Here is a 57671-nt window from a genome sequence, read left to right as displayed (position 1 = left end):
CGTATGGTTTAAATTTTATTCCCGGGAAATGGATTGCTTCTATACAATTAACAAAAGGTGGAAGTACCGTCGTAAACGGATATGAAAGCATCACAGGACAAATAAATACGGAACTTTTAAAATACAAAGATAAACCAGAAACGGCGATTAATCTTTTTTTAGATTCTAATTTGCGAACAGAAATCAATTTAACTTCAACACAATTGCTTTCCGAACATTGGTCGCAAAGTGTACTGCTTCACGGAAACGGCACTTTTTCTGAGCGAGATTCTAATAATGATGGTTTTCTAGACCAACCAAAAGGCAACCAAATAAATGTGGCTTATTTACTCGATTTCAATAATTTAGAAAAGAGCGGTTTGATGTCACATTTTGGAATTAATTATGTGAAAGATGAAAGAAATGCCGGACAAAAAGGTTACGATTTTAGCAAACCACAAAATGTGCAAAGTTTATATGGAGTAGGAATCAATACCTCGCGTTTCCAATTTTGGAATAAAACAGGATATATTTTTAAAGACAAACCGGGCAAAAGTATCGGCTGGATGAACCAACTAACCGTTCATCAGCAAAACAGTTTTTTCGGGTTGAGAAATTATGACGGCAAAGAAACTTCATATTATTCCAATTTTATTTTTGAAGGAATCTTGGGAAACACAAACAATAAATTTAAAACTGGCGCAAGTTTTCTGTATGATTCTTACAATGAAAATTACTTGACGCAAAATTATACAAGAACAGAAACGGTGCCAGGATTATTTTTTGAATATACATTAACTGGTGTGAAATATACTTTGGTAGCAGGTGTTCGCGCAGATTTTCACAATTTGGCGGGAACACAATTTACACCGAGAATAAATTTTAAATATGATATTGCGCCAAAAACAACTTTGCGACTTTCTGCTGGCAGAGGTTTTAGAACGGCAAATATTTTTGCGGAAAATCAGCAATATTTTGCATCAAACAGAACACTAGAAATAAGAAATAATGGCGGTGATATTTATGGTTTAAAACCGGAAATCGCTTGGAATTTTGGCGCGAGTTTAGTACAAGAATTTAAGTTTCTGCGCAGAAAAAGTAGCTTTATTTTAGATTTTTTCAGAACCGATTTCCAGCATCAGGTTTTGGTAGATCTTTACCAATCGCCGCAGAAAATTTTGTTTTATAATTTAGAAGGTTTTTCTTTTGCAAATAGTTTCCAAGCGCAATGGGATTTTTCTTTGGTAAAAAATTTAGATTTTCGCTTGGCTTATAAATACTATGATGTGCAAGCAAATTACATTTCAGGTAAAAGAGAAGTGCCATTTATCCCTAAAAACAGAGGTTTTGCGAATATGTCTTACGCCACAAACAAAACGGAAAAAGGTGGTTTTTGGTCGGTTGATTTGACATACAATTTGGTCGGTTCGCAAAATTTACCAACAACAGCAAGTAATCCGCAAGAATTTCAGTTGGGTGCAAAATCTTCTGCGTTTTCTACTTTGAATGGACAAATCGCGAAAAATTTTAATGAAAAATTCCGGGTTTATCTTGGTGCGGAAAATATCACTTCTTACAAACAAAACCGCCCTATTTTGGATGCGCAAAATCCATTTAGAAATTATTTTGATGCGGGAATGGTTTATGCGCCGATTATGCCGGTAAATATTTATTTAGGTGTTGATTTTAAATTTTAGTGAAATATTTAATTTTAAATAATTTAAAGAAAATTAAAATTAAAAAAGGCTCGAAATATAGAAATTCGAGCCTTTATTCTGTGAAATTTTTTAATTTTTTTGGATAGTTCTTTTGGATAAAATCCTATTGAAAATTATTTGTTATAATTTTCTTCAACTTGATCCCAATTGATTAAATCAAAGAAATTGGTTACATAATCTGGTCTTTTGTTTTGGTAATTTAAGTAGTAAGCATGTTCCCAAACATCGATTCCTAAAATTGGTGTTCCGCTGCAATCTGCAACTGGCATTAATGGATTATCTTGGTTTGGTGTAGAGCAAATTGCTACAGAACCATCTTCTTTTTTGCACAACCAAGCCCAGCCAGAACCGAATCTCGTTTTTGCGGCCGTTGCGAAATCTTCTTTAAATTTTTCATAACCACCCATTTTTTCGATGGCTGCTTTTACGTTTCCTACTGGTTCTTTGCTTCCGCCTGGTTTTAAAATTTTCCAAAAAAGACTGTGGTTGTAATGTCCACCGCCGTTGTTTCTTACCGCTGCTTTATCTGAACCTGTTTTGCAAACTTCTTCGATAGATTTTCCATCTAAATCCGTTCCTTCAATGGCTTTGTTTAAATTATCCACATAACCTTGGTGGTGTTTTGTGTAGTGAATTTCCATTGTTTTTGCATCTATGTGTGGTTCTAATGCGTCGTACGCAAATCCTAAGTCTGGTAATTGAAATGACATAATATTATATTTTTTTAAATGTTCTTCTCAAAAATAAGCAATAATTATGCAAAAGCCTAAGTGATTGATAGAATTTATTAAATCTTTAACATTGATAAATTCACTTAAACTTAAAATATTAAGTTTCGCTTGATTAAAAATCACTCAACGTTTCTTTTACAATTTCACGGTAATTTTTCTTAATAGCCGTAATAACTTTTAATTTTTCTCCATCAAAACCTTTATCAGAAATTGAAAACATTTTAGGATTATAGTTTCTAACATTTTTGTCGCTCCAAAGTATGATTTCTGTAATAAGTGGCGCTAAATCAATCCCTTTTTCTGTTAGTAAATAAATATTCTCTTTTTTATTTGAAGGCAATTTTCTTTTACTAATTAAATCAAAACGCTCTAATAATTTCAACCTTGACGATAAAATATTGGTCGCAATTTTTTCTTCAGATAATGAAATTTCTTTAAAAGTTTTCTTCCCGCCTAAAAGCAAATCTCTGATAATCAGCAACGACCATTTATCGCCAATAATATCCAAAGTTGATGCAATGGGACAGGAAGAACGAAATTTATTTTCCATTTTTTATATTATTTTTACTTGCAATTTAAAAGTTATTTATATCTTTGCTTGCAATTTGAAAGCAAAAATAACAAATTTTTAATGAAATCGCCATTATCAAGTTTGCAAATAAACATTTATGAAATTAGGCGATTGAATATGATTTTAAAATAATAAAATATACTTATGAAACTATCCAAACAAATTGTGCTAATAACTGGCGGCGGTTCGGGAATTGGGCTTGCTCTTGCCAAAAAATTTCTTGAAAATAATAATACCGTTATTATCACCGGAAGAAATCTTGCAAAATTGCAAAAAGTACAAGCCGAATTTCCCAAAATCAATATTTTTCAAAGTGATGTGACCGACGATGCGGAAGTGAGAATGCTTGCAGATGATATTTCACAAAAGTTTGAAGGCATAGATATTTTGGTAAATAATGCCGGAATAATGAATTTAGTAGATGCTGGAAACGAAAAAAATGACCTTCAAAAACAAATGGAAGAGATTGAAATTAATTTTAATTCGCCTTTGAGAATGTTTCATTATTTTTTGCCACAACTAAAAAAAAGTAAGAATGCTGCTTTAATTAATGTTTCTTCAGGATTGGCTTACGTTCCTTTCGCACAAGCACCGGTTTATTCGGGCACAAAATCGGCATTGCATTTTTGGACAAAATCTATTCGCCCACAACTAAAACCGCACAATATAAAAGTTATTGAGGTATTGCCGCCTGTTGTGAAAACAGATATATTTGATGGTATCGAAGCAAGCGAGGATGATTTTAAACCTATTCTTCCCCAAAAATTAGCCGATCTTTTTTGGAAAGATTTCATCAAAGGAAAGGAAGAAATCACACCAGGAATGTCTTCTCAACTAAAATTAATGAACAGATTGGCGCCAAAATTTATTTTTAAACAACTAAACAAGCAAGCAATTCCAAATCTGTAAATTATGAAAAAAATAATTTCAATCATTACCATTCTCGCCATTGGTGCATTTATTGGGAACATGCTCAATATTGGTTTGAGTCATGCCAAATATTGGCAATCGCTTGCTCCGATAGATTTTATGAAATTTTTTGCCATAGATTTTCCTTTGCTTTTAGTTCCAACTGCTGTAACGCTTTTGCCTGCTTGGTTGGGAAGTCTTTGGTTATTTTTGAAATCGGAAAAAAAATCGGAAACTAAAAAATATTGGTTATTTGCATTTATCGGTTTAACGCTTACAATTTTGCAAACTTCCATCTATCATTTGCCGATGAATTTAGATTTTATAGCATTGAAATATGATGCTGCAACTGCTTCAAGCAAACTTCAAGATTGGGTTATTTCTCACTGGATACGAATTATTATCGCAATTATTTCTGGCGTTTACGCGCTTTTAGGATTTCAAAATCAAACAAATTAAAATTAAAAATATGGACAATTTTACAATTATTAACTTGCAAGCATTAACAGGTTCGATCTCTCTTTTTCTTGTATTCAAATGGTGGGTTCAGCCACGAGTTGCTCATTTATCTGTTCAGGATGCATTGTTGCCTTTTGTATTTTTAAATGCATTTCGATATTTAGGTTTATCGTTTATGGCCAAAGAGCAAATTTATGATGGGTTTCCTGTAGATTTTCTGAAAATAGTTGGTTTATGGGATTTTGCTGTTTCCGTTTTGGCAATTATAACAGCAATTGCTTTAAAAAAGAAATGGCGTTTTGCTATACCAATGGTTTGGATTTTTAATATATTCGGTTTTGCAGATTTAATAAATGCTTTTCCCCAGTTCTTTGGATTAAAACTTTACGACCACAATTTGGGTTTTATTTGGTTAATGTTTGTTACATATGGTTTGGCAGCATTTTTAAGCCATATTTATATTTTTTATAGATTACTTAAAAATTTAAAAAAGAATTAGCAAAAAAATTTAATTTAAAAATAAAAAAAGTCAATTAAAAAAAGTGTATTTAGCCTAAATGTGCTAATTTAGTATTAAGAATTTAGATTAATTTTAAATGTGCCGAAAAACACATTGAATTCCGATTTTATAAGACAAAAGCAAGTTTATCGGAAGTGATACTCATTTCACAAATTCTTAGTATTAAGTAAATAATGAAAAAAAAAATATTCCTTTTAACCGTCTTGTTTTATTGCATTTATGTTTCTGCTCAAAAACACATATATTTAGATGAACCAAAATTAACAGATACTGAAATCCAAAATATGACACCGACGATGAAAGCAGATGCGCCCGCAGAAGTCCTTTATCAGTCGTATAGTTACAGAATAGAGCGAAATGGATATATGTATAGTGACGTTATAAGCAGAATAAAAATTTATGATAAAGACAAAGCAAGCAATTATTTAGACGTTGCAATTCCACTTTATGTTTCTCCAAAAGGCGATTTCGAAAAATTAGTTAAATTAAAAGCCTATACATATAATTTTGAAAATGGAAAAATAAAGGAGGCCAAAGTAGAAAAAGATTCAAAATTCAAATCCAAAGAAGACAAAAACTATAATATTGTCAAATTTGCATTTCCAGAGGTGAAAAATGGATCAGTTGTCGAATACCATTACACCATCGAAACGCCATTTATTTCATCTGTACCAAGAGTAATAATTGAACAGGCTATCCCCGTAAAATACATAGAATACTGTTTTGAAACACCGAAAATTTTGGGATATACGATTAATTACAAAGGTCCAATATCTCCAACTTTTAAAGAGAGAGAAAACAGAGATATTTATAACGGAGACAGTTATACCTACCGTTTTGCCTATGTCAATGTACCAGCCTACAAAGAAGAAAAATTTGTACATAATAATGATAATTATAAAACATCTATAAGAGCAGAAATAAATTCTAGCACAACGGGTGGAAAATTAAATAAATATACGGTTACTTGGAATGATGTTCGAAAAAAACTTTATGATGAAAAAGATTTTGGAGATCAACTAAAAATAATGTCTTATGTAAAAAACATTTTACCAGAAAATGTAAAATCTATTTCCGATGATGTGGAAAGAGCAAGTGCCATTTTGAAATTTGTACAAGACAATTATAAATGGAATAATGAAAGCGATGTACTAACGGACAAAGGCGTGAAAAATCTTATCTCCACAAAAATTGGCAATAGCGCCGAAATAAATTTATTAATGATAATGTTGATGAAAGACACTGGGATAAAAGCAAACCCTGTTGTTTTATCTACAGTAAAACGCGGCTTATTGTTACCTAATTCGCCTTCATTATCTAAACTTAATTATGTAATCGCTGGTGTGGAAAATGATCACAAAATCTACCTATTCGACGGAACTAGCAGATATTCAAGCAAGAACATAATTCCTCCACGCGCATTAAATTATACTGGCTTTTTAATGACAGATAAAGACGCAAAGCAACTAAACATCGTTTTTCCAGACCACAGCGAAACAGATTTGGAAATTGATGCAAAATTGAATGAAAACGGAACTTTTACTGGTCGATTTTCAACTATTGATAAAAAATTATTTGCGATGATTTCTCGAGAGTCTTACGAAAACAACAAAGATGATTACCAAAAACAATATAAGGAAAAATATGCATTTCCATTTAAAAATATTAAATCTGGACCAACAGAAAATGGTTCTTTTGCTACTTCTTTTGAATTTGATGCTGACACTTTTGTGGATGCAATTGGCAATAAATTTGTATTTAACCCTTTGCTATTTCTATATTCTAAAAATCACGAATTCAATCAAGAAGAGGCTCGAAAAGCACCCATTGAATTTCTATCTGCTTATGATAAAATAAAAAAAGTTACTATCACTCTGCCAGAAGGTTATACTTTTGAAAACGTGCCAAAATCCAAAAAATTTAAGACCCAAGACAATTCTATTTCTTATTCATACAATGTTATGCAAGAAGGAAATAAATTAACTGTGGAAGCCATAACCACAGTAGATGATTCTGTTTTTCCAAAAGAATATTACCCAGTATTCAAACAAATTTTTGATAATATAACCAAACTTGAAGCACAAGTGGTTACGGCGATAAAAAAATAAAAAAAGCCAATCGAAATAAATGGATTGGCTTTTTTTATATTAATTTTTAAAAACTATCTATTCATAGACATTAAAAATTCTTCATTGTTTAATGTAGATTTCATTTGCTTATTCACAAAATCCATCGCTTCTAAAGGATTCATATCAGACAAATATTTTCTTAAAATCCACATTCTCTGCAACGTCACTTCATCTAAAAGAATATCATCTCTTCGGGTACTTGAAGACACCAAATCTACCGCAGGATAAATTCTTTTGTTAGAAATCTTACGATCTAATTGAAGTTCCATATTCCCAGTTCCTTTAAATTCTTCAAAAATCACTTCATCCATTTTAGATCCTGTGTCTATTAATGCTGTTGCGATAATGGTTAAAGATCCACCATTTTCAATTTTTCTCGCTGCGCCAAAAAAACGTTTCGGTTTGTGTAACGCATTTGCATCTACACCACCAGAAAGTATTTTTCCTGAAGCTGGCGTTACGGTGTTATAAGCTCTTGCGAGACGTGTGATAGAATCTAATAAAATCACCACATCGTGGCCACATTCTACCATTCTCTGTGCTTTCGCCAAAACTAAATTAGCCACTTTTACGTGTTTGTCTGCAGATTCATCAAACGTAGAAGCAATCACTTCTGCATTTACGCTTCTTTCCATATCTGTCACTTCTTCTGGTCTTTCATCTATCAAAAGAACCATCATATACGCTTCTGGATGGTTTGAGGAAATGGCATTTGCAATATCTTTTAGCAACATTGTTTTACCCGTTTTGGGTTGTGCAACAATCATTGCGCGTTGCCCTTTCCCAATTGGTGCGAATAAATCTACAATTCTGGTAGAAAGTGTAGAACCTTTCCCTGCCAAATTAAATTTTTCTTGTGGGAAAAGCGGCGTAAGATATTCAAAAGCAACGCGATCTTTTATAAAATCTAAATCTCGACCGTTTACTTCAACTGGCTTTAAAAGCGAAAAATATTTTTCACCTTCCTTTGGTAATCTTACAATTCCACGAACCGTGTCTCCAGTTTTTAAACCATAATTTCTTATTTGATTGGTAGAAACATACACATCATCTGGCGAAGAAATATAACTGAAATCCGAAGAGCGTAAAAACCCATAATTGTCTGGCAAAATTTCTAAAACGCCTTCAATAGTAACAATGCCGTCAAAATTAAATTCTTTTTTCTTTTCTTGCTCTTCGCTGTGGTCAGAATTTTTAGAATTTTGGTTTTGTTGATTTTTATTTTGATTGGGATTTTGCTTCCTATTGCTCGGATGGTTTGGGTTATTGTTGTTCGCTTTGCTATTATTCTGTTGATTTTTATTTTGCTGAACGGGTTGCTGCGGTTTTTGTTCTGCTTTTTGCTCCGTATTTTCTAGCGCTTCGGTTTTATTCTCAGGCGCTACTTCGGTTTTTTCGGCTTCCACAACTTTTTCAACTTGTTTCTTTTGTACTCTTTTGCGCGTTTTCGGTGCGCTCGCAGGAATCACTTCAGTTTTGTCGTTATCTTTTTCTTCTGAAGATGGCTTTTCGGGGGTGTTTTCAAAGGCTATTTCAGCAGTTTCTACCGCCGTAGTTTTTACTGGCTTCTTTCTTGGCGCTGCTTTTCTTGCTGGTTTTTTTACTTCCGAAACTGGTTCCGAAACCTTCTCTTCGGGTGTTTCTGTAGCATTATAATACTCTTTGGCCACTTTTGTGTTTGAGGCTTGAAAATCTAAAATAGCAAAAACTTTGTCGTCTTCCGTGCTGTTTTTTGAAGTTTTGATGCCCAAAGCATCAGAGATTTTGGTTAAATCATCAGAAGATTTAGACCTTAATTTTTCGAGGTTAAACATAAAATATGTTAAATATGTAAATTATAAGTGTGTGCAAATAAGAAGTTTAAGTCGGGCGACTTGTGTCTTTATTGTAATTTGTAATGCAAATCTACACTATTTTTTGAATTGTGCAAAAATTAATTTACTTTTGCTCAACCAATTCTTACTTAAAAGAAAGCCTAAATGATACAAAGAATTCAAAGTATTTGGTTGCTAATTGCCATTTTCGGCGCTGTATTTTTATACAGCACTTCAACCGATTTTGATGCAGAAATGAACGCGCCAATCCTGTTGATTTCCTGCGCCGTATTAGTCGTTTTAGGTGGTTTAAGTTTATTTGGTTTTAAAAATAGAAAAAGACAAATTTTGCTGAATAAAATCAGCATCGTTATAAACGTTTTGTTGCTAGGTTTGTTGTCTTATTGGTTACTAAAATTATCTGGAGGAATTAATTTTCCTGAGAAAGGTATTGAGCCTATTTTTCCGGTGATATCTATTATTTGTCTGCAAATTGCAAACATTTATATCCGGAGAGATGAAAGGATCGTGAAATCTGTAGACCGTTTACGATAAACTCACAACGATTTTTTTTGAGTTGAGCAGTTTCTTTTATGGAAACTGCTTTTTTTATACTAAAACCCTATCTAAATGAAACTACTTTTTAATTTAAAAAATTATGCTATAAAATTGAATATTTAGCGAGATTAAAAAGAAATTTTCAAGCCGTTTTGCAATTTTAAAACGAGTAATCTTCTATAATTTAAAATCAGTATTTTTGCCTCTTAAATATAAATTTAAATGAAACCCTTTCAAAGAATATTATTTTTCGCAAAACCACATAAAAAGTATCTTATTTTAAGTATCTTTTTCAATATTCTTTATTCTGCATTAAGCATTTTTTCAATCATCACGATGCTTCCTATACTGCGGATTGTCTTTAAATTAGACAAAGGTATTGATACCTCGAAAGTTCCCGTCTACGCAGGAGAAATTGGCGGTTATTTCGAATATTTAAAAAATCTCGCTTACTATAAAATACAATTAAGCATCAATGAATACGGCGGTATCAAAGTTTTAGCAACACTTTGTATTATTACAGCATTTTCATTTTTATTGAGAAATTTATTTCGCTATTTGGGCGCTTATTTTTTAGTGAATTATAGAGTCGGGATTACAAAAGATTTACGAACTTCCATGTACGATAAATTTTTGCAATTGCCCGTTTCCTTTTTCACAGAGCAGAGAAAAGGTGATATGATGAGCCGAATTTCAAACGATATTGGCGCCGTAGAAGGCGGCATAATGGGGGCTTTGGTAGATTTAATCAATGCGCCATTTATGATAATCGGGACTTTGTTCACGCTTTTTGCGCTCGATGCCAATCTGACTTTATTTTCGCTAATTATTTTCCCCGTGATGGGATTATTGATTTCTTGGGTAGGGAAAAGTTTAAAAAAACAAGCCACATCAGCACAAGAAGAATTGGGAAATATGTTCTCATTAGTAGATGAAACCTTAAAATCATCAAAAGTCATCAAAATTTTCAATGCCGATGTTATTTTAAAAAACCGCTTCAATAATACCACCAATCTTTGGCAAAAATTCGCCATCGGAATGAGCCGTAGAAGAGAATTGGCCTCACCGATGAGTGAATTTCTCGGTTCCATCACCATACTTTTAATCACTTGGTTTGCCGGCGTAAATATCATTAACGGAACCAATAATGATCCTGTTACTTTTTTAGCATTCATTGCTTTGTTTTTTCAAATTTTAGATCCTGCAAAAAAATTATCGAATTCTATTTCCTCCATACAAGGCGGAATGGCGAGTTTAGATCGGGTTTCAGAAGTTTTAGATTATGATTTAAAAATCGAAGAAGTAGAAAGCCCAATTTCAATTTTAGATCTAAAAAATGAAATTGAATTTAAAAATATTGGTTTTTATTACGATGTCGATAATGTGATATTGAAACATTTTTCCCTCACACTTCCAAAAGGAAAAACCGTTGCTTTGGTCGGACAATCTGGAAGTGGGAAAACCACAATCGCCAATTTACTAGCCAGATTTTATGATGTTTCGGAAGGTGAAATTTTAATTGACGGCATAAATGTTAAAGAATTAAACATCAAAGAATACCGCCATTTACTCGGAATGGTAACACAGGAATCTGTTTTATTTAATGATTCTGTTTACAATAATATTTTGATGGGGAAACCTTCAGCAACCCAGGAAGAAGTAATTGAAGCAGCGAAAATTGCAAATGCAGATACTTTCATCACCGAACTTCCAGAAGCGTATAACACCAATATCGGCGATGATGGAAACAAACTTTCTGGCGGGCAAAAACAAAGATTGTCTATCGCAAGAGCGGTTTTAAAAAACCCACCGATTATGATTTTGGATGAAGCCACTTCTGCTTTAGACACAGAATCTGAAAAATTTGTGCAAGATGCTTTAGATAAAATGATGGAAAACCGCACCTCATTAATCATCGCGCACCGACTTTCTACCATACAAAAAGCCGATTGGATTGTGGTGATGGAACGCGGCGAAATTGTAGAACAGGGAACGCATCAAGAATTAATGGACAAAAAATCAACTTATTATAAATTGGTAGAGTTGCAGAATTTTAAGTAAAAAAGTGTGAATTTTAAAAAACTTTTTTGTAATTAAGTAGAAATCCAAACAAATAATTCAATGTTCTTTGTTGAAAATCCGTGTATTAATTATTCTATTTTTTAATTTAAAAGAATTCCAAACCATCACAAGTGGAAAACCAAGAAAACATTGCAAAAAAATGGCAAATTTGTCCAGAATGCAACGGACAAGGCAGAGTACGCCAAAAAATTAAGAGAAAGAAAAAACTTTACTACGAAAAGGCTTTAGAAATTTATGAAAATACTGACCAAAAAGGAGAAAAACCAATTCCCCCAAAAAGCCATTTGAAAATCTGTGAAAATTGCAACGCTTCAGGTATAATTCCAAGTGAAAATTATCCAATTCCCGATACAGAACATTTTCCAAAAATCGCCATTATTGGCGGCGGAATTGGCGGCGTTGCTTTAGCAGTCGCTTGTTTACACCGTGGTATTCCGTTTACATTATACGAAAAAGATGAAAGTTTCAACGCCAGAATGCAAGGTTACGGTCTCACTTTGCAACAAGCCAATGTCGCTATCAAAGCTTTCGGAATTAAAAAATTAAAAGACGGCATAGTTTCTACAAGACACGTGGTGCACAACATTGAAGGCAAAATTCTTGGCGAATGGGGAAAACGAAAATGGTTGGCCAATAATGAAAAAACCGCAACTAGACGCTCCAATATGCATATTGCACGGCAATCTTTGCGCTTGGAACTTCTTCAGCAACTCGATGAAAAAAATGCCGTAAAATGGAACCACCAATTATTAGATTTAAAAAATTTAACAGACAAAACTGTAGAATTAAAATTTAAAATTAATGATGAAATAAAAACCACAAAAGCAGATTTGGTTGTTGGTGCAGACGGAATTCGTAGCACAGTTCGGAATTTTATTATTGATGAAAAACTGTCGCCATTGCGTTATTTAGATTGCATTGTGATTTTAGGAATTTGTCCTTTAAAAAAAAATAAAACTTTAAAAAGCGAATTATTAGATTCCGAAACAGTATTTCAAACGGCAAATGGCGTAGAAAGAATGTATATGATGCCCTATTCATCAACCGAAATTATGTGGCAATTCAGCTATCCAATTTCGGAAGAATTAGCCCTAAATTTAAGTCGTGAAGGTTCAAAAGCCCTAAAAAACGATGTCTTTGAGCGAACGAAAAGTTGGCACTCGCCCATCTCAGACATTATTTCGGGAACGCCACAAGAAAATATTTCGGGATATCCCGTTTATGATCGCGTGGTTTTAAATTCTGATTTATTTAAAAAAATCGGTTCGGTAACATTACTTGGCGATGCGGCGCATCCGATGAGTCCGTTTAAAGGTCAAGGCGCGAATCAGGCTTTGCTTGATGCTTTATCATTAGCAAAAATAATTTACAAAAATTGCAAATATAAAAACTGGCGAGAAGACGGTATTAGAACTTCCGTTTTAAATCAATTTGAAAAAGAGATGCTGGAAAGAACTGCTATTAAAGTTAAAGATTCGCGCGAGGCAGCAACAATATTGCATTCTGAAACGGTTTTAATTGAAACCAATCAGCCAAGAGGAAATATTTTGAAATAGAATCTTGCATAATTTTATTACTGAAAATTTCTAACGCAAACCTGCCTGCCGAAAGACAGATTTGCGCTTAAAAATTAACCTAAAATATTTTACAATTTACTTTTATTTAAAATCCCTATTTTTGTGTTTTAAATAACAGAAATGCAAGATTTTTTAGATAATGACGATGATGTTTTCACAGGCAAAGAACATACGCCTTTGCGCGAAGATGCTTTTGAAAAATTACCATCAGAAAAAATCGAAATCATTCAGCATCATTTTGGGAAAATAATGGAAACTTTGGGTTTGGATATGACCGACGATTCCTTGAAAGATTCGCCAAAAAGAGTTGCCAAAATGTATGTGAATGAGATTTTTGGGGGCTTGTTGCCAGAAAACAAACCCACCATTTCCAGTTTTTCTAACAAATACAAATACCGCCAAATGTTGGTGGAAAAAGACATCACGGTTTATTCTTTCTGCGAACATCATTTTTTACCAATCATCGGAAGAGCGCACGTTGCCTATATTTCAAACGGCGAAGTGATCGGTCTTTCTAAAATTAACAGAATTGTAGATTATTATGCAAAACGTCCGCAAGTTCAGGAACGTTTGACGATGCAAATTGTTGATGCTTTGAAAGAAGCCTTGAACACAACTGATGTTGCCTGTATTATTGATGCAAAACACCTTTGCGTGAATTGTCGCGGCATAAAAGACACGGCAAGTTCTACCATAACAGCAGAATTAAGCGGCATTTTCCGAAGCAACCCAATTACACGACAAGAATTTTTGCATTATGTGGGAAGCCACACAAAATTGGATTAAATTTTTCGCTAGCAACGTCAAGAGATTCTTATAATTTAAAGATAAATCCAGTTTACAGTAAACCATCAACTACCAACCAACAATAATTAGCAACATGCAACTCAAAATATACAACTCACTCTCCGGAGAAAAAGAAATCTTCAAACCCATCCACGAAAACAAAGTTGGAATGTACGTTTGTGGACCCACAGTTTATAGCAACGTGCATCTTGGAAATGTGCGCACTTTTTTAAATTTCGATTTTATTTACCGCAGTTTAATGTATTTCGGATACGATGTTCGCTATGTGCGAAATATAACTGATGCAGGACATTTAACCGATGATGGCGATGTGAATAACGACCGTTTTGTGAAACAATCCCGTTTGGAAAAATTAGAACCAATGGAGATTGTGCAAAAATATACCATAGATTTTCATAAGGTTTTAGATGAATTTAATTTGCTGCCACCGACAATTGAACCTACAGCAACCGGACATATTTTAGAACAAATAGAACTCACGCAAAAATTACTAGACACGGGGTTTGCATACGAAAGCAACGGTTCTGTCTATTTTGATGTTTTGGCGTACAACGCAAAAGGTTTGCATTACGGCGAGCTTTCCAAAAGAAATATTGAAGAATTAATTTCTAATACACGAGATTTAGACGGCCAATCTGAAAAGAAAAATCCGCCAGATTTTGCCCTTTGGAAAGCCGCTTCTCCCGCACACATTATGCGCTGGAATTCTCCGTGGGGCGCAGGTTTCCCAGGGTGGCATTTGGAATGTACCGCAATGAGCACCAAATATTTAGGAGAAAATTTTGATATTCACGGCGGCGGAATGGATCTAAAATTTCCGCACCACGAATGCGAAATTGCCCAAGGAAAAGCGGTGAACGGAACTTCGCCCGTCAATTACTGGATGCACGCCAATATGCTCACCATGAACGGACAAAGAATGAGTAAATCTACAGGCAATTACATTTTACCCGCAGAACTCATTTCTGGTGAAAATGATTTTTTTGAAAAAGCATTTCATCCTTCTGTCGTTCGGTTTAATTTTTTGCAAGCGCATTACAGAAGTATTTTGGATATTTCTAATGAAGCGATGCTTGCGAGCGAAAAAGGCTTGCAAAGGCTTTTAGAGGCTTTGAAATTATTAGAAAACTTTACTGAAACCTCATCTGAATCTAGTTTTAATTTTAATGACTGGAAAACAAAATCTGATGACGCTTTAGCGGACGATTTTAATTCTCCAATATTAATTGCCCATCTTTTTGAAGCCGTGAATTTTATTTTTAAATTAAATGATGGCAAAGAAAAAATTAGTTCTAAAGATTTGTCAAATCTAAAATCTGCTTTAAACGCTTATGTTTTTGACGTTTTGGGCTTGCAAAAATTAGAGGCCAACAACAATGCAAAACTAGACCAAACTTTGCAGGTTTTAATCGATTTGCGCAACCAAGCGCGAAAATCAAAAAACTTCGAACTTTCAGACCAAATCCGCGACAGATTACTTTCTGAGGGAATTGAACTAAAAGATGGGAGAGATGGAACGAGTTATTCGATTAGTTGAAATAAATTAAAATAAATGATGAAAAAATCCGCCCAAATTAAAGAAATACAATTAAGACTTCCAGATGACATTAAAATCGTCGATGAAACTGATTTTGAATTTAATGAAGATGAATTTTTGAGTATTTTATGTTGGTTAAAATATTTCAATTGTCACTATGAGCAAAATAAAAAAAACGAGTTACCAGATATAAAATTTCCAATAATATCTAAAAGATTGAGATTGGATTTTGGATTATATACAGTTAAGAGTAATAGTGAACCATTTAAAGGATTCTACAATATTTACCTTTCCAATAATATAAAAAATTTAGTTGGAAGAAAAACTTTAAACAATTTCATTTTACAATGGAATTTGTAATTAAACCGAAAATAATCGTATTTTAGAATTAAATAAAATTAAAATGGATATTCAAACAAGAAAAATTGCGTTTGTTCAAGAGTTTTTGAAAGTTCAAAGCGAGGAATTAAATTCTCTTTTAGAATGTCTTTTGAAAAGCAAGGACGAAGATATTAAACCATTTACAATTGAGGAATTTAACGAGAGAATTGATAAATCTTTAGAAGATTCCAAGAATGATAGAGTTACAAAATCAAGCCAATTACTTTCTGAAATAAATCAATGGTAACCGAAGTTTTTTGGACAGACTTTGCAAAGAGCGAACTAAAGAATATCTTCAATTATTACAAATTACGAGTAAGTTCAAAAGTTGCTCATAACCTAATAGAAGGAATTGTAAACAAAGCCAATTCATTAGATTTTCAATTTAAAATAGGACAAAAGGAAGATTCACTTTTAGAACGAAAAGAAGAATTTAGATATCTGATTTACAAAAGTTATAAGATTATCAATTGGTTCAATCAAGATAAAAGTAGGGTTGAAATTACAGATGTTTTTGATGTAAGACAAAATCCCTTAAAACTTAAACGACAGAAATAAAAAAAATCGTTTTTAGTGCCTTTTCAAGGATTTTATTTAAAAAACTCTGAAAATTTATTTCAGAGTTTTTTTATGTCTCAAAATGATACTTGTAACCATCTGATTTACAATTATTAAACTAGAAAATATTTTCTTTAAATATTGATAATTTTAGTTAAAAAATTCTTAATTTAGCAAGTACAAACAACATTAATGAAACATCTATAAAAAATTAATTTTCTTCTATTGATCGAAAATCAAAATAGATGTACGTCTGACCACAAAAACTATAGAAAAAGACAGATGAAACTATACTTAAACATCAATTTCGCTACAAAATATGGCGAAAAACTTGCGCTAAAAGTAACAGATGAGAAAGGTGATGATCGCGAATATGCACTTAATTATGACGTTAATAATAATTGGACTTTAGAATTAGACTGGTATTCTAAATCTATTACTTACAGTTATATCCTTAAAAATGAGAACGATACTGTTTTAGACAAAGAATATGTAGCGCATAACCTAAATTTTCCGAATAATTTTAAAGATTTTAAAATTTTTGATGTTTGGAATTTAAAAAACTTTCCAGAAAATTATCTTACCACGAAAATTCTAGAAAATAATTTGCATCCATTTAAACCTCAAAAGGTAAATATTCTAAAAAAACATTCGCATCTTTTTCGTTTAGAAGCGCCACTTTTCAAGAAAAATTGGTCGATTATTTTAATGGGAAATGATGCGGGATTGGGAAATTGGAAAGCCGAAAATGCATTAAAAATGTCGCAAACAGATTTTGGAGTTTGGGAAATCGCAGCGAAAATTTCTTCCAAATATCCAATTCAATACAAATACGCCATTATAGATGATAATTCTGGAGAAATTATTTGGATGGAAAGTGGAAACAATCGCTATTGCGATGGCAATCTAGAAAGCGATTTACTGCAAATTCAAGCCGACCATTATTTTAGATTTGGCATCAATGAATTGTACCACGCAGCGGGCGTTGCCGTTCCCGTTTTTGCGTTGAGAAGTGAAAACGGATTCGGCGTTGGTGAATTTTTAGATTTAAAAATTCTAGGTGACTGGGCGAAAGCGGCAAAATTGTCGACGGTGCAAATTTTACCGATTAATGATACAACTGCAAATTTCACCTGGACAGATTCTTATCCATACGCCGCCATTTCGGTTTATGCCTTGCATCCACAATATTTATCGATCGAACATCTTGATTTTAAATTAGATAAGAAATCTGCAGAAAAATATCAATTAGAAAAAATTGAGTTAAATAATTGTGAATTAATAGATTATGAACGTGTTATTTCTTCAAAATGGACATACTTAAAAGGCATATTTAAAGAACATAAAACAGAAATTTTAAAGGATAAAAACTTTAAACTTTTCTTGAAAGAGAATGAATCTTGGCTTTTCCCATACGCGGCATTTTGCCTATTGAGAGACCGCTACAAAACGCCCAATTTCAACAATTGGAAAACGCATAAAAAGTACATTGCAGGAAAAATCAACGCATTATTTGCAGAAAAACACAAAGATTTTTCAACTGTTATGCTTCATTGTTGGGTTCAATACCAACTACATTTGCAACTTACCGAAGCGCGCGATTATTTGCATCAATCTAAAATCTCTATAAAAGGCGATTTGCCAATTGGTATTTATAGATATTCTGTGGAAGCGTGGGCAGAACCAGAATTGTTTGGAATGGATTTTCAAGCTGGCGCGCCACCAGATAATTTTTCAGATTTAGGCCAAAACTGGGAATTCCCAACCTATAATTGGGAAGTAATGAAGCAAGATGGCTTTGCTTGGTGGAAAAAAAGATTTAAAGCTTTGGAACAATATTTTGATGCGATGCGCATAGATCATATTCTTGGTTTTTTTAGAATTTGGCGTATGCCGATGAGTGCTACACAAGGTATTTTGGGCTATTTTTATCCTGCCGTTCCGGTGAGAATTGAAGAATTTCAGGCTCGAAACATTCCTTTTAATTTTGATAGATATTGCAAGCCATTTATCAACGAAGAAATTTTGTGGAATTATTTCGGTGAAAAGAAGCAAGAAGTGGCGGAACATTTTATGAACAATCATTTTAACGGGAATTATACCTTTAAAGAAGAATTCGACACGCAGCGAAAACTCAAAAATTATTTTGTAGAACATCCGCAAGATTGGAAAGAGGAAAAATTATTGCGTCTTTGCGCAAATGTGCTGTTTTTGCAGGAAGATAAAGGCGGCGGCGATTACGTTTACCATCCAAGATTCAATATTAACAAAACGGATTCTTACAAATTTTTGGGCGACTTCGAGAAAAAACAGATTTATGATTTGTATGTAGATTATTTTTTCAAACGCCAAGACGGACTTTGGTACGCCAGTGCGATGGAAAAATTGCCACCAATCTTAAACGCAACCAATATGTTGATTTGTGGAGAAGATCTTGGTTTGGTGCCAGATTCTGTGCCACAAGTGATGGACAGATTAGGGCTTACTGCGCTAAAAGTACAAAGAATGCCGAGCGATAATATTCCGTTTTATAACCCAGAATATGCGGGTTACTTAAATGTAGTCACCGCCTCATCACACGACAGTTCAACGCTTCGCCAATGGTGGCATGAAGACCGAGAACTCACACAAAAATATTTTAATAAACAACTCCATCAATACGGAACAGCACCTTGGGATTTAACACCAGATTTAGCCGAAATGATTATGAAACAGCATTTGTATAATAATGCGATGTTGGCTATTTTCCCAATTCAAGAATTTTTTGCAACAGATGCGAGACTCACAAATCCGAATATGGAAAATGAGAGAATCAACCAGCCAGACGTTTTTCCGCACTATTGGCGATACAGAATGCATCTTAATTTGGAGTCTTTAGTGATTGAAAAAGATTTTAATGAAAAGATTGCAAGTTGGATTGTGGATTCTGGTAGAGAATAGAAATTAGTATTTATTTAACCGAATTTTTTTAACCCTAAAAATATTGTATTTCTAAAGGTAGAAATTATTGTTTAATAAGATTAAAAATGAAGTTTGAAGAATTTTCAACTTTAAAAAACCTCTTCTAGAAGCCTACAGAAAGTCTTTTTAAAAAAAGTTAAGCAAATCGTTTAACTTTTTTTTGTTTTTTATATCTTAAATGTAGAGCGAACCAACGTTCTTAAAATTATAAAAAATGAAATCACAACTTCACACACTTAAAAAAATACTAATTTCTAGTCTTTTACTGTTTGCAAGTTTATCTTTTGCGCAGTATGATTCGGCAAATAATAATTATGGTAATTCTAATGATTATTATAATAACTTTTATTATGGAGATGATTACGATTATCCAGATGATTATTACTACGATTATCCTACAGATTATTATCCACAAAGTTATTATGAAAGTTATTATAATGATTACCGCAATAGCATCGTTTCTATTAATTGGTCCCAATTTTTTAGAAAATACAGATTAAGCAGATATCAGATTGAGCAAATTATTTATTTAAACCAACTATATCCAACTTTTAGTGCCTGGGATTCTTACTACGGTTCTAATCCGGACAGATGGTATTATGAAAGATTTTATGCTTTGCAAAATATTTTAGGACCTAGAATTTTTGTAGTATTTCAAAATAATTACTATCGTGGCTATAATCCTGTAGTTTATTTTCAAAATTATAGAAGAACTTATTATGTGCCAAGATTTCACGTGCAAAGACAATACAGAAATGTAAATATTATAAAGTATAGAGTAGATAGAGATACTTATAAAAACCGTAGAGCGAATAATGGTTTATATGATCCGAATTATAGAAGTAATGGCTTAAGAAATAATTCATTAGAAAAATCTAAAGCTTCCGTGAGAGAAAATAATGGTTTCAGAGCAGGCAGCGGAAATGAAAACCAAAGCACTAGAAATATAGAGCCTAGACAAAATATTGAAAATAATGGATTTAGATCGGGTGTAAGTTCACAGAATAATAGATCGCCGCAAAATAATTCTGAACCAAAATCTGAAAACCGAAATAACGACGGTTTTAGAAATGGCACTTCTGGAAACAGAATGCCACCACAAAGGTCTCAGCCGAGAGTAGAAAGCCGCGAAAATAGCGGTTTTAGAAGTGGAAATTCTGGAAGCAGAACTGCACAAAAGTCAGCGACTAGAGAAGTAAGTGCGAGAAGTAATACATCTACCCGTGGAGGTGGTTTTAGATAGTTTCATAGTTAATAGTTTTTTTAATGTTAGAACAGGTCGATATTTCGGCCTGTTTTTTTTGTGAAAACTTTAACTATAAAAATTTTAAAAAAGGTTTAACTAAAGTCTTAAAATAATATCAAAAAGACGTACAACAAACAATTATTAATTTAAAATAAAAGAAATGAAAAAATTATTTTTAAGCATGGCAATCGTAGGTTTGGGAACTTTTGCTATGGCACAGCAAGCAGATTCGCCCACTAATATGAGAAATGGGAAAAACCCCCAAAGTATGCAGATGAGAGGCCAAAAACAAATGGATAGGATGAAACAAGGACTTAATCTGAATGACAATCAGGTAATGAAAATAAAAGCTTTCCATGAAAAAAACAAGGCAAACAACAAAGCAAATAAACAAGAAAGTCGGAAAAATATGGATAATGAAATGAAAAACATTTTAACTCCAGACCAATACACAAAATGGAAAGATAATATGAAAGCCAGAAAACAAAACATGAAGGGGAAAAAAATGAAAATGAGAAAAGATGGGGCAGCAATGATGCAATCGCAAACAAACTAAAAACATTTTGTTTTTCATAAATAAACTAAAGCAGAGAAAAATCTCTGCTTTTTTTAGTTCCACTATCAAAAATTTTTTTATATTTGATTTAACAAAAATTTAACATTTAGATGCTTCGGAAAATATTTCTTCTATTTTTACCCTTTTCTTTTTCTTTAGTTTTAGGCCAAGATTTCACCACTGCTTCCATACCCGATAATTTGCGCGCCAATGCCTATGCCGTTATCAGGAGCCACACCGAGAACTATACCATCAATTCTATAAAAGATATGGAAATTGAAACGGAAACGGTTATTAGTATTTTGAGTTCTAGCGGCGAAGGATTTTCTATAATTGGCATTCCATACGATCCCGATACAAGAGTGAGCAGCATTAAAGTGCTCGTTTATGATAAAAACGGAAAAGAAATTGAAAAATTTTATAAAAAAGATTTTACAGATATTTCTAATAATCCATCGAACGCCCTTTATGTTGACGATCGCGTGCTTTACTTTAAGCCAGTTGTGACGCAATATCCATACACATTGAAGTATTCTTATTCTACAAAAACCAGCAACACTGCTTTTTTAGATTTTAACCCTATAAGAGCGTATAACTTAGCAGTAGAAAAGTCACAAATGACGATTACGAATAAGTCGGGCATCAATTTAAACACAAAAATAGTTGATACTTTTTTAGCGAAAGTTTCAAAATCTGAAGTCGCTGGGATGTCGCAATATACTTACGAAAATATACCTGCATTGCAGCAAGAACCTTTAGCACCAAGTATTGACGTGCTTGTTCCGCATGTAGATTTTGCGATGCAAAAATTTTCGCTTGCAGGCAGAGAAGGCGATAACACATCTTGGAGTAGTTTGGGTAAGTGGATGTATAATGATTTAATTGCGCCCGTTTCTACTGTAACACCAGAAATTCAGAAAGAAGTAAATGATCTGAATTTAACGGGAACAAAAGCAGAAAAAATAAAAAAAATATACCAATATATGCAGAGCAAAACCCATTACATACTAGTTGCAATGGGCATTGGCGGTTGGAAACCAATGTTTGCCGATGACGTGCGGAAAAAAGGATACGGCGATTGCAAAGCGCTCACCAATTATATGAGAACTCTTCTAGAAGCGGCGGGTATTAAAGCCTATTATTGCGTTATAAATGATAATGAATCGGCAAAATCCTTCGACCCAGATTTTACCGAAATTTCCGGAAACCATGCTATTTTGATGATACCCGCAGAAAAAGATACCATTTGGCTCGAAAACACTTCACAAAATATAGCATTCAATCATTTAAGTTACACTTGCAATTACAGAAATGTTTTGGCCGTAAAGGAAAATGGTATCGAACTCGTAAAAACGCCCGTTTACAAACCAGAAGACAGCAAAGAAATAATTAGATCAAACGTAAAAATAAATGCTGATAACAGCATCAGTACAGATTCTAAATTTTCTTTTACTGGTGGGCAATATGATCTAAATATGCCCCTTTTCTATTACGACAATTCTGAAGTAAAAGAAGCACTCAAAAGCAGACATGCAAACCTTCGGATTGAAGATTTGGATGTTTTAAACCTCACTAATAATCGAGATGATGCGGAAATTAACTATGAATTAAAATTTAAAGCAGCAGATTTTTCTAAAAAATTGGGCAATGATATTTTTTTTCGTGTGATGCCATTTTATAGCGCCACTACAATGTCGTCCGACTCCGACAGAAAATTACCATTCGAAACCTCTTTTCCTTTTCAAGATGATTATACCGTAGATTTTGAAATGCCAGTAGGCTATAAGTTTTCTGAAATGCCACAAAATAGAGAGTTAAAATCAGAATTTGGGCATTACTCTATCTCCTTTAAAAATGAAAACGGAAAATTACAAGTTCATAGAATTCTAACCATTAATAGAGGAACTTATCCAAAAGAAAAATACCAAGACTATGTTGCATTTCGTAAAAAAACCGCAAATCTTGATAATACAAAAGTTTTAATTACCAAATCTTAAAATACATTAAAAATGAAAATAAAACTATTTATTTTTTCAGCCCTACTCTGTAGCCTTTCATTTGTTGCACAAAAACACAAGTACTTGGATTTTCCAAAAATTACTGATGCCGAAGTTCAGAATATGACGCCTTATCTCAAAGCAGATGCAGCAGCAGAAATACTATACAAATCTTACCATTACCGAGTAGATTATAATGGTAATATGTATGCTGATATTATTAGTAGAATAAAAATTTATGATAAAGATAAGGCTGGAGATTATCTTGATACCGAAATCCCACTCTATGATTCCGGCAATGGCTCGCGTGAAAAATTAGTAAATCTAAAAGCCTACACTTATAACTATGAAGACGGAAAAATAAAAGCCACAAAAGTTGAAAAAGATTCTAAGTTTAAATCCGCAGAAGACAAAAATTATAACATCACAAAATTTGCCTTTCCAGATGTGAAAAATGGCTCGGTGGTAGAATACCAATATACCATAGAAACGCCTTTCTATTGGGTAGTTCCACGTGTGATGATAGAAAGAAATATCCCCACAAAATATATAGAATATATATTCGAAACCCCAAAACAGTTGGGCTATACAATAAATTACAAAGGAGATCTAAAACCCACATTTAGAGATGTGGAAGAAAAAAACATCTATGGCGGTGAGCATTATAGCTATCGTTTTGCCTATGAAAACGTTCCCGCCTACAAAGAAGAAAACTTTGTGAGAAACAATGATAATTACAAAACTTCTATAAAAGCAGAAATCAATAGTTCTACGATAAATAATGTTTTCAGAAGCTTTACCACAACTTGGAATGATGTACGAAAAAGATTATACGAAAGTGACGATTTTGGCTTACAACTCAAAAAAACAGGTGCCGTTAAAAATCTTTTACCAGAAGACATAAAAGCAATTAGCAATACGGAAGAAAAAGCAAATGCCATCTTAAAATTTGTACAAACAAACTACAAATGGAATAACGAAATAGATGTCCAAACAGACAAAGGCATTAGAAACCTTATTTCAACAAAAATCGGAAATAGTGCAGAAATTAATTTACTGCTAATCATGCTAATGCGCGACGCAGGAATTACAGCAGATCCTGTTGTTTTATCGACCGTTAATCGCGGGCTGTTGCTCTCTTATTCGCCTTCTTTAGCCCAATTGAATTACGTAATTGCAGCAGTAGAAAGTGGTAACAAAATATATTTATATGATGCCACAAGCAAATATTCGAGTAAAAATACCATTCCACCTCGAGCATTAAATTACTACGGCTTTCTAATGACAGATAAAGACGCAAAACAACTAAACGTTGTATTTCCGGATAGAAGCGAAACAGATTTAGTTGTAGACGCAAAACTAAATGACGACGGCACATTTTCTGGGCATTTTACAGATACAGACACCAAATTATTTGCGATGATGGTGCGAGAATCTTACGAAGATAACAAAGAAGATTATCAGAAAGAATACAAAAACCGCTATAAATTTCCTTTTAAAAATATTAAATCTGGCCCTACCGAAAATGGCGATTTTTCTACCTCTTTTGATTTTGATGCCGATACATTTGTAGATGCCATTGGTAATAAATTAGTCTTTAACCCCCTTCTTTTTTTATATTCAAAAAACCACGACTTCAACCAAGAAGAAGAACGAAAAGCACCTTTAGAATTTTATTGTGCGTATGACCGCGACAAAAAAGTAACAATCACTTTACCAGAAGGTTATGCTTTTGAAAACGTCCCAACTTCCAAAAAATTTCGCACACAAGACGATTCCATTTCATATTTGTACAAAGTAACACAAGAAGGCAATAAACTCACTGTAGAAACCACCACTATCATAGATGACTCCTCTTTCCCGAAAGAATATTATCCCGCTTTCAAGCAAATTTTTGATAATATTACAAAACTAGAAGGGCAAGTTGTTACCGCAGTGAAAAAGTAAATTATTTACTCAAACCTTCAAGGTTTTAAAAACCTTGAAGGTTTATCTTTATTAAACATACACAATCTCCGTTTTCAAAACCTTTTTACCCAATTTTTCTAAGACCGATTTGTAAGTCGCAACTTGTTTTTCGTATTTTTTCTTTTTTTCATCAGTCTCTTCGCCCGTTTTAAAATCCACAATCAGCCAGCCATTTTCTTTTTCAATTAATCGATCTGGCCGGTAAAATTCTGATATTCCGTTTTCTGTTATTAAAATATCTTTTTCATTAATGATTTTTAAATCGGGATTGAAGTAATCTGCATTCGCCGGATTTCTAATGATTTCAAATATATTGCTTGAAATATTTTCTTTTTCTTCTCGGCTAATAATGCCATCTAAAACATATTGTTCTAGCACAAAATTCACTTCATTTTCCTGATTAATTTTAGATAAAATCTCGTGTGTGAAAATCCCCAACCTCACTTTCTCATTCCGAACCTGATAATTTTTTGACGGTGTTGCAATTTTTAAATTATTTTTTGCCGAAGTTTTCTCCGTTAAAGATTTAATGTTTTTAGTATTAAATTTCTGCTCCTTTTCTTTAGTTTGTTTCTTAAAAGAAGCATTTTCTTGCGGATAAAGTTCTAATTCTTGTAGATTTTCTGGGTTTTTAGTTTCAATAAAATCCAGCATTTCAATGCTGTTTCCACCTGTTTTACTTTTATTTTGAAGATAAAAAAACAATTGCTCTACGGCTCGGGTGGTCGCCACATATTGCAAACAATAGCGATCAATTTTATTTCTGTACGTGTTTTCTGTGTTGAAATTTTTTATTTCCGTATCATAATTTTCCAGCGCAGAAATAAATCCGTTGATGTTCACAGATTTCAGTTCACCATAATCATCCAGCGGCAACCAATCATTAATTTCGCCATCTTTATTTTTGTTTTTCATAGGTAAAAAAACCACCGGAAACTCCAAACCTTTTGCTGCATGAATCGTCATTAGCCGAATCGCATCCACATTTTCACTTGCCTGAATAGATATTTTATGCGCTTCTTCTTCCCAATATTGCAGAAAATCTTGTAAGGTTTTCCCACTATTTTGGCTGTAATTATAAAGCATTTCTAAGAAATTTAACAGAAAATCTGTTTCATAATTTTTTACTGAAAACTCGTGGACAAAAAATTCTATTTCATTATAAAGATTAAGTTGCGGCAAATCTTTCGGATTCAAATTGAGCTGAAAAGTTTCTAATATATATTTTTCTAAGGTTTCCTGCTCCGTAATTTCTAAAACTTTCAGCATTTCTGCAGTAAAATTTTCGATGTAGATTCGCCCAGATTCTTTTAAATAATAAAACATTTTAACCAAAAATTGCTTGTTTTTCGGCTGCACTTTCCAATTTAGAAATTCCAAAAGTGCTTTTACGGTTAAAGACAAATCTAGCGTTAAACCTTTTTCAGAAATGGTTTTTATGTATTGTTCTTCGTTATTATAGACGATTTTTTCGCGCCCCAAAAGTTGCGAAAATTCTTTTATTTCAAAGCCACCTCTGCAAAGAATCGTAATGTCTGAAAACCGAAAACCATTGTCCAAACAATTTTGAATATCGTTTTTCATTTGCAAAGTCGCAGTTTCAAAAAAGTCAGAATTACTTTGGCTATAATCTTGTAAATTCACTTTTACCCGCCCGCTGAATTTTTGCATTGCATTTTGGTGCGCATGTTCATTAAATAATCGCGCATGTTCTAGCGCCAAATCTTTAGATAAAAAAGCGTACAATTGGTTATTAAAATCAACGATATTTTTTGCACTTCTATAATTAAATTCAAGATTTTCTAAACTCACTTCTACGTTTGTCTGCTCATTTTTATTCAAAATATCGAGCATAATTTCGCTGTCGCCACCTCGAAATCTGTAAATACTTTGTTTCGGATCGCCGACCAAAGTGAAAGTGTTTTCTTCAGAATTTATGGTGTGGTCGCGCAGAGGTAAAATGTTGTCCCACTGCATTTTAGATGTATCCTGAAATTCATCTAAAAAATAGTGGTTGTATTTCGTGCCCACTTTTTCATAGATAAAAGAAGACGGCTCATTCTTTAAATTTTCATTAATAAGAACATTAAATTTTGAGAGCAAAACCAAATCGTTTTCCTCTTCAATAATGGCCAATTGATCTTGGATTTCTTTATTAATTTTTAAAGGCAATAATTCTTGCAAAATTTTCTCTTTTTTCACCACCGAAATGTAATTTGCAATAATATTTTTTCGTGCTTCTAAAAGGTAATTTAAGATTTCAAAAATATCAGATTCTTTATGTTTCCCTTTTGTAGAAGCGCCTTTCTCAAAAGTTGCAATTGCTTTTTCTTCATCGCCAGGAAATGGAAAAGTTGCTCTTTCACCAGAACTAAATTTTAAAAATTCAACAAAAAACTTTCCTAAACCATTGCTATTTCCACCCGAAAAATCGGCGACTTCCAAATTTTTTTCCTTAAAAAGCAAAATAATTTCTTTTGCTTTTTCTTGGTTAAATGTTTCATGCGCTGCAATTTCCTTCCGAAGTTTGGTTTTTAATTTATCATAAACTTCCCAATCAAAATCTTTATTATTTTTTAGTTCATCATAATGAACATCGCTTACAAATTGCTTCGCTTTTTTGTACAAACTTTGGTTCATGTAAACGCGCTGCTCATTATCAAGATTATAATTAATAAAATCCATGAACGCATCAGAAATTTTTTCGTCTGCGCCAATTTTATCGAGCATTTTATCTACGGCTTCAATTAAAAAAGGTTCGGCCTGAATTTCCAAATTAAAGTTTTGCGCCAAACCCAATTCGTTAGAAAAACTGCGCACCAATCGCGCATTGAACTTGTCGATTGTCCCAATATTTAGAGTAGAATAATGGTGCAAAATATAATCTAAAACCTTTTTCGAACGGCGATGAAGTTCATTTAATGAAATCTCTTTGCCGCTTTCTGTAAATTTTTTCTGAATATTTAAAAGTTCATCACATTGCTCAAAATCTTCCTTTGTGAAATTTTCTAGCCATTGCAAAATCCTGTGTTTCATTTCATTCGCCGCTTTATTGGTAAAAGTTAAAGCCAAAATTTGGCTAATTCCATCGGCTTTATCGGGAAATTCTAGGCAAATCATGAGAAGTTTTTGCACCAAAGAATAGGTTTTCCCAGAACCTGCAGAAGCGTTTATGGCGAAATAGGTTTTCATTAAAGTTTATTTGAATTAATGCAATTTAGGAAAAATCTCTCGCAGATTTGGCAGATTTGGCAGATTTTTTTTTAACTCTTGTTGGTGCAAATGCTATATTCTCGGCGATTTTGTAGATGACGCAGAATTTAAATTGCATTCTAATAGAATTATTTTACCTGTTGTGCATATAGAAAAATATTAAACGCAAAGGCACAAATAATTTATTTATACACATTTACGTTTATACGGCGCAAAGTTTTAACTTCGTTAAAAGATGAAAATCTTTGATTTTCTTGCGCCTTTGAACTATTTTCATAATAACTAAGTTCTTGCGCCTTTGCGTTTAACTTGATTTAGGGTTAATTATGCAGCTTGTCTAAATGCACAACAGGTTAATTTTAAATATTTGGATGGAATTCAATCTGCTTAATCTGCGAGAGACTTTAAAAATCAGAAGAAATCTTTGAGATATTTTAAGAAAATTTTAAAAAAAAATTACCAATAATTCTTAAATCGCGTTAAGTCTGGTTAAAGTTTAGAATGTAAGTATTTTTCAGATTAAATTTACATAAAACAAAAAGCCTTTGAAAAGATCTTTATTCTTTCTAATTTTTCTTTTTTCGTTAAAATTTTTCTATTCTCAAACTTATGTTTCGGGGCAAGTTTTTAATGATTCAAAAATTGCACTTTCTGGTGTTTTGGTTGTAAACATTAATACGAATGAGAAAACCGTAAGCGATGCAGATGGCAGATTTAGCATTCGCGCAAAAGAAAATGATGAACTTCGCTTTGTGCGAGTAAATTATGAGCGCGCATCAAAAATCATTAAACCTGAAAATTTTTATATTCCCCTTCAAGTTTTTATGGAATACGTTCCAGAATTAATAGAAACTGTAGATCTAAGTTTTGTGCCTTCTGGTGATTTATCCAAAGATTCTAAAAAATTAAATAAAGTTGATAAAATTGCCAAGTTGGAAGAAAATATCGGCCTGCCCAAAAACCCAGAAAAACCACGAGAAAAACCAGCCGATTTAAAAAAGAGCGTTCTTTTACCGATTTTGTTTGGAAATTTAAACGTGCAAGGCATTTACGATTTGGCTAGCGGAAAAGCGCGTCGGCAAAAAAGACTTTATAAATATCAAGATTTTCAAGAAAAAATAGAATGGATAAAAGCGAATTTAAAAGAGGATTTTTTTAAAGAAAACCAAATTCCAGAGAAGCAAATTTCAGATTTTTTAGGTTTTGCGATTAATACAAATTCTGATGTTGCAAACGGATTTAAACAAAAAAATATTGATAAAGTAAGTTTTGCATTAATACAAATGGCGCCAGAATATTTAACTAAAAAATCTGCGAAATGAAACTTAAATTAATTTTTTTAATGTTACTTATTTCCCTGAAGGTGTTTTCGCAAGATTATATTTTTGGTAAAATTTCTGACGAAGGCAAAACGCCAATTTCAAGCGCTGAAATTATTAATATGAGAACCGATCAAGTTGTTTTTTCAGATTCAAATGGTAATTTTATGATTGCAGCAATCGAAAATGACGAATTGCGTGTGGTGAAAAATAAATACGACCGCGTTCAATTTCGCTTAAAAAGCGATGATTTTAAATCTCAATTAAAAGTAACAATTTTCGCTTCGCCAGAATTAATACAAGAAGTTTCGCTTGCTTTTAAACCTACAGGAAATTTAAAAAAAGATTTAGATAAGTTGCCAAAATATAAAAAAACCCGGCGCTTACAAGATGAAATTACGCAATCACTGAAATACAAACCAACCGAAGTTATGCCGCGTTTGTCCACGCCTTCTGCGTTTGCGCCGCCAAATTATTCTGCGGGACAAGTTGATGTAAAAAAATTAGCAGAAGGCGTTGCGGGATTAATTGGGAAATGGACAAAACCAAAAATTACAGAACCCGATTACAATGAAACCCAAGACTTTTTAAAAAAATTAAAAGAAAGTATCAATAAAAATTATTATTACAAATATGGACTTTCCGAGGAACAATTGGAAAATTTTTTAGTAGAAGCCAATCAACAGTTAAAATTGGCGCGACTATATCGCAAAGATTTTGATATCGCTGAAATAGAGTTTTTACTGCATAAAAAGTTTAAGACTTATACGCCGAAAAAGTAAGTTTATTAAAATTTTTGTAACTTTAAATCTAATTTTTAATGTTATGAATAAATCAATAATTGCAATCACGATCGCTGCTCTAGGTTTCGTTATCGGTTTGGCTTTTTTAGGAAATGCGATCAAAAATAGAAACAGAGCAGATAATACGATTTCCGTTACTGGATTGGGTTCTAAAGAATTTACTTCAGATTTAATCACCTGGTCTGGAAGTTTTACAAAAAATAACTATGATTTAAAATCGGCTTATGATGATTTGGCGGTTGATAGAAAAGTGATTTCAGATTATTTAATTTCAAAAGGTATTAAACCGAACGAAATGGTTTTTTCTGCAGTTGATATTCAAAAAACATATAATTATACGAGTGATGAAAATGGCAGAAGTCATCAAATTTTTGCGGGCTATAATTTAACGCAAACGGTTTCTATAGAAAGTAAAGAAGTGCAAAAAATTGAAAATCTGAGCCGTAATATTACAGAAATCATCAACCGCGGCATTGAATTCACGTCTTCTCCACCGCAATATTTTTACACAAAATTGTCGCAAGTAAAACATGAAATGATTGCAAACGCTACAAAAGACGCAAGAGAACGGGCTGAAAAAATCGCGGAAAATGCAGGTGCAAGTTTGGGAAACCTGAAAAAAGCAACGATGGGCGTGATCCAAATTACGGCACCAAATTCTAATGAAGATTATTCTTACGGCGGAACATTTAACACTTCTTCGAAAGAAAAAGAAGCGAGTATTACGATAAAACTAGAATATCAGGTGAAATAAATATTTAGAATATTTTTCAGTTATTTTTTATTTAATGAAAAAGGGGAAACTTTAAAAAATCTAATTCAAAGATCAAAAACATTCGGCCGACGAAGAATAAACATATCTTTTATCCAAAGCATAAAAGCCAAGCCAAGGTAAATTAAAAAGAAAATTCCTACTGTTGCAAAGGTGGAATAAATAAAAAATACCCGCAGTTTTGACACCGGAATGCCAAGTTTTGTACCCATTCTTGTTAGCACACCAAACCATTCTCTTTCTACTCGATGCCGAAAATTATTGATGATTTTTGGTTCTTTCATGTGGTATTATTACTTTTTTACAAATTTACGCGTTAAATTTTAAGCAGTTGTAAACCGATACTGCAATTTAAACATTTTTTCTCTTTACAAAAATTTTTATAATGGTAAAGAAATGCTTGACTATCTAAAGCACTATTAATAGGCAATTTCAAATTTTTCCAAGATTCTGTAATCGTGTTTTTTTCTGCAGGAATTTCGGTATAAAATTTCAAAATTTCGTCTGCAATTTCTTCTTCAGTGTTTTTATGATAGTGATATTTTAAAGGTAAAATTGCATTAATAATAGTTAAATTAATGAAATTTTCGCTTACTAATTTAGGAGAATCAATGGGCGAAATTTTTCCAAAATTAAAACGATTGTCCCAATATTTGGACGCTTTCACGTTTTTAAAAATTAAAAATAAATCGGCTTTAGATTTTGCTGCAATAATTTTTGAAAATAAATTCGGTTGAGCAACATACAAATTTGCCAATTGAGAAAGGCGAATTGTAGGGAAATTTGGCGGTCTTAATCGTAAAAATTTTGGTTTAAAAGAAAGTTCTGAAAGGTTATATTTTGTTTTTAAAAATTCAAATTCTCTTTTCCAAATATGCATTTTTTCATCTTCTGGATTTTTCAGCCAACCAAAAATGCCAAAAAACAAGGCTTCTAAATACAATTCGTTTTGCTTAATTTTATTAATTAAATTAAAATCTATTTGCATCGCAAACTGCTGGAAAATTTCTGCATTCACCTTTAAACCAAATGCATACGCAAGGTTTTGAAATAAAACCGCTTCATAATTATTTTTGGAAGCCTTTAATTGCAAACTTATTTTTTCAGATTTTTCATCTAATTTTTTAAGTAAAGTTTCATCTGCAAAGTTGAAAGGTATTTTTTTTATATCAAATAGTTCTTCGCATGGGATGAATGAAATTCCATTTAAAAGTTTAGAATACTTTTCAATTAAACTTTTTTCAATATAATTTTTAAGTTCTAATGTTGGAATATTTTTCTCTGCAAATTCTTCAATATCCAAATCGTGCTCATAGACAACGTGCAAAATTAAATTATCAAAATCCTGATTTCCAGAATGTTGATGAAAAATCCAGTCGGAAGATTTCACATGAAGTTCGATGTTTCCGGCTAAAACTAAATCATTAATTTTAATTTTAGCATCTAAAAAGTCGGCGCCAGAATTAAAATTCCATTGCCCAAAATTTAGAATTTCTATAAAATTTCCGGCAATATCTTTAAAATCAAAACTGGTGAAAATTTTGAAATTCCAGAGGTATTGTAGGAGTTTTTCGTTCATTTTTATTTTTCACGCAATGGCGCAATGGTTTTTCGCAATGGACGCAATGGTTTGTTTTGCTTCACAAATGTATGAGTTCTATTTTATTATGTTCGGTTTCACGCAATGGCGAAATGGTTTGTTTTGATTCACAAATGTATGAGTTCTATTTTATTATGCTCGGTTTCACGCAATTGGCGCAATGGTTTTTCGCAATGGACGCAATGGTTTGTTTTGCTTCACAAATGTATGAGTTCTATTTTATTATTCTCGGTTTCACGCAATGGCGAAATGGTTTGTTTTGATTCACAAATGTATGAGTTTTATTTTATTATGCTCGGTTTCACGCAATGGCGAAATGGTTTGTTTTGATTCACAAATGTATGAGTTATAAATTATTTACAATTCTATGGATGCCGTTTTTGATTAGTTTTGTGTTGAAATTTATTAATAAACCCAATTTTAAATTTGATAATTTCAGGTAAGTTAATGTTTGTGCAAAATGAACTGGCAATAGGTTTTCGACTGATTTTAGTTCAATTAAAACTTTATTTTCTACTATTAAATCCACTCGATATCCTACTTCTAAATTTATTTCTTTGTAAGAAAATGGCATAGAAACTTGTTGCTTCACATCTAAACCTAAATTTCGTAAATCATAAGCCAAAGCAACTTCATATGCAGATTATAATAAACCAGGACCAACCGTTTTGTGCAACTCTAAAGATGCTCCAACTATTTTGTAAGCAATTTCATTTTCAGTCATATTTGAATATTTAGAATTTTACCTTTAAAAAATCTTTGCGCCCATTGCGTGCATTCCCATTGCGTCATTGCGTGAAAATAATTTACGCCATTGCGTGAAAAAACTTTAATAAGCATCCAATTTAGATTAAATATTTTCAATAAAAATCTTTGCGCCCATTGCGTGCATTCCCATTGCACCATTGCGTGAAAACAAGCGCCATTGCGTGAAAAAACTTTAATAAGCATCGAATTCAAATTAAATATTTTCAATAAAAATCTTTGCGCCCATTGCGTGCATTCCCATTGCGTCATTGCGTGAAAATAATTTACGCCATTGCATGAAAAAACTTTAATAAGCATCGAATTCCAATTAAATATTTTCAATAAAAATCTTTGCGCCCATTGCGTGCATTCCCATTGCGTCATTGCGTGAAAATAATTTACGCCATTGCATGAAATTTTTTCAAAGTTTCTTCATACATTTCTTCGTAAATCGGTAGAATGTTTTTTAAATCAAATTTTATGGCTTGTTCTTTCGCGTTGATTTTCATCTGTGCGAGAAGTTTTTCATCGCTTAATAGTTTAATTGTGTAATTGCTCATCGCTTCTACGTTTCCAACTTCGGCTAAAAATCCCGTCACACCTTGAATATTAACTTCCGGAATTCCACCGGCGTTTGAACTGATAACCGGCGTTGAAGCCGCCATTGCTTCCAACGCGGCAAGACCGAAACTTTCTTGTTCTGAAGGCAAAAGAAAAACGTCAGAAAGTTCTAAAATTTTATACAAATCATTTACTTTTCCCATCAAACGAACTTTATCCATCAATTCTGGATTTTCTTCCAAAAACTCATTAATTACTTCCATATCAGGACCTTCGCCGATGATAACAAGTTTGGATTTTACTTTTTTATGAACGTTTTTAAAAATTTCTAAAACCTCAGAAACCCTTTTTACCGGCCGTAAATTTGAAACGTGAATTAGGATCTTTTCGTCAGGATTTGCAAGTTGTTTTCTTGCGCAAACTTCGTGATTAGAAAATTCAGAATTATCAATAAAATTGGTTATGACTTGGATTTCTTTTTTAATATGAAATTTTTGCAGCGTATCCACTTTCAAACTTTCAGAAACTGAAGTAATCGTATCTGATTGATTGATAGAGAATTCCACCGCATGTTTATAACTTGGATGTTGCCCAACCAAAGTAATGTCCGTCCCGTGAAGCGTTGTAACTAAAGGAACATCTGCATTGACTTCTTTCAGCATTTGCTTTGCTGTAAAAGCGGCATAAGCGTAAGGAATCGCGTAGTGCGCATGCAAAATATCCAATTTATAAAGATTTACAACACGGTAAATCATCGAAGACAATGCAATATCATAAGGTTGATATTGAAAAAGCGGATACGTTTGCACATTCACTTTATGGAAAAAAATATTGGGATTTGCAATATCTAATCTTGCAGGCATCGCACTGGAAATAAAATGCACTTCATAGCCTTTATTTGCCAAAGACATTCCCAATTCTGTCGCTACAATGCCGCTTCCGCCGTAAGTTGGATAGCAGAGAATTCCTATTTTCATTTCTTTAATTTAAATATTTTGAAGCAGAAAGTTACTGCTATTTTCACTTTCAGTCCCGCTTTCCGCTGTATCTTTTTCTTTTTTTAAAAGAAAAAGGATGTCGCTGCAATCGGGGCTAACATTGAAGATTATTTTTTCTTTTCACTTTTTTCTAATTCCACTTCCAAATCCATTCCCATTCCTTCTTTAATATTATCATTCACCAAAACTGGAATTCTACCATGAATGGTCGATTCACCGGAAAGTGCTTTTTCTACTGCAGTTTGAGAATCGTCATTATTTTCATAAGCCACTAAAACGGTAGAAGTTTTAGAAATATCGACATCTTTTAAAGCGTAAGGACTTCCGAAAACGGTGAGAATGACGTTTTGATTTTTATTTAATTCCGCTAAAATAGTTTTGCTTTCGGCAGAAATTTTAAAAGATTTATAAACCGTAGAATTGTCTTTATGAAAACCTACAATGACTTTAGAGTTCGCCGGAATTGTCGAGATTTCAGAAGGTTTTTTTAATATTACCGTTGTTTCTAAATTTAATTGATCAAGAAAAGTTTGGTAAGGTGCTTCTTCTAAAGGCACAAAATAATAGGTTTCTTTGCAATTTAAAGGCAATAGTTTTTTATCATCTTTTATTAAAGTTAAAGCATTGCTGTAAAGTTTTTGCGATAATTTTATATGCGTTTCATTATTTAGATCTTCATTAATATTTTCTGGGTTTCGTGGTTCGTATTTCGTTAAGCCCAAATAATATTTCGTTAAAAGAATTTTTTTCACGCTTTCTTCTACTCTTTTTTCAGGAATTTCGCCATTATCAATGGCCTGTTGGATGCGTTTCTTGGCTTCTACAACGCCATCGGAAAAAAGTAAAATATCATTTCCTGCTTTGAACGCCATTTCATCAACTTCACCAGGTTTGTATCGTTTTGCAACAGCGCCCATATTTAAGGCGTCCGTGATTATTAAACCTTTATAACCAATTTTTTCCTTTAAAAGTTTCGTTACAATTTCATAAGACAAAGAAGCAGGATTTTTTTTTGTTTCTAAAGCGGGAACATATAAATGTGCGACCATTACGCCGCCTATTCCTTTATGTGCCAATTCTCTAAAAGGTGCGAGTTCAACGGAATTTAAACGAGAAAGACTTCCATTTATAACGGGCAAATCTAAATGCGAATCGGTGTCTGCATCGCCGTGACCGGGAAAATGTTTCATGGCTGCTAAAATATTATGATCTTGCAATCCTTCGAAATAAGCGGTTGCAGATTTCACCACATTATCTACGGTTGAGCCAAAACTTCGGTTACCGATAATTGGATTATTTGGATTGGTGTTCACATCTACAACCGGTGCGAAATCCCAGTTAATGCCCATTCTCTTGCAATCTTCGGCAATTTGTGAAGACATTTCGTAGATTAGTTTTTTATCTTGAATGGCGCCTAAAGTCATTGCCCAAGGAAATTTGTGCGCAGCGGCAATTCTTTGAAACAAGCCCCATTCTGCATCCATCCCAATCATTAATGGAACTTTAGATCGTTGTTGAAATTCATTAACCAAATCAATTTCACGAGCGGCATCATCTTGCATTAAAATTAAACCGCCGATTTTTTCTTTTTCTACTAAATTTCTTACAAAATTGATATGCGCTTCATCTTTATTGGTGTAAAGTGCGATGATAAATAATTGCCCGAGTTTTTCGTCTTGACTTAAATTTTGATAAGTAGAATCTACCCATTCTTGAGCATATTTTTTGTCTTTATGTGTGATGTTTTTCGGCAAATACTGGGCTTTTATGCTCTGTGTAAAGATTACAAATATTAAAAGAAGGGTTGAGAAAAAACTTTGCATGTCTCTGATTTGGTTTAAAAACAAAAATACGTTTTTTAATTATTTTAAAGTGGCACTTAATTGGTATATATTTTGAAAGTAAAAAATTAATTAAATTTAAAAAGATGAAAAAAATATTTTCTTTAGCAATTATTGGGCTTTTAACATTTACCGTTGTAGGTTGTACCCGAACAACTGAAACTGTAGCCCAAGTGCAAGATAACGATACGTATTCTACCGCTTACGATTTAAACAATGTGAGTTTTGCCAAAGACAGCAATGGAAATTACACGATTGGTAGAAATTTTAATAATCCTTTGGTAGAAAGTGATGTGGTTTTAATTTTCAGAAAATCTGGAACAACAAATAATGGAAGCCCAGTATGGCAATCGATCCCAAGAACGCTGTATTTAACGCAAGGTGAATTGGATTATGACTATGATTTCAGTAAAGTAGATATTTTGATAAGAGCAGGTGGAACTTTTGACCCAGGATTAGCACCTACTTATATTAATAATCAAACTTTTCGGGTAGTTGTAGTTCCAGCTTCAACTGGGAAAAACGCAAATTTAGATTTAACGGATTATGCAAGTGTAGCAAAATTTTATAATATAAAAGAAAGCAATATAAAAAGTCTCTAAATAGAATTTTGATAAAAAAAGCAACTGAAATTAATCAGTTGCTTTTATTTGTGTTTCGGTTTCATCTTCTAGAAGATGGCCAAAATAGGATTTTTTAGTTTGCAAATATTCTTTGCTTTCTTTAGTGGAAGGCATTTGTAAAGCAATTCGGGAGTTCAGCGTTACTGTGCTTTTTTCTACTGCGTCTAGTTTTAGTGGATTATTAGTTAATAAATTAACTTCCGCAATGCCTAATTTTTTTAAAATCTCGATTGCAACGGTAAAATCTCGATCATCTGCAGGAAGCCCTAATTTAAGATTTGCTTCCACAGTGTCAAAACCTTGCTCTTGCAAAGCGTACGCTTTCAGTTTATTGATAATTCCGATATTTCTACCTTCTTGCCGAAGATAAACAATTATACCCGTATTTTCAGCCATGTATTTCATAGCGGCGTCTAATTGCTGACCACACTCACATTTCTTGGAGTGAAAAACTTCTCCTGTGATGCATTCCGAATGAAAACGGACATTGACTGGTTTAGAAAAATCGGTGTTTTCCGCAACTATTGCGAGGTGTGGCATCCAGTTGTTATCAACTTCTGAGAACGCCATTATTCTAAAATTCCCGAAATCTGTGGGAACTAAAGATTCTGCTTGTAATTGTACCATTTAAGAGTAAAGGTTATTTTTATAGTAATTAATTTAAAGATTCCAACAAATTAATATTGGTTTTGATACGTACGAGATAGCGATTTAAAACCTCATCTTCATCCGCATTCATGTATTTTCGGAGTTTCTGTATTTTTTTATATGAATCAGAAAAATCTTTGTACGCAGATTTTTGCGCTTTTTTATCTTTTCTTAAATCTGCCGAAATGTAACTCGTAATCGAAGTTTTTAATTGTTGAACCTCTCTATTAACGGCAGTATTTCTGAATTTTGGGAAAGTAGACATTAAATTGGTCAGTTCTGATTGGTAAGTAACTGCTTCAGATTTTACGCCGACATCACCTGTAGACGACATATCATTGACAATACTATCTGAAATAGGCGACAAATTTATCTTTTCTGTGGAACAACTCGTCACTAAAATTGCAAAAACAAAGGCTACCCCAAAAATTCTTATCATTTTTTTGTTTTTTGATATAAGATTGGATTCAAAGACTCGTCATTGTACATTTTCATTTGCTTGTACATTTTCATCTTTACGGTTCCGTTCTCAATATCAATTAACAATTGATCTATAGCATTAGATAAATCTTCGTGCTGCTCCAGAAGTACGTTTAGTTTTGCTTGACATTTTTGCCTATGGTCCTCCGAAGCACTTTCTCTTTCTGCTTCATGCCGCATGTGGTAGACCTTTAATGCTAAAATAGACAAGCGATCTACAGCCCAAGCAATAGTTTCGGTATTAATTTTAGCATCTGGTTTCGGCGAAATATTCTCATATTTTTTGTAAAACCAAGCATCAATATATTCCACTAAATCTGTTCTTTGCTGGTTGGAAGCATCAATTCTCCTCTTGAGTTTTAGGGCTTCATCGGGATTAATTTCTTCTTCTCTTATGATGTCTTCTAAATGCCATTGAACGGAATCTATCCAGTTTTTTGCATACAAAATTTGTTCCAAAGAATGGTCTTCGAAGGGGTTTTCTATTAAAGAATCAACATCATCATTTACATGATATTGTTCAATGGATTGGTTAAAAACTTTCCATGCGGTTTCGGAAAAAGACATATCTCTATTGTTTTAAACTCGGCTATTGGTTTTTATCTGATGTATTATCCGCCGATGGTTTTTTGTCGTCTTCCTTAACAGCGTCTTTAAATTCTTTAATGCCAGAACCTACTCCACGCATCAATTCTGGGATTTTTTTACCTCCGAAAAGTAGAATTAAAACTAAGGCAATTATTAAAATATGTTGCCAAGATAAATTTAGTATAGTAATTGTAATCATTTTGAAAATTTTAACAAAGTTATATTATTTTTTAATAAGAAACCCAACCTAAAGGATCAACCGGCGTATTTCCATTCCAGACTTGAAAATCTAATGTGTAAGTGCCATCAAAATCTTTCCCGACTTGTCCGACCACTGTTCCCGCAGCCACATTTTGGTTAACCGAAACATTAGTGCTAGAAAGGTTGCTGTACACTGTGAAATAATCGCCGTGTTTCACAATCACGGTTCTCGAGTCACCATCTGCTATAATTCTAGAAACCACACCGGGAAATACACACTGCGCATTCGTACCCGCAGAAACCGCTATTTTTATACCGATATTGTCTTCTACAATATTTTTGAAAACGGGGTGCTGCTGCCGTCCAAATCTATGTGTAATGGTGCCTCTAACCGGCATACTTATTTTACCGCGGTTTGCAGAAAAGCTGCTTCCCGACAAGTTGGGATTTACGCCAAAGTTTTTGTTTGCTTTGCTTTCAGCGGCCTTTTTTTCTTCGTTTTTGCTTTTTTCTAACGCCTCTTCGGCGGCTCTTGCTTCGGCCGCTTTATTAGCTGCAATTTTTGAAGCATTTGCTGCGGCAACAGCATCTTTGGCTGCTGCAACTCTTCTTTCTTCATCACGCGCGTTAGCATCTGCTTTTGCGGCATCAGCAATACGTTTTTTTTCTTCTTCCGCTTTCTTTGCTGCGAGATCAGCGGCTTTTTTTGCTGCTATATCCGCATCTCTTCTGGCTTTTTCTAAGGCGTCTGCTTTGGCTTTGTTTTCCGCATCAATTCTTGCTTTTTCTCTGTCTGCGGCTATTTTCGCTAATCTTACTCTTTCGGCTTCCGCTTTTTTCTCGGCTTCCGCTTTTGCTTTGGCTAATTTTATTTCTTCATTAATAATAGTTCGGATTTTAGCCTCTAATGCATTAGATTGCGCTTGCTTTTGCTTCAATTCTGCTGTAAGTTTGGTTTCATTGGCTTTAAAATCTGCCAATAACTTTTCTTTTTGAACCTTTTCTATATTTATAGTCTGCAAATCTTTCTCTTGGTTGGCGAGTAAATTTTCTTTCTCTTTCACTGATTTTTGTCTCGATGCAATGCTACGTTTTAAAACAATAGCCGCATTAGTAATTTCTGCTGCTTTTTTGTCTTGGTAATCAGAATATTGCTTCAAATATTGAACTCTCCTCAACGCTTCGCCTAAATTTTTTGAAGATAGAATAAAGGTCACTTTATTCTGCACACCTTTGTTTTTGTAAGCATTCACCAAAACATCAGCATAATTTTTCCTTAAAATTGCCAATTCTCTATTTTGGCGGTTGATTTCTAGTTGACGAAGATAAATATCATCTTCTATTAATCTTTTTTCTTTTTGCGTATTGCTATAGACTTTCTCGCGAAGTTGAATTTTTTGATTTACACCGTTTAAATAAGCCACAGAAAGTTTAGATTGGCTCTGGGTTTTGGCCAAATTAGCATTAATAGAAGCAATTTGTTTTTTAAGTGCGGCATTTTCTTGTTGCAATTGCTCCTTTTTCTGTGCAGAAAAAAGACCTACAAAAAGCAGCCCGATAAAAAAAATTACTTTCTTTAAAATCATCTAATAACAGTTTTCTTATAATTATTTGGGACGGAATACGGCGTTTCCATTTTAGAAAAGTCAAATTTCGTGTTTTCTAATAAAATTTCGCTCCTTTTCTTACCATTTATAATTATTTTAACGTTTTGTGGCAAGGGAATATTATTTACTATTTCCCAGTTGCTGTAGAAAACTTCCAAATTATCATCAGAACTGGCATCTTTTAAACTCACGCTTTCTAAATTAAAATCTGTGTTATAAACCATTTTTATTGCATATTCGCTTACTTTTCCGTTGCTTTTTATTTCTTGATTTTTTATTGAAGTTAAAGTATAATTTTCTGCATTTCTCGTCAGTTTAAAATCATTTTCGTCGATTGGAATGAAAGTTTTGCCAATTAGCAAATTTTGCAAAGATTTCAGATCTATAAAATTAACATTCAAAAGCTGATTTAAGTAGCTAAAATCTGAATCTATATAGGTTTTATTGTATTTTTCGTAGGCTTTTATGCCATCTGTTGTTGCGATTCCGCGTGCCATTTGCAAAAATAAAGCGGTAATATTTAGCCAAACTTTTTGATCTTTTTCAAGGTAAATTGTGGCGTCTAATGTGGGGATAAAACTACCGTTTTCTATATTTACTTTGCTATTAATTTTAAGGCCTTCGTAGGTAGATTCTTTTAAAATAGAATTGTAAAATACTTTAGATGATGCTAATTCTGCATTGCTATCAATAGGTTTATTAATCGCGGTTTTCGTTTTGCATGAGCCTAGAATAAGTGCGCAAAAAATTAAGACAAAGAACTTCTTCATAAATTTTTTTTAAACCGAAAGTTTACAATTTTTGCGCCATTTTGTGCTTTAAACACTGATTTGCTTTTATTTTCGGAAAAGTTTTTCATTTAATTCTCGCCTTTAGACAGAAAATCTAAAACTGAAAAATCTCCCAAAGAAATTTCTCTTGCAACGCCATAATAATGCGCAGAATTCCCTATCATAGAATTGCTTAAATTACCGTGATCAATCACCGTGTTTTCTTGGATTAATGAATTGTCTATATTAGAATTGATTACTACAGTATTGTTCCCTAAAGAAACACATGGCCCAATTTTAGAATTTTTAATCTTCACGTTTTCACCGATAAAACATGGTGGAATAATCATACAGTTTTCTATTTCTGCAGAAGATGGAAAATGCGACATTGCTTCGGCTTCATATTTCAAAACTTTACCGTTGGTTTCTACTGTTGCATTTTTGTTTCCACAATCCATCCAATCATCGACTTTACCAAGAGAAAACTTTGCGCCTTTTTGGCGAAGATTTTCCAAAGCACGCGTCAATTGGTATTCGCCGCCTTCTTTAATATCATTAGAAATAATGTAATTTATTTCTTCCATTAATTTTTCTGCACTTCGGAAATAATAAATCCCGATAATGGCTAAATCTGAGACAAATTCTTTTGGTTTTTCTACGAAATCTGTGATAAAACCATAATCATCCAATTTCACCACACCAAAAGCGGAAGGATCATCTACTTTTTTCACCCAAATTACGCCGTCAGAATTGGTATCTAATTTAAAATCTGCTTTAAATAAAGTGTCTGCAAAAGCCACAACTACGTCGCCTTGCATAGAATCTTCTGCACATTTTATAGCGTGTGCCGTGCCAAGCGGTTCGTCTTGAACATAAATTGTTCCTTTTGCGCCAAGACTTTCTGCAATTTTCATTAACGATTTTTCGGCTTCTACTCCAAAATCTCCAATAATAAAAGCGATTTCATCCACATTTTCTCCCGCAACTTTTGCAATATCTTCTACCAATCTTTGCACAATTGGCTTTCCCGCAATTGGGATGAGTGGTTTTGGAACAGTAAGTGTGTGTGGTCTAAGTCTGGAACCTCTTCCAGCCATTGGAACTATTATTTTCATAATTTTAATTCTTTTTTCTAATTTTTATTAGATGTGCAAAACTACTATATTTTTCTAAAATTACCGAATGAGTCTTTTTATTTGGTCTTTTTCAATAATGCTAATTATTGCAATATACAATAATAATAGTGCGTTCCCAATAACTAAATTTCCTTTAAAAACATAAAAAGAAAGCACCGAAAATAATATGCTTCCACCTAAATAAAGCAAAATTTTCTTTAGGTGGTATGGAACAGGATAATAATACTGACCTAAGAAATAGGAAACCGTCATCATAGAAAAATAGGAAAAAAAAGTAGCCCAAGTTGAAGCCCAAAACCCATATTTTGGAATAAAATAAACATTTATCGCAATGGTTACAATTGCACCTAACCCAGAAAGATAAGCACCAAAAATAGTTTTATCAGACAATTTATACCAAACAGACATATTGAGATAAATACCCAGAAAAACGGCTGCCATCAAAACAATCGGTACAATCGGAATCCCAATATTATACGCAGGATTTCTTAAATAAAAATGCGCCAACCAATTCAAATTCGCACATAAGGCCAAAAGTATAACGCAGTTTACTACCACAAACATATCCATTAATTTTGCGTAAGAATTACCAGAATTTTCGTTTTTTGCATGAGAGAAAAAGAAAGGTTCTATTCCTAATAAATAGGCTTGTCTGAATAAAGTGAGAAAAGTCACAATTTTGCAAACAGCGCCGTAAATTGCCATTTGCTCAGTATTAATTCCGTCGGGTAATAAATATTTTAAAAACTGGCGATCCATGGTTTCGTTTACAACGCCCGCTAAACCTGCAATTGTAATCGGCCAAGAATAAGCCATCATTTTTTTCCATAATTGCCAATCGAAAGCAGTAATTCTTACACTTTTTAATTCCTGAAAAAGCAGCAAAAAAGTAACGCCACTTGCCACTAAATTAGCAATAAAAACGTAACCAATTCCTAAACTCGCATTATATTTTAAACCTAAAAATCCTGTGTTTCCCAATCTCGGAAGTAGAACTAAAAAAAATAAAACCAGCAAAAAATTAATGACACCGTTTATAATTTTGATCACAGCATATTTCTTTGGACGTCCCGTTTTTCTTAAAATCACAAACGGCATCGTGCTTAAACCATCTAAACCTAAAACAAAAACAATCATTAATAATAGATTAATTTGATCTGGCGTTTTGAAAGCAATGGCTAAATCTACTCGGAAAATATATGAAAAAATGACAAAAATAAGTGACGCAAAAACCACACTTAAAGTGGCTGTAGAAATCAGTTTCCGAGAATCTTGTTCTTTTTCTGCAAACCGAAAAAAAGTGGTTTCCATGCCGTGCGAAAGCAAAACAATGATAATTCCTGCAACGGAATAAAAATCAATAAAAGGTGCTAAAGCAGTGGGGCCAAATCTTGCGGTAACAATTGGCGAAATGATAAATGGAAAAAGGCGGATAATAACCGTGCTTAAACCATAAATTGCCGTTTGTCCCAATAATTTTTTATACAAAATCTAATTAGTTTTTTGCAAAGATAATTATTTAGATTCGAGATTTTAAAAGAGTTTTTTCTTAAGTTGATAATACTTAAATTTGTCTAAATCCTTGTTTAAGAAATTTTTTAATCTCTAAACCTCCAATCTCAAGACATGAAAATTTTAATAAAAAACGCCAAACTCGTCAATGAAAACCAAATTTTTGAAAGTGATTTGCTCATAGAAAATGATTTAATTAAAAAAATTGCACAAAATATTTCAGAAGAAAATGTTGATAAAATAATTGACGCTTCAGGAAAATATCTTTTACCTGGAATTATAGACGACCAAGTGCATTTCCGCGAACCAGGCCTAACTTGGAAAGGCGATATTGAAAGCGAATCTCGCGCCGCAATTGCTGGCGGAATCACGAGTTTTATTGAGCAACCCAACACAGTTCCAAATGCTGTGACGCAAGAAGTTTTAGAAGAAAAATATAAAATTGCCTCCAAAAATTCTTACGCCAATTATTCTTTTATGATGGGCGGAACTAATGATAATTTGGAAGAATTACTAAAAACAAATCCCAGAAATGTGGCGGGAATTAAACTTTTTCTCGGTTCTTCAACAGGAAATATGCTCGTTGATAATCCAGAAAGTTTAGAGAAAATTTTTTCGAATGTTAAATTATTAATCGCCGTTCACTGCGAAGATGAAACTACGATAAAAGAAAATTTAGCAAAAGCCAAAGAAAAATACGGCGAAGATATTCCCGTAGAAATGCATCCGATTATTAGAAGTGAAGACGCTTGCTACATTTCATCTTCAAAAGCCATTGATTTGGCCAAAAAAACGGGCGCAAGATTGCATGTTTTTCATCTTTCAACAGCAAAGGAAATGGATTTATTTCAAAATAATATTCCTTTAAAAGAGAAAAAAATTACGGCAGAAGTTTGTGTGCATCACCTAAGTTTTAGCGATAAAGATTATTCAGTAAAAGGAAATTTCATCAAATGGAATCCTGCCATAAAAACCCAAAAAGACCAAGATGCACTGTGGAAAGCGCTTTTAGATGATAGAATTGACGTAGTTGCAACCGATCACGCGCCGCATACTTTGGAAGAAAAATCTCAAAAATATTTGCAAGCGCCGTCTGGCGGGCCTTTGGTGCAACACGCTTTAAATCAAATGCTTGAACATTATAAAAACGGGAAAATATCTTTGGTAAAATTGGTAGAAAAAATGTGTCATAATCCTGCCATTTTGTTTGAAATTGAAAAACGTGGTTTTCTAAAAGAAGGTTTTAAGGCAGATTTAGTTTTGGTAGATTTGAATGAAAAATACACAGTTTCAAAAGAAAATATTTTAGCAAAATGCGGTTGGAGCCCGTTTGAAGGAACAACTTTTCATTCAAAAATAACGCATACTTTCGTGAATGGAAATTTGGTTTATGAAAACGGTGAAATTAATCAAGAAAAATGCGGCGAAAGATTGCTGTTTGAGCGAGTTTAATTTTAGTTGGGCGCCAATTTCCGCCTTCCACTCCCAATCCCGCCGCGGCGGGGATTTCCGTTCAAGTCGGGGCGCAGTTTCGTGTATAAAACAAGATTTGTTTTTTAATTTTACTAACCTTTTCAAGTTTCAAAACCTTGACAAGGTTCTGAAAAGAATCGACAAAAAAAATAACAGACTTTAAAATCCCACGCAACTATCCTTGTCAAGGTTCAAAACCTTGACAAGGTTAGTGTAAAAAGTTCTGTAATTTCGCTAAAATCCAAAAAAGTTGAATTTTTTTTAATAAAAATGGCAACATTATGGTTAAACGATTTTTGGAAGCAAAACTGAAACAAAAATTTAATGAAGGAAAAGCCATCATTTTAATGGGTGCAAGACAAGTGGGAAAAACCACTTTACTGAAAAATATTTTCGAAAACGAAAACGATTATATTTGGCTAAATGCAGATGAACAAGACGTTATAAATCTATTTGAAAACCCAAATTTTTTAAGATTAAAACAATTTTTCAGGAATAAAAAATTTGTGATTATCGATGAAGCCCAAAGAATACCGGATGTTGGTTTAAAATTAAAATTAATTACAGACGAAATTCCAAGCATACAATTAATCGCTACAGGAAGTTCTTCTTTTGAATCGGCGAATAGCGTAAATGAACTGAAGAGCAGCAAAAAAAATTATTTTTATGATAATGGAATCCGCAATGCCTTAATCGCCAATTTCACAATTGCAGAAAACCGCGAAGATATTGGGAAGTTGTGGGAAAACTTTTTGGTTTCAGAAAGAATTAAAAAATTAAATTACCAACAATTATGGAAAAATTATTGGTTTTGGCGCACTAAAGAGCAAAAAGAAAGCGATTGGCTAGAAGAAAGCGATGGAAAATTAGAAGCATTTGAATTCAAATGGAATGCAAAAGCAAATTTAAAAGTCCCGAAACAATTTTCAGGAGCTTATCCAGAAAGTGATTTCAAAGTGATTAGCCAGAACAATTGCGAAGATTTCTTGCTTTAAAAAACTGGCAAAATAGTGCCTTTTGATAGACCATAATTTTATTGCAAAATAGATTGAAGTTTCATAATATTTTTATTTAATTTTAAGCCTATAAAATTTTTCAGAATACCAAATTTCGATATATTAAAAAACTTTACCATGAAATTATTATCAAAACTAGTTAGTTATTTGCTCCTTTTATCCAATATTATTTCTTGCACTGCCGCTCCAAAACCTTCAGATAAAACTGCAAAAGAAATACTTGGAAACCCCAATTATCAAGCAATTTGTTACAGTGGTTATCGGGAAAATAATAGAGATGCGAGACCGACTTTAGAACAAACCAAAGAAGATTTGAAAATTTTGGCAGCGCTTAATTTCAAAATTGTGAGAACGTACAAAACCAAATACAACGAATCTTCAATTGTACTAGAAGCCATCAAAGAATTGAAAAAAGAAGATCCAAAATTTGAAATGTACATGATGCTTGGCGTTTGGATTGATTGCGAAAACGCTTTTACCAATCTAGAACCCAATCATAATGCAGAAAATCTAGAAGCAAATGAATTAGAAATAAAAAATGCTGTGGCGCTTGCCAAGCAATATCCAGATATTGTTAAAATAATTGCCGTAGGAAATGAAGCAATGGTAAAATGGGCCACAAGCTATTATGTGCAGCCCAACATTATATTAAAATGGGTGAATTATCTCCAAAAACTAAAAAAAGAAAATGTAATTTCTAAAGATATTTGGATTACAAGTTCAGATAATTTTGCTTCTTGGGGAGGCGGTGGATCAGAATACCACACTCCAGATCTAGAAAAATTAATAAAAGCCGTTGATTATATTTCCATGCACACCTATCCAATGCACGACACACATTATAATCCCAATTTTTGGAAAACGCCAGAATCTGAAAAAAACCTCAGCAAGAAGGAAAAAATAGATGCAGCAATGTTGCGCGCCAAAAATTATGCAAAAGGGCAATATGCCGCCGTAAAAAATTATATGGAAAGTTTAGGCGTAGATAAACCAATACATATTGGCGAAACAGGCTGGGCAAGTTCTTCAGACGGTTTTTATGGCAACGAAGGATCTAGAGCAACAGACGAATACAAACAAAAAATCTACTATGACGCCATGAGAGCATGGACCAATAAAGAAAACATAACTTGTTTTTATTTTGAGGCATTTGATGAAATTTGGAAAGATGCCGCAAATCCTGCCGGTTCCGAAAACCATTTTGGTCTCTTCAAAGTAGATGGCACCGCAAAATACGTTCTTTGGGGAAAAGTAGATGACGGAACTCTAGCACCATTTTCAAGAGACGGAAAACCCATTACTAAAAGTTATAATGGCAGCCTAGAAAAACTATTTTCTGAAGTAGAAGCACCGAAGTAATTGTATTATTTGAAGGTTCTTACAGCGGTTTTTCTAAAAAACTTATTGTCAAAAAAAACAACTATCGAAAACAAATCCTGCTTTTTTTTAAGTAAAAAAGAAAAAAGACACTTGTAAAAGGATTTTCTATATATTTGTTTTAATCAAAAAAAATATCAATATGATCAAAAAATCATTACAATTTCTACTTTTATTTTTGGTAGTCAACCTTTTTGCGCAAAGCAAATTTGAATGGAAAACCGCCACAGATGGAGGTTACACGTATAAGTACGTTTCAAACGACCCAATGAAAGCCAGATTTTACAAACTGAAAAATGGTTTAACTGTAATTTTAAGTCCAACACCGAAAGACCCAAGAATTCAGGCGTATGTAGCGGTGAAAGCCGGCAGCAAAACCGATCCTGCAACAAACACAGGTTTGGCGCATTATCTTGAGCACATGCTTTTTAAAGGAACCGATAAATATGGCACTTTGGATTGGGTAAAAGAAAAACCGCAATTGGATAAAATTGATGCGCTTTACGAAACCTACAATCAAACAACGGATGAAGCGAAAAGAAAGGCAATTTATCATAAAATAGATTCCGTTTCTGGCGTGGCAAGTAAGTTTGCAATTGCAAATGAATACGATAAATTAATGTCTTCTATGGGCGCACAAGGAACAAATGCCTTCACCAGTTTTGAAGAAACGGTTTATACGGATGATGTCCCAAGTTCTTCTATTGATAAATACATTACCGTACAAGCGGAACGTTTCAGAAACCCAGTTTTAAGATTGTTCCACACAGAATTAGAGGCGGTTTACGAAGAAAAAAACCGTGGTTTAGATAGTGATTCTCGGCAAGTTTTTGAAACTTTATTTGCGAATTTATTTAAAAAACATAATTACGGAAAGCAAACCACCATCGGAACAATTCACGATTTAAAAAATCCTTCATTAATAAAAATCCGAAATTATTTTAATACCTACTATGTTCCCAATAATATGGGCATCATTATGTCGGGAGATTTTAATCCAAATGAAGTGATTGCAAAAATTGATGCTTCTTTTAAAAATATGGTGGCAAAACCAGTCCCAAAATATACTTTTGAGCAAGAAAGCCCTATAAAAACTCCAATTATTAAAGAAATTGTAGGTCCAGACGCTGAAAGTTTAACCATGGGTTTCAGACTTCCAGGCAATAAAGACAAAGATGTATTAATTGCAGATTTGGTTGGCCAAGTTTTAACTAATGGTAAAGCAGGTTTATTAGACTTAAATTTAGTAAAAAAACAAAAATTACTGAGCGCTTATGCCTTCACCTATACGTTGATTGATCATGGTGTGCTTTATTTACAGGCATCACCAACAACCGGCCAGTCTTTAGACGAAGTGAAAACATTGCTTTTGGGCCAAATAGAAAATTTGAAAAAAGGAGATTTTGACGAATCTTTGATTACTTCCATCGTTAATAATATCAAAAAAGATAAAATTTACGAAAGTGAAACTTACGGAAGCCGCGCTAATTCTTTAATGAGCGCTTTTACCTCTGAACTCAATTGGCGCGATCAAGTTGCTTATGTGAATGATTTATCTAAAATCACTAAAGCAGATGTAGTAAATTTTGCTAATAAATATTTGGGCAATAATTACGTGGCGGTTTTAAAAAGAAAAGGTGAAAAACAAAACCGCGAAAAGGTTGAAAAACCAGCAATTACTGCTGTAGAAACCAATCCAGACAAGCAATCGCCTTTTGTGAAAATGGTAGATGATATGCCAAATAATCCTTCTGCGCCAGTGTTTTTAGATTATAATAAAGATTTGCAAAAATCTAATTTAGGCGCTGCGGAAGTTCTTTATGTTCCCAATAAAGACAATTCTATTTTCCGTTTAAGTTACCGCTACAAAGTGGGAACTTTAAACGATTTAAAAGAATCTTTAGCGGCAGGTTATATTCAGTTTTTAGGAACCGATAAAATGTCTGCCGAGCAAATTTCTAAAGAGTTTTATAAAATTGCTTGTAGTTTTAATATTTCTACGGGTGAAGAATATACCACGGTTTCCATCGAAGGATTGCAAGATAATTTTGACAAAGCCGTTTCGCTTTATGAAAATATCATCAACAATATTAAACCTGATGATGCGGCTTTAAAAAGTTTGATTGCAAGAATTCAAAAAAGCAGAAAAGACCGAAAACTAAGCAAAGGCGCAATTATGCAAGGCCTCACAAATTATGCAATTTATGGCGCAGATAATAAATTTAATTATACATTAAGCGATAAAGATTTAGACGCCACTACGTCACAAGAATTAGTAGATCGTTTAAAAAATCTAAATAATTTTGAGCAAACCATTATTTATTATGGCCCTAAACCTTTAAATGAATTGGTTTCAAGTTTAAAAACAGAGCACAAAGTTCCTGCAGCCTATACAATGGGAAGCCCGAAAAAGGAATTTAAACAAATAAAACCGGCCACCAACCAGGTTCTATTTGCAAACTATGATATGGTGCAAGCAGAAACAAGATGGATTAGAAACACAGACACTTACAATCCTGAAAAAACCACATTAATTGATGTTTTCAACAATTATTTTGGCGGCGGAATGGGCTCCATCGTTTTCCAAACTATTCGCGAAAGTAAAGCATTGGCTTACAGCACTTACGGCTACTACGTAAGTCCACAGAAAAAAGACCAGGATTATTATCTGTTGGGATATGTGGGCAGCCAAGCAGATAAATTTAACGAAGCAACTGACGCAATGAACGAACTTCTAAACACCTTACCCAATTTAGAAGGCAACCTTATTTTGGCGAAAAACCAAGTCAAAAAGGACATTCAAACGGAAAGAATTACACAAGATGGTATAATTTATAACTATTTGCGAGCAAAAGAATTGGGACTAAATGAAGATATTCGTAAAAAAGTTTACAACGAAGTGGATGACGTAAAAATGGCAGATTTAGATAAATTTCACGATGAATATTTTAAAGGAAAGCCATACACTTATGCAATTGTTGCTTCCGATAAAAAAGTATCAATGGAACAACTAAAAAAATTAGGCGACGTAAAAGTCTTGACTTTAGAAGAAATTTTCGGGTACTAATCCTTATCTTTCAACAAACAAACCGCTTCAGAAATGGAGCGGTTTTTTTTACAACTGTCTTTTTCAAAAAATTAATTTTTTTTGGGCGCCTTTATCCGTCTTCCACTCCCAATCCCGCTGCCGCTGGGATTTCCCTTCAAGCCGAGGCGCGAGATTCTCACTACATTACAATTGGTTTTTCATTAAGAGCAAATTTTTTAGAAATTTTTAAGCCCTACATTTTTCATGAATCGAATTCATCTAGAAACCGCTTCTTTTTTTCTTAAAATCAATCCATCTTTTCAATGCTAAAATCATTACGACCAAAACTTTGGCTTAAAGTTTAATATTTTCTAATAATTTTCTATAACTGCTATTTTTTATAAGCAATCATTTTTTGAATTTATCTGGCAATAAAAGGCTTTATCAACTTCTTTTTCAATTCCTTGTCATCATCCACAAAACCAAAATTATAAGAAACACCAATACCTAAAGATTGCTTCAACTGCAATTTTTGTACCTGATCGTGATCATAAAGCAAGTCTAAACTCACCAAAGTACTTATAAATTTATTAAACTTCATATTCAAAACACCGCTGTAAGCAATATCAACACGTTCAGGATGAAAGAGATAATTGGTGAAAAAATTAAGATTATTAGTAAAATTGATGTTTTTAAAAATATTCACACGATACTGTACATTAAGCATCGCACCGATTTCACTCCGCAAACTTTGCCCGTCTCTTTCCAAACCAAAATTACCCGCTTTTTGTAATTCATGATCTGCTACAATGGTAAATTTTCCATTAATGGGACGAAAAATAATTTGAAAATTTTCTTGCGGATTATAAGAAATACCAAGTCCCAAATTCACATAAGCCGGCGCTAAAAAATTTGAAATCCGATCTGAACGTGTTGGATCGGGCGTGCTGCTGTAATTGTAGCCTGGCATAAACTGCGATACAAATTGCAAGCCTGTGGAGAGGTAATAATTTTGTCCCAAATCATACCCATAATTTCCACTAAAATCCATATAATCATCTGTTTTGCGGGCTGCCTGACCAGAATTAGCAACAAAACCGTACCCCATTTTAAAATTAAAATCTAAAAAATGCCGGTTTTTTTTATAATTGATCTGATAATTCACCTTACCTATTACGCCAATATTATTATTCCCTCCGCTGTTCCAATTAGAAAAAGCAGATTGGTTAAAAACCAAAGTGTTTTGCCCATAATAAAACCAATGTTTTGGATCTTTTGTGCGCAGCAGATTAAATGGCGTAAGTGGAATATCTTGTGGTGTATTTGGCACCAAAAGCGTGTGGTTTATCGCCAAAGTATCTGCTGGTTTCACGAAAATCGGTAACAATTTCACCTCAGAAATACTATCTAAGCGAGCAGCGTTTTTCTGCCAGTGTTGTTGGTTTAGAGAATCAATTGTTTGTAGATAATTACTTTCCTGTCCTTTATAAAAACAAAAAAACAGGAGGAAAAAGCCTGTCCACTTCATAATTTCATTAAAATAATATTTGCAAAAGTATTGAATAAAAATTAGTTGCAATATTGTATTTAATTTAAAAAAAACAAATAATTAAAACACAAATACCTAAAACTTTAAAACGGGTTTCATAATAAACAAAAATAAGCCTCATAAAATAGAAAATTCTCAAAAATTAAAACGGCATTTTGCAATCTATTCATACCTTAAAACTAAAAAAATTGCGCCTTTGCGATTAAAAAATTAGCAAACAAAAAAATAAAAATATGCAAACAACGAATCACGCCTTGCGCCTTAAATAAGCATCAAAACTAAAAAAAAAAGCGCCTTCGCGATTAAAAAATTAGCAACCAAAAAAATAAAAATATGCAGACAGTGAATCACGCTTTGCGCCTTAAATAAGCATCAAAACTAAAAAAATTGCGCCTTTGCGATTAAAAATTGTCCTAAAATTCACCATTTGTCTTAAAATTTCTATTTTAATTAGATAAAAATTGCCAAATTTACTTACTTCTAAATATTGGCTTCACATTTGAGCCCCCATTCTAAAATGTTGAAAAAAGCACGCTTATATCGTCCAATCCTATACCCTTTGCTAATGTTGAGTGGTATGTGGTTTGTTTTTTTATTGCAGATGCACGGCTTTTTTGAGTCTTGCAGCGGCGCAATAATTCCGCTTGTTCCCGAAGGTTTAAAAGGGATATTCTTTTCGCCATTTCTGCACGGCAGTTTAGAACACATTATGGGAAATAGTATTCCGATAGGCATTTTGATGTTTCTGCTCTACTATTTTTATCCGAGAATTGCCAATATGGTTTTCTTCTTAGGCTGGGTTTTAACGGGCTTACTTGTTTGGCTTTTACCACCAATTGATGTTTTTACCGGGAAATATATGTACACCTGCATAATTGGTGCTAGTGGATTGGTTTATTTAATGGCCTTTTTTCTTTTTTTCAGTGGGATATTTCGTTGGGATTTAAAATTAATGGCCGTTTCATTAGTCGTTGCGTTTTATTATGGCAGTTTAATTTGGGGCGTTTTGCCCGAAGAATTATTTTCGCATTTAGCAGAACCAAGCAGAATTTCTTGGCAAACACATCTTGCGGGCGCACTTGTTGGGAGTATTATGGCTTTTTTATTTAAAAAAATCGGTAATAAAAAAAATAGATTTATTTGGCAATTCCCTAATTATTATAGCGAAAAAGACGATAAACTTTGGCAAGAATACAAAGAACAGCATCCAAACGACTTCGAAGAAATGCCACAAATAAAGAAAGAAAATGTATGGGACCGATTAGATGAAATACGAAAAAACCACTAAAATTTTGTAGTTTTGAATTTAGTACTAGACAAAAATTAAATAAGCATTTTTTTACCGCAAAATTTTGTCATTTAGTAAGATTTTTAAGCATAATAATGGCCTATGTTTTCAGACGAACACTTGTATTCCATCGCATTGCGGCGCAGCAATTTAATTGGTGATATTAATTTTCAAAAATTAGTAGAAGCCGTTGGTTCCGCGAAAGAAGTGTGGGAAATTTCTAAATCTGGTTTGAAAAAAATTGATGGAATTGGCGCCAAAATTTTAAAAGACATCGGCAATCCAGAGCATTTATCGTTTGCTGAAAAAGAACTGGAGTTTTGTTTTAAAAATAATATTAAAATTAATTTGCGCCATTTAAACCAACTTCCGAAATTGCTAAATGAGTGCGAAGATGCACCCGCAATACTCTATCAAAAAGGCAATTTCGACGAAGCCAAGAAAAAAATTAGCATCGTAGGAACGCGAAATATTACACCCTACGGAAAACAATTTATCGAAGAACTCACAGGCGCTTTAAAGCCTCAAAACTGCCTCACAATTAGCGGTTTAGCCTTGGGTGTAGATGCCGAAGTTCATCAATATTCGCTAAAAAACAACATTCCTACAGTTGGTGTTTTGGCGCACGGTTTTCACACATTTTATCCCGCAAAAAACAAGAAACTTTCCCAAGAAATACTCCAAGAAAATGGCTGTTTATTTACAGAGTTTAATTCTTCCCAAAAACCGGATCGCGAAAATTTTATCCAAAGAAACCGCCTAATTGCCGGGCTTTCTCCCGCTACAATTGTCGTAGAATCGGCCTTTGGTGGCGGCTCTATGAGCACCGCAACATTCGCTAACTCTTACAACAGAGATGTTTTTGCGTTGCCCGGAAAAATTACAGATAAATACAGCCAGGGCTGCAACCAACTGATTTTGCAAAATAAAGCCCAAATTATTTCAACCATAGATTTGCTTTTAGACCACCTTCGTTTCACAGAACCCAAAGAAAAAATCGAAGAACTTTTCCCAACGTCTGAAAGAAGAAAACTAATGTCTGAAAATCAAGAAAAAGTTTACAACATTATTGCAAAGCATCCTAAAATTACTTTGGATGATTTAGCACAAAAACTAGAAGAACCATCTTACAAAGTTTCTGGATTAATATTAGAACTAGAACTATTAGGACTATTGAAATCCTTTTCGGGGAAACAATTTTCAGTAAAGTAATTATCTTCTTTTATTGATAATTTATAGAAATTTCCTTTATATTTAAAGATTACTATTTTTAATACCAAAATTATGAGATTAATAAAAATTTAAGCTCAAAAATCTTTATTTTAACAAAATCTTTAAAATGATTTGCAGTATTTCAAAAAAAAATTAAATTTGTTACACAAACATCTATACAATGGAACATTATAACGTAGAGCAAAAAATAGAAGAATTTATTGCAAAAATAGAAGCCAAAAACCCCAACGAACCAGAATTTTTACAAGCCGTAAAAGAAGTTGCAGTTACTGTACTACCTTTTATTGCGACAAAACCGCAATACAATGGGATGAAACTTTTGGAAAGAATGGCAGAGCCAGAAAGAACCATCATTTTTCGTGTGGCTTGGGTAGATGATAAAGGAGAAATACAAGTAAACCGCGGTTTCAGAATCCAAATGAACTCGGCAATTGGCCCGTATAAAGGCGGAATTCGTTTTCATCCGACCGTCAATCTCTCCGTTTTAAAATTTTTGGCTTTCGAGCAAGTATTTAAAAATTCTTTAACGACTTTACCAATGGGCGGTGGAAAAGGCGGCTCAGACTTTGATCCTCAAGGAAAATCTGATATGGAAGTGATGCGTTTTTGCCAAGCATTTATGACGGAACTTTGCAAACACATCGGCCCACAAACCGACGTTCCTGCGGGAGACATTGGCGTAGGCGCACGCGAAATAGGCTACCTTTTTGGGCAGTACAAAAAAATTAGAAACGAGTTCACAGGTGTTTTAACAGGAAAAGGAATTGCTTATGGCGGCTCATTAATTCGCCCAGAAGCAACGGGTTATGGCGTGGTTTATTTTTGCGAGCAAATGCTTCGTACTATAGGTGAAACCATTAAAGACAAAGTATTTGCCGTTTCAGGTTTCGGAAATGTGGCTTGGGGTGTTATCAAAAAAGTAGATGAATTGGGCGGCAAAGTCGTTACCATTTCAGGGCCAGACGGTTATATTTACGATAAAGACGGCATCACTGGCGAAAAAATAGATTATTTATTAGAATTACGCGCAATCGGAAACAACCGCGCAGAAGATTATATCTCCAAATATCCAAATGCAGAATTTCACGCGGGGAAACATCCTTGGGAAGTAAAATGCGACGTGGCAATTCCTTCTGCCACACAAAATGAATTGGATGTAACGGATGCTAAAAAACTCGTAGAAAATGGCGTAATGTGCGTTACAGAGGCCGCAAATATGCCTTGCGATTTAGAAGCCATCAACTATTTTATAGACAACAAAGTATTATTTTCTCCTGGCAAAGCCTCAAATGCTGGAGGTGTAGCCACTTCCGGGTTAGAAATGACGCAAAATTCCATTCGCCTCAATTGGAGTTCCGAAGAAGTAGATGCCCGTTTAAAAGAAATTATGGTTGGCATTCATACCGCTTGCCGAAATTACGGCAGAGAAGAAGACGGCTATGTGAACTATGTGAAAGGTGCAAATATTGCAGGTTTTGTAAAAGTTGCAGAAGCCATGTTGGCGCAAGGCGTGGTATAAAAACAAATTTGAAATAAAAAAAAGCCTGGAAGAAATTTCGGGCTTTTTTGTTCCTTATTACTTTGTCATTGCGAGGAATGAGGAACGAATGACGAGGCAATCCGTCGTTTTTTGAAATAAGAAGCAAGAAAATCCTACATTTTTCGAAAACCTTTCCCGTGTTCCGCTATATCCCGCCGCGGCGGGGATGCCGCTTCACCCGGGGCTAGAATTTCGGGTGGTTTTTCTTTTGAAGGGAAGTATTGGACGTTTTAGATTAAAAAAGTATTTTTGACTGAAGAAAATACTTTTTAAAATGGAATCTTTAGAACATTTTACTTTCAAACCAAGTGTTTATAAAAACCAAAAGGTAATATTTATCTATTTTGAGAAAAAATATGAGTTAATTAAAATAATAAAATCAATTGAAGGATCGGTATGGAGTTCCAAAAAAACTGCTTGGTATATTTCTGATACGCCTGAACATCGAAAACTATTTAATATAAAGTTAATAGAAATACTAAATGAGCAAGGAAATTTAGAATTGCAAAAATTTAAAAATTACCTCAATTCTAAACGCTACAGCCAAAATACGATAAAAACCTACGCCGATGCATTGCAATCTTTTTTAATATTTAGAGCCTGTTTAAATTTCATTCAATAAATTTTTTATAGCCTTTTCTTAATTTTCTAAATTAAAATAAACTCTGTTTATTCTTAAATTTAACATTA

Annotated in this window: 49 protein-coding genes and 1 pseudogene (1 of these 50 running past the window's edge); 31 read left to right on the top strand and 19 right to left on the bottom strand. The window is 33.3% G+C overall.

The annotated features are described in order from the left end of the window. Positions 1–1676 carry the 3' portion of a TonB-dependent receptor plug domain-containing protein gene (locus C4S29_RS05175; protein ID WP_103913086.1) on the top strand. 721 nt of this gene lie to the left of the window's left edge, so only the last 1676 of its 2397 coding nucleotides appear in the window; its start codon lies beyond the left edge, outside the window; its stop codon occupies positions 1674–1676. Positions 1677–1810: 134 nt separating this feature from the next. Here the strand turns inward: C4S29_RS05175 and C4S29_RS05170 are convergent, their stop codons facing one another. Continuing rightward, the gene (locus tag C4S29_RS05170; RefSeq protein WP_103913085.1) at positions 1811–2407 is read right to left on the bottom strand and encodes a superoxide dismutase; all 597 of its coding nucleotides are present in this window, start codon (positions 2405–2407) and stop codon (positions 1811–1813) included. Between the two features lie 133 nt (positions 2408–2540). Beyond that, positions 2541–2978 (bottom strand): winged helix-turn-helix transcriptional regulator, encoded by a 438-nt coding sequence (locus tag C4S29_RS05165; RefSeq protein WP_103913084.1) that lies wholly within the window; start codon positions 2976–2978, stop codon positions 2541–2543. A 165-nt stretch (positions 2979–3143) separates the two neighbouring features. On the opposite strand from C4S29_RS05165, the gene C4S29_RS05160 reads away from it, so the two are divergent. The 4 genes from C4S29_RS05160 to C4S29_RS05145 all read left to right on the top strand — a co-directional run bounded on the left by C4S29_RS05160 (position 3144) and on the right by C4S29_RS05145 (position 6995). Continuing rightward, positions 3144–3908 carry an SDR family oxidoreductase gene (locus C4S29_RS05160; protein ID WP_103913083.1) on the top strand — a complete coding sequence of 255 codons (765 nt, stop codon included), beginning with the start codon at positions 3144–3146 and terminating at the stop codon, positions 3906–3908. Positions 3909–3911: 3 nt separating this feature from the next. Further along, the gene (locus C4S29_RS05155; protein ID WP_103913082.1) at positions 3912–4367 is read left to right on the top strand and encodes a DUF1772 domain-containing protein; all 456 of its coding nucleotides are present in this window, start codon (positions 3912–3914) and stop codon (positions 4365–4367) included. 10 nt (positions 4368–4377) lie between these two features. Further along, the gene (locus tag C4S29_RS05150; protein WP_103913081.1) at positions 4378–4866 is read left to right on the top strand and encodes a hypothetical protein; all 489 of its coding nucleotides are present in this window, start codon (positions 4378–4380) and stop codon (positions 4864–4866) included. 194 nt (positions 4867–5060) lie between these two features. Then, positions 5061–6995 carry a DUF3857 domain-containing protein gene (locus tag C4S29_RS05145; protein ID WP_103913080.1) on the top strand — a complete coding sequence of 645 codons (1935 nt, stop codon included), beginning with the start codon at positions 5061–5063 and terminating at the stop codon, positions 6993–6995. A 53-nt stretch (positions 6996–7048) separates the two neighbouring features. Here C4S29_RS05145 and rho read toward each other — a convergent pair whose 3' ends face one another. After that, complete coding sequence (gene rho, locus C4S29_RS05140; RefSeq protein ID WP_103913079.1) at positions 7049–8830, bottom strand: transcription termination factor Rho; 1782 nt, start codon at positions 8828–8830, stop codon at positions 7049–7051. 165 nt (positions 8831–8995) lie between these two features. Here rho and C4S29_RS05135 point away from each other — a divergent pair, with 165 nt between their 5' ends. The 13 genes from C4S29_RS05135 to C4S29_RS05075 all read left to right on the top strand — a co-directional run bounded on the left by C4S29_RS05135 (position 8996) and on the right by C4S29_RS05075 (position 25037). Next, on the top strand, positions 8996–9385 hold the full coding sequence (locus tag C4S29_RS05135; protein ID WP_103913078.1) for a DUF4293 family protein: 390 nt from the start codon (positions 8996–8998) through the stop codon (positions 9383–9385). Positions 9386–9610: 225 nt separating this feature from the next. Next, on the top strand, positions 9611–11449 hold the full coding sequence (locus C4S29_RS05130; protein ID WP_103913077.1) for an ABC transporter ATP-binding protein: 1839 nt from the start codon (positions 9611–9613) through the stop codon (positions 11447–11449). 131 nt (positions 11450–11580) lie between these two features. Then, complete coding sequence (locus C4S29_RS05125; protein ID WP_103913076.1) at positions 11581–13026, top strand: FAD-dependent oxidoreductase; 1446 nt, start codon at positions 11581–11583, stop codon at positions 13024–13026. Positions 13027–13167: 141 nt separating this feature from the next. Continuing rightward, positions 13168–13833: a GTP cyclohydrolase I FolE gene (gene folE, locus C4S29_RS05120; RefSeq protein WP_103913075.1), complete on the top strand. Its 666-nt coding sequence runs from the start codon at positions 13168–13170 to the stop codon at positions 13831–13833. 94 nt (positions 13834–13927) lie between these two features. After that, positions 13928–15391 carry a cysteine--tRNA ligase gene (gene cysS / locus C4S29_RS05115; RefSeq protein WP_103913074.1) on the top strand — a complete coding sequence of 488 codons (1464 nt, stop codon included), beginning with the start codon at positions 13928–13930 and terminating at the stop codon, positions 15389–15391. A 15-nt stretch (positions 15392–15406) separates the two neighbouring features. Then, on the top strand, positions 15407–15751 hold the full coding sequence (locus tag C4S29_RS05110; protein WP_146063258.1) for a hypothetical protein: 345 nt from the start codon (positions 15407–15409) through the stop codon (positions 15749–15751). 43 nt (positions 15752–15794) lie between these two features. After that, positions 15795–16019 (top strand): hypothetical protein, encoded by a 225-nt coding sequence (locus C4S29_RS05105; RefSeq protein ID WP_103913072.1) that lies wholly within the window; start codon positions 15795–15797, stop codon positions 16017–16019. After that, positions 16013–16330: a type II toxin-antitoxin system RelE/ParE family toxin gene (locus C4S29_RS05100; RefSeq protein ID WP_103913071.1), complete on the top strand. Its 318-nt coding sequence runs from the start codon at positions 16013–16015 to the stop codon at positions 16328–16330. The genes C4S29_RS05105 and C4S29_RS05100 overlap by 7 nt, the downstream gene beginning before the upstream one ends. 282 nt (positions 16331–16612) lie before the next feature. Beyond that, positions 16613–19270 (top strand): 4-alpha-glucanotransferase, encoded by a 2658-nt coding sequence (locus C4S29_RS05095; RefSeq protein ID WP_103913070.1) that lies wholly within the window; start codon positions 16613–16615, stop codon positions 19268–19270. A 235-nt stretch (positions 19271–19505) separates the two neighbouring features. Next, the gene (locus C4S29_RS05090) at positions 19506–20534 is read left to right on the top strand and encodes a hypothetical protein (RefSeq protein ID WP_185116946.1); all 1029 of its coding nucleotides are present in this window, start codon (positions 19506–19508) and stop codon (positions 20532–20534) included. A gap of 163 nt (positions 20535–20697) precedes the next feature. After that, a complete protein-coding gene (locus C4S29_RS05085; RefSeq protein ID WP_103913069.1) occupies positions 20698–21093 on the top strand; it encodes a hypothetical protein in 396 nt (131 codons plus the stop codon). Positions 21094–21203: 110 nt separating this feature from the next. After that, complete coding sequence (locus tag C4S29_RS05080) at positions 21204–23090, top strand: DUF3857 domain-containing protein (protein WP_103913068.1); 1887 nt, start codon at positions 21204–21206, stop codon at positions 23088–23090. A gap of 12 nt (positions 23091–23102) precedes the next feature. Next, a complete protein-coding gene (locus tag C4S29_RS05075; RefSeq protein WP_103913067.1) occupies positions 23103–25037 on the top strand; it encodes a DUF3857 domain-containing protein in 1935 nt (644 codons plus the stop codon). A 51-nt stretch (positions 25038–25088) separates the two neighbouring features. Here C4S29_RS05075 and C4S29_RS05070 read toward each other — a convergent pair whose 3' ends face one another. After that, a complete protein-coding gene (locus C4S29_RS05070) occupies positions 25089–28250 on the bottom strand; it encodes a UvrD-helicase domain-containing protein (protein WP_103913066.1) in 3162 nt (1053 codons plus the stop codon). 566 nt (positions 28251–28816) lie between these two features. Between C4S29_RS05070 and C4S29_RS05065 the strand changes: the two genes are divergently transcribed. Genes C4S29_RS05065 through C4S29_RS05055 form a run of 3 tightly spaced genes read left to right on the top strand, consistent with a single transcriptional unit; the run spans position 28817 to position 31147 of the window. Beyond that, on the top strand, positions 28817–29593 hold the full coding sequence (locus C4S29_RS05065) for a carboxypeptidase-like regulatory domain-containing protein (RefSeq protein ID WP_103913065.1): 777 nt from the start codon (positions 28817–28819) through the stop codon (positions 29591–29593). Next, on the top strand, positions 29590–30372 hold the full coding sequence (locus C4S29_RS05060) for a hypothetical protein (protein ID WP_103913064.1): 783 nt from the start codon (positions 29590–29592) through the stop codon (positions 30370–30372). Before C4S29_RS05065 ends, C4S29_RS05060 begins: the two co-directional genes overlap by 4 nt. 43 nt (positions 30373–30415) lie before the next feature. Next, on the top strand, positions 30416–31147 hold the full coding sequence (locus C4S29_RS05055; protein WP_103913063.1) for an SIMPL domain-containing protein: 732 nt from the start codon (positions 30416–30418) through the stop codon (positions 31145–31147). A gap of 65 nt (positions 31148–31212) precedes the next feature. Here the strand turns inward: C4S29_RS05055 and C4S29_RS05050 are convergent, their stop codons facing one another. Beyond that, entirely contained in the window at positions 31213–31434 is a 222-nt protein-coding gene (locus tag C4S29_RS05050; RefSeq protein ID WP_185116951.1) for a PspC family transcriptional regulator, read from the bottom strand. 47 nt (positions 31435–31481) lie between these two features. Then, complete coding sequence (locus C4S29_RS05045) at positions 31482–32744, bottom strand: DUF2851 family protein (protein WP_103913061.1); 1263 nt, start codon at positions 32742–32744, stop codon at positions 31482–31484. Between the two features lie 71 nt (positions 32745–32815). On the opposite strand from C4S29_RS05045, the gene C4S29_RS05040 reads away from it, so the two are divergent. Then, positions 32816–33028 (top strand): hypothetical protein, encoded by a 213-nt coding sequence (locus tag C4S29_RS05040; RefSeq protein WP_103913060.1) that lies wholly within the window; start codon positions 32816–32818, stop codon positions 33026–33028. An 83-nt stretch (positions 33029–33111) separates the two neighbouring features. Here C4S29_RS05040 and C4S29_RS05035 read toward each other — a convergent pair. The 4 genes and pseudogenes from C4S29_RS05035 to C4S29_RS05020 all read right to left on the bottom strand — a co-directional run. After that, positions 33112–33396 (bottom strand): annotated as a pseudogene (locus C4S29_RS05035) (GxxExxY protein); the annotation flags it as partial. Positions 33397–33485: 89 nt separating this feature from the next. Next, positions 33486–33896 (bottom strand): hypothetical protein, encoded by a 411-nt coding sequence (locus tag C4S29_RS05030; protein WP_103913059.1) that lies wholly within the window; start codon positions 33894–33896, stop codon positions 33486–33488. 14 nt (positions 33897–33910) lie between these two features. Then, a complete protein-coding gene (bshA, locus tag C4S29_RS05025; RefSeq protein WP_103913058.1) occupies positions 33911–35050 on the bottom strand; it encodes an N-acetyl-alpha-D-glucosaminyl L-malate synthase BshA in 1140 nt (379 codons plus the stop codon). A 128-nt stretch (positions 35051–35178) separates the two neighbouring features. Next, positions 35179–36894 carry a glycoside hydrolase family 3 protein gene (locus C4S29_RS05020; RefSeq protein ID WP_103913057.1) on the bottom strand — a complete coding sequence of 572 codons (1716 nt, stop codon included), beginning with the start codon at positions 36892–36894 and terminating at the stop codon, positions 35179–35181. Positions 36895–36998: 104 nt separating this feature from the next. Here C4S29_RS05020 and C4S29_RS05015 point away from each other — a divergent pair, with 104 nt between their 5' ends. Further along, complete coding sequence (locus C4S29_RS05015; RefSeq protein WP_103913056.1) at positions 36999–37514, top strand: hypothetical protein; 516 nt, start codon at positions 36999–37001, stop codon at positions 37512–37514. 30 nt (positions 37515–37544) lie between these two features. Here the strand turns inward: C4S29_RS05015 and ribA are convergent, their stop codons facing one another. From ribA to C4S29_RS04975, 8 genes are all read right to left on the bottom strand, one after another. Beyond that, positions 37545–38162, bottom strand: a complete 618-nt coding sequence (gene ribA, locus C4S29_RS05010; protein WP_103913055.1) for a GTP cyclohydrolase II — start codon at positions 38160–38162, stop codon at positions 37545–37547. Between the two features lie 28 nt (positions 38163–38190). Beyond that, positions 38191–38622: a hypothetical protein gene (locus tag C4S29_RS05005; RefSeq protein WP_103913054.1), complete on the bottom strand. Its 432-nt coding sequence runs from the start codon at positions 38620–38622 to the stop codon at positions 38191–38193. Then, the gene (locus C4S29_RS05000) at positions 38619–39230 is read right to left on the bottom strand and encodes a DUF4254 domain-containing protein (RefSeq protein WP_103913053.1); all 612 of its coding nucleotides are present in this window, start codon (positions 39228–39230) and stop codon (positions 38619–38621) included. Before C4S29_RS05000 ends, C4S29_RS05005 begins: the two co-directional genes overlap by 4 nt. Before the next feature lie 22 nt (positions 39231–39252). Next, complete coding sequence (locus tag C4S29_RS04995; protein WP_103913052.1) at positions 39253–39450, bottom strand: twin-arginine translocase TatA/TatE family subunit; 198 nt, start codon at positions 39448–39450, stop codon at positions 39253–39255. 31 nt (positions 39451–39481) lie between these two features. Further along, positions 39482–41038 (bottom strand): murein hydrolase activator EnvC family protein, encoded by a 1557-nt coding sequence (locus C4S29_RS04990; protein ID WP_103913051.1) that lies wholly within the window; start codon positions 41036–41038, stop codon positions 39482–39484. Beyond that, positions 41035–41829: a DUF4292 domain-containing protein gene (locus C4S29_RS04985; RefSeq protein ID WP_103913050.1), complete on the bottom strand. Its 795-nt coding sequence runs from the start codon at positions 41827–41829 to the stop codon at positions 41035–41037. Before C4S29_RS04985 ends, C4S29_RS04990 begins: the two co-directional genes overlap by 4 nt. A gap of 89 nt (positions 41830–41918) precedes the next feature. Next, entirely contained in the window at positions 41919–42944 is a 1026-nt protein-coding gene (locus C4S29_RS04980) for a sugar phosphate nucleotidyltransferase (RefSeq protein WP_103913049.1), read from the bottom strand. Between the two features lie 60 nt (positions 42945–43004). Beyond that, positions 43005–44453 (bottom strand): oligosaccharide flippase family protein, encoded by a 1449-nt coding sequence (locus tag C4S29_RS04975; protein WP_103913048.1) that lies wholly within the window; start codon positions 44451–44453, stop codon positions 43005–43007. A gap of 138 nt (positions 44454–44591) precedes the next feature. On the opposite strand from C4S29_RS04975, the gene C4S29_RS04970 reads away from it, so the two are divergent. From C4S29_RS04970 to C4S29_RS04955, 4 genes are all read left to right on the top strand, one after another. Then, a complete protein-coding gene (locus C4S29_RS04970) occupies positions 44592–45929 on the top strand; it encodes a dihydroorotase (protein ID WP_103913047.1) in 1338 nt (445 codons plus the stop codon). Between the two features lie 302 nt (positions 45930–46231). Then, positions 46232–46945, top strand: coding sequence for an AAA family ATPase (locus tag C4S29_RS04965; protein ID WP_103913046.1), 714 nt, complete (start codon positions 46232–46234; stop codon positions 46943–46945). A gap of 138 nt (positions 46946–47083) precedes the next feature. Then, positions 47084–48325, top strand: coding sequence for a glycosyl hydrolase family 17 protein (locus C4S29_RS04960; RefSeq protein WP_146063257.1), 1242 nt, complete (start codon positions 47084–47086; stop codon positions 48323–48325). Between the two features lie 160 nt (positions 48326–48485). Then, positions 48486–51410 carry a M16 family metallopeptidase gene (locus C4S29_RS04955; RefSeq protein WP_103913045.1) on the top strand — a complete coding sequence of 975 codons (2925 nt, stop codon included), beginning with the start codon at positions 48486–48488 and terminating at the stop codon, positions 51408–51410. 382 nt (positions 51411–51792) lie between these two features. On the opposite strand, the gene C4S29_RS04950 is transcribed toward C4S29_RS04955, so the two are convergent. Further along, the gene (locus C4S29_RS04950; protein ID WP_103913044.1) at positions 51793–52899 is read right to left on the bottom strand and encodes a DUF3078 domain-containing protein; all 1107 of its coding nucleotides are present in this window, start codon (positions 52897–52899) and stop codon (positions 51793–51795) included. Between the two features lie 538 nt (positions 52900–53437). On the opposite strand from C4S29_RS04950, the gene C4S29_RS04945 reads away from it, so the two are divergent. The 4 genes from C4S29_RS04945 to C4S29_RS04930 all read left to right on the top strand — a co-directional run bounded on the left by C4S29_RS04945 (position 53438) and on the right by C4S29_RS04930 (position 57603). Then, the gene (locus C4S29_RS04945) at positions 53438–54208 is read left to right on the top strand and encodes a rhomboid family intramembrane serine protease (protein WP_103913043.1); all 771 of its coding nucleotides are present in this window, start codon (positions 53438–53440) and stop codon (positions 54206–54208) included. Positions 54209–54310: 102 nt separating this feature from the next. Next, complete coding sequence (dprA, locus tag C4S29_RS04940) at positions 54311–55420, top strand: DNA-processing protein DprA (RefSeq protein WP_103913042.1); 1110 nt, start codon at positions 54311–54313, stop codon at positions 55418–55420. Between the two features lie 181 nt (positions 55421–55601). After that, positions 55602–56960 carry an NADP-specific glutamate dehydrogenase gene (gdhA, locus tag C4S29_RS04935; RefSeq protein WP_103913041.1) on the top strand — a complete coding sequence of 453 codons (1359 nt, stop codon included), beginning with the start codon at positions 55602–55604 and terminating at the stop codon, positions 56958–56960. A gap of 295 nt (positions 56961–57255) precedes the next feature. After that, positions 57256–57603 (top strand): hypothetical protein, encoded by a 348-nt coding sequence (locus C4S29_RS04930; protein ID WP_103913040.1) that lies wholly within the window; start codon positions 57256–57258, stop codon positions 57601–57603. Positions 57604–57671: the final 68 nt, after the last annotated feature.

It is taken from the genome of Halpernia humi (genome assembly GCF_900108025.1).
Classification (GTDB): Bacteria; Bacteroidota; Bacteroidia; order Flavobacteriales; family Weeksellaceae; genus Halpernia; species Halpernia humi.
This window is presented reverse-complemented; position numbering and strand designations above follow the sequence as displayed.

Coding starts and splice junctions, on each gene's coding strand:
- C4S29_RS05020 (WP_103913057.1), bottom strand. CDS start 36,894: ATGCAAAGTTTTTTCTCAACCCTTCTTTTAATATTTGTAATCTTTACA.
- C4S29_RS04990 (WP_103913051.1), bottom strand. CDS start 41,038: ATGATTTTAAAGAAAGTAATTTTTTTTATCGGGCTGCTTTTTGTAGGT.
- C4S29_RS05085 (WP_103913069.1), top strand. CDS start 20,698: ATGAAAAAATTATTTTTAAGCATGGCAATCGTAGGTTTGGGAACTTTT.
- C4S29_RS05110 (WP_146063258.1), top strand. CDS start 15,407: ATGATGAAAAAATCCGCCCAAATTAAAGAAATACAATTAAGACTTCCA.
- C4S29_RS05015 (WP_103913056.1), top strand. CDS start 36,999: ATGAAAAAAATATTTTCTTTAGCAATTATTGGGCTTTTAACATTTACC.
- C4S29_RS04930 (WP_103913040.1), top strand. CDS start 57,256: ATGGAATCTTTAGAACATTTTACTTTCAAACCAAGTGTTTATAAAAAC.
- C4S29_RS05150 (WP_103913081.1), top strand. CDS start 4,378: ATGGACAATTTTACAATTATTAACTTGCAAGCATTAACAGGTTCGATC.
- C4S29_RS04945 (WP_103913043.1), top strand. CDS start 53,438: ATGTTGAAAAAAGCACGCTTATATCGTCCAATCCTATACCCTTTGCTA.
- C4S29_RS05105 (WP_103913072.1), top strand. CDS start 15,795: ATGGATATTCAAACAAGAAAAATTGCGTTTGTTCAAGAGTTTTTGAAA.
- bshA (WP_103913058.1), bottom strand. CDS start 35,050: ATGAAAATAGGAATTCTCTGCTATCCAACTTACGGCGGAAGCGGCATT.
- C4S29_RS05165 (WP_103913084.1), bottom strand. CDS start 2,978: ATGGAAAATAAATTTCGTTCTTCCTGTCCCATTGCATCAACTTTGGAT.
- C4S29_RS05100 (WP_103913071.1), top strand. CDS start 16,013: ATGGTAACCGAAGTTTTTTGGACAGACTTTGCAAAGAGCGAACTAAAG.
- C4S29_RS04960 (WP_146063257.1), top strand. CDS start 47,084: ATGAAATTATTATCAAAACTAGTTAGTTATTTGCTCCTTTTATCCAAT.
- C4S29_RS05170 (WP_103913085.1), bottom strand. CDS start 2,407: ATGTCATTTCAATTACCAGACTTAGGATTTGCGTACGACGCATTAGAA.
- C4S29_RS05155 (WP_103913082.1), top strand. CDS start 3,912: ATGAAAAAAATAATTTCAATCATTACCATTCTCGCCATTGGTGCATTT.
- C4S29_RS05000 (WP_103913053.1), bottom strand. CDS start 39,230: ATGTCTTTTTCCGAAACCGCATGGAAAGTTTTTAACCAATCCATTGAA.
- C4S29_RS04985 (WP_103913050.1), bottom strand. CDS start 41,829: ATGAAGAAGTTCTTTGTCTTAATTTTTTGCGCACTTATTCTAGGCTCA.
- C4S29_RS05045 (WP_103913061.1), bottom strand. CDS start 32,744: ATGAACGAAAAACTCCTACAATACCTCTGGAATTTCAAAATTTTCACC.
- C4S29_RS05090 (WP_185116946.1), top strand. CDS start 19,506: ATGAAATCACAACTTCACACACTTAAAAAAATACTAATTTCTAGTCTT.
- dprA (WP_103913042.1), top strand. CDS start 54,311: ATGTTTTCAGACGAACACTTGTATTCCATCGCATTGCGGCGCAGCAAT.
- gdhA (WP_103913041.1), top strand. CDS start 55,602: ATGGAACATTATAACGTAGAGCAAAAAATAGAAGAATTTATTGCAAAA.
- C4S29_RS04970 (WP_103913047.1), top strand. CDS start 44,592: ATGAAAATTTTAATAAAAAACGCCAAACTCGTCAATGAAAACCAAATT.
- C4S29_RS05060 (WP_103913064.1), top strand. CDS start 29,590: ATGAAACTTAAATTAATTTTTTTAATGTTACTTATTTCCCTGAAGGTG.
- C4S29_RS05095 (WP_103913070.1), top strand. CDS start 16,613: ATGAAACTATACTTAAACATCAATTTCGCTACAAAATATGGCGAAAAA.
- C4S29_RS05145 (WP_103913080.1), top strand. CDS start 5,061: ATGAAAAAAAAAATATTCCTTTTAACCGTCTTGTTTTATTGCATTTAT.
- C4S29_RS05055 (WP_103913063.1), top strand. CDS start 30,416: ATGAATAAATCAATAATTGCAATCACGATCGCTGCTCTAGGTTTCGTT.
- C4S29_RS04950 (WP_103913044.1), bottom strand. CDS start 52,899: ATGAAGTGGACAGGCTTTTTCCTCCTGTTTTTTTGTTTTTATAAAGGA.
- C4S29_RS05075 (WP_103913067.1), top strand. CDS start 23,103: ATGAAAATAAAACTATTTATTTTTTCAGCCCTACTCTGTAGCCTTTCA.
- ribA (WP_103913055.1), bottom strand. CDS start 38,162: ATGGTACAATTACAAGCAGAATCTTTAGTTCCCACAGATTTCGGGAAT.
- C4S29_RS04980 (WP_103913049.1), bottom strand. CDS start 42,944: ATGAAAATAATAGTTCCAATGGCTGGAAGAGGTTCCAGACTTAGACCA.
- C4S29_RS04955 (WP_103913045.1), top strand. CDS start 48,486: ATGATCAAAAAATCATTACAATTTCTACTTTTATTTTTGGTAGTCAAC.
- rho (WP_103913079.1), bottom strand. CDS start 8,830: ATGTTTAACCTCGAAAAATTAAGGTCTAAATCTTCTGATGATTTAACC.
- C4S29_RS04965 (WP_103913046.1), top strand. CDS start 46,232: ATGGTTAAACGATTTTTGGAAGCAAAACTGAAACAAAAATTTAATGAA.
- folE (WP_103913075.1), top strand. CDS start 13,168: ATGCAAGATTTTTTAGATAATGACGATGATGTTTTCACAGGCAAAGAA.
- cysS (WP_103913074.1), top strand. CDS start 13,928: ATGCAACTCAAAATATACAACTCACTCTCCGGAGAAAAAGAAATCTTC.
- C4S29_RS05070 (WP_103913066.1), bottom strand. CDS start 28,250: ATGAAAACCTATTTCGCCATAAACGCTTCTGCAGGTTCTGGGAAAACC.
- C4S29_RS05005 (WP_103913054.1), bottom strand. CDS start 38,622: ATGATAAGAATTTTTGGGGTAGCCTTTGTTTTTGCAATTTTAGTGACG.
- C4S29_RS05135 (WP_103913078.1), top strand. CDS start 8,996: ATGATACAAAGAATTCAAAGTATTTGGTTGCTAATTGCCATTTTCGGC.
- C4S29_RS05030 (WP_103913059.1), bottom strand. CDS start 33,896: ATGACGCAATGGGAATGCACGCAATGGGCGCAAAGATTTTTATTGAAA.
- C4S29_RS04995 (WP_103913052.1), bottom strand. CDS start 39,450: ATGATTACAATTACTATACTAAATTTATCTTGGCAACATATTTTAATA.
- C4S29_RS05130 (WP_103913077.1), top strand. CDS start 9,611: ATGAAACCCTTTCAAAGAATATTATTTTTCGCAAAACCACATAAAAAG.
- C4S29_RS05080 (WP_103913068.1), top strand. CDS start 21,204: ATGCTTCGGAAAATATTTCTTCTATTTTTACCCTTTTCTTTTTCTTTA.
- C4S29_RS05160 (WP_103913083.1), top strand. CDS start 3,144: ATGAAACTATCCAAACAAATTGTGCTAATAACTGGCGGCGGTTCGGGA.
- C4S29_RS05040 (WP_103913060.1), top strand. CDS start 32,816: ATGAGTTCTATTTTATTATGTTCGGTTTCACGCAATGGCGAAATGGTT.